The organism is Frondihabitans cladoniiphilus, assembly GCF_039544345.1.
Classification (GTDB): domain Bacteria; phylum Actinomycetota; class Actinomycetes; order Actinomycetales; family Microbacteriaceae; genus Frondihabitans; species Frondihabitans cladoniiphilus.
Genome location: NZ_BAABLM010000003.1, coordinates 453932 through 511138 on the forward strand (window position 1 = coordinate 453932; position 57207 = coordinate 511138).

Annotated in this window: 51 protein-coding genes, 3 tRNA genes and 1 pseudogene (2 of these 55 only partly in view); 25 read left to right on the plus strand and 30 right to left on the minus strand. The window is 67.5% G+C overall.

Going from position 1 to position 57207, the window contains the following annotated elements; translation table 11 throughout:
- From ABEA39_RS10305 to ABEA39_RS10330, 6 genes are all read right to left on the minus strand, one after another.
- Nucleotides 1-758, minus strand: the 5' portion of a protein-coding gene (locus ABEA39_RS10305) for an anti-sigma factor family protein (RefSeq protein ID WP_345375768.1). 43 nt of this gene lie to the left of the window's left edge; 758 of the gene's 801 nt are visible here — the first part of the coding sequence; its start codon is at nt 756-758; its stop codon lies off the left edge, out of view.
- Entirely contained in the window at nt 755-1285 is a 531-nt protein-coding gene (locus tag ABEA39_RS10310; protein WP_345375769.1) for a sigma-70 family RNA polymerase sigma factor, read from the minus strand. The genes ABEA39_RS10305 and ABEA39_RS10310 overlap by 4 nt, the downstream gene beginning before the upstream one ends.
- A 7-nt stretch (nt 1286-1292) precedes the next feature.
- Nucleotides 1293-2864, minus strand: coding sequence for a ferredoxin--NADP reductase (locus ABEA39_RS10315; RefSeq protein ID WP_345375770.1), 1572 nt, complete (start codon nt 2862-2864; stop codon nt 1293-1295).
- Nucleotides 2861-3787, minus strand: a complete 927-nt coding sequence (locus ABEA39_RS10320) for an FAD:protein FMN transferase (RefSeq protein ID WP_345375771.1) — start codon at nt 3785-3787, stop codon at nt 2861-2863. The genes ABEA39_RS10315 and ABEA39_RS10320 overlap by 4 nt, the downstream gene beginning before the upstream one ends.
- Nucleotides 3771-4328 carry a hypothetical protein gene (locus ABEA39_RS10325; protein ID WP_345375773.1) on the minus strand — a complete coding sequence of 186 codons (558 nt, stop codon included), beginning with the start codon at nt 4326-4328 and terminating at the stop codon, nt 3771-3773. Before ABEA39_RS10325 ends, ABEA39_RS10320 begins: the two co-directional genes overlap by 17 nt.
- A gap of 114 nt (nt 4329-4442) precedes the next feature.
- Nucleotides 4443-5507, minus strand: a complete 1065-nt coding sequence (locus tag ABEA39_RS10330; protein WP_345375774.1) for a sensor histidine kinase — start codon at nt 5505-5507, stop codon at nt 4443-4445.
- Between the two features lie 468 nt (nt 5508-5975).
- Here ABEA39_RS10330 and ABEA39_RS10335 point away from each other — a divergent pair, with 468 nt between their 5' ends.
- On the plus strand, nt 5976-7286 hold the full coding sequence (locus tag ABEA39_RS10335; protein WP_345375775.1) for a carbohydrate-binding protein: 1311 nt from the start codon (nt 5976-5978) through the stop codon (nt 7284-7286).
- Between the two features lie 87 nt (nt 7287-7373).
- Here the strand turns inward: ABEA39_RS10335 and ABEA39_RS10340 are convergent, their stop codons facing one another.
- Both ABEA39_RS10340 and ABEA39_RS10345 read right to left on the minus strand, forming a co-directional pair.
- The gene (locus ABEA39_RS10340; protein ID WP_345375777.1) at nt 7374-8006 is read right to left on the minus strand and encodes a ScbR family autoregulator-binding transcription factor; all 633 of its coding nucleotides are present in this window, start codon (nt 8004-8006) and stop codon (nt 7374-7376) included.
- A 170-nt stretch (nt 8007-8176) separates the two neighbouring features.
- Nucleotides 8177-8641 (minus strand): hypothetical protein, encoded by a 465-nt coding sequence (locus ABEA39_RS10345; RefSeq protein ID WP_345375778.1) that lies wholly within the window; start codon nt 8639-8641, stop codon nt 8177-8179.
- Nucleotides 8642-8994: 353 nt separating this feature from the next.
- Here ABEA39_RS10345 and ABEA39_RS10350 point away from each other — a divergent pair, with 353 nt between their 5' ends.
- On the plus strand, nt 8995-9612 hold the full coding sequence (locus tag ABEA39_RS10350) for a DUF2510 domain-containing protein (RefSeq protein WP_345375779.1): 618 nt from the start codon (nt 8995-8997) through the stop codon (nt 9610-9612).
- Nucleotides 9613-11530: 1918 nt separating this feature from the next.
- Here ABEA39_RS10350 and ABEA39_RS10355 read toward each other — a convergent pair.
- Nucleotides 11531-11617 (minus strand) — tRNA-Leu (locus ABEA39_RS10355).
- 85 nt (nt 11618-11702) lie between these two features.
- Here ABEA39_RS10355 and ABEA39_RS10360 point away from each other — a divergent pair.
- From ABEA39_RS10360 to pknB, 7 genes are all read left to right on the plus strand, one after another.
- A complete protein-coding gene (locus ABEA39_RS10360; protein ID WP_345375781.1) occupies nt 11703-12461 on the plus strand; it encodes a DUF3662 and FHA domain-containing protein in 759 nt (252 codons plus the stop codon).
- The gene (locus tag ABEA39_RS10365; RefSeq protein WP_345375782.1) at nt 12458-12991 is read left to right on the plus strand and encodes an FHA domain-containing protein FhaB/FipA; all 534 of its coding nucleotides are present in this window, start codon (nt 12458-12460) and stop codon (nt 12989-12991) included. Before ABEA39_RS10360 ends, ABEA39_RS10365 begins: the two co-directional genes overlap by 4 nt.
- Nucleotides 12992-12995: 4 nt before the next feature.
- Nucleotides 12996-14243 carry a PP2C family protein-serine/threonine phosphatase gene (locus ABEA39_RS10370; protein ID WP_345375783.1) on the plus strand — a complete coding sequence of 416 codons (1248 nt, stop codon included), beginning with the start codon at nt 12996-12998 and terminating at the stop codon, nt 14241-14243.
- Nucleotides 14227-15678, plus strand: coding sequence for an FtsW/RodA/SpoVE family cell cycle protein (locus ABEA39_RS10375; RefSeq protein WP_345375785.1), 1452 nt, complete (start codon nt 14227-14229; stop codon nt 15676-15678). Before ABEA39_RS10370 ends, ABEA39_RS10375 begins: the two co-directional genes overlap by 17 nt.
- Complete coding sequence (locus tag ABEA39_RS10380; protein ID WP_345375786.1) at nt 15678-17132, plus strand: peptidoglycan D,D-transpeptidase FtsI family protein; 1455 nt, start codon at nt 15678-15680, stop codon at nt 17130-17132. Before ABEA39_RS10375 ends, ABEA39_RS10380 begins: the two co-directional genes overlap by 1 nt.
- Nucleotides 17129-18898 (plus strand): serine/threonine protein kinase, encoded by a 1770-nt coding sequence (locus ABEA39_RS10385; protein WP_345375787.1) that lies wholly within the window; start codon nt 17129-17131, stop codon nt 18896-18898. Before ABEA39_RS10380 ends, ABEA39_RS10385 begins: the two co-directional genes overlap by 4 nt.
- 92 nt (nt 18899-18990) lie before the next feature.
- Complete coding sequence (pknB, locus tag ABEA39_RS10390; RefSeq protein WP_345375788.1) at nt 18991-20694, plus strand: Stk1 family PASTA domain-containing Ser/Thr kinase; 1704 nt, start codon at nt 18991-18993, stop codon at nt 20692-20694.
- A 476-nt stretch (nt 20695-21170) separates the two neighbouring features.
- Here pknB and ABEA39_RS10395 read toward each other — a convergent pair whose 3' ends face one another.
- From ABEA39_RS10395 to ABEA39_RS10405, 3 genes are read right to left on the minus strand one after another with little or no spacing between them, the layout of a single operon-like run.
- Nucleotides 21171-21809 carry an anthranilate synthase component II gene (locus ABEA39_RS10395; RefSeq protein ID WP_345375789.1) on the minus strand — a complete coding sequence of 213 codons (639 nt, stop codon included), beginning with the start codon at nt 21807-21809 and terminating at the stop codon, nt 21171-21173.
- The gene (locus ABEA39_RS10400) at nt 21806-21967 is read right to left on the minus strand and encodes a hypothetical protein (protein ID WP_345375790.1); all 162 of its coding nucleotides are present in this window, start codon (nt 21965-21967) and stop codon (nt 21806-21808) included. Before ABEA39_RS10400 ends, ABEA39_RS10395 begins: the two co-directional genes overlap by 4 nt.
- Nucleotides 21968-21971: 4 nt before the next feature.
- Entirely contained in the window at nt 21972-22745 is a 774-nt protein-coding gene (locus ABEA39_RS10405) for a class E sortase (RefSeq protein ID WP_345375791.1), read from the minus strand.
- Nucleotides 22746-22874: 129 nt separating this feature from the next.
- Here ABEA39_RS10405 and ABEA39_RS10410 point away from each other — a divergent pair, with 129 nt between their 5' ends.
- Nucleotides 22875-23129, plus strand: a complete 255-nt coding sequence (locus ABEA39_RS10410) for a cell division protein CrgA (RefSeq protein ID WP_345375792.1) — start codon at nt 22875-22877, stop codon at nt 23127-23129.
- 197 nt (nt 23130-23326) lie between these two features.
- Here the strand turns inward: ABEA39_RS10410 and ABEA39_RS10415 are convergent, their stop codons facing one another.
- On the minus strand, nt 23327-24175 hold the full coding sequence (locus ABEA39_RS10415; protein WP_345375793.1) for a rhomboid family intramembrane serine protease: 849 nt from the start codon (nt 24173-24175) through the stop codon (nt 23327-23329).
- A gap of 7 nt (nt 24176-24182) precedes the next feature.
- Nucleotides 24183-24725, minus strand: coding sequence for a peptidylprolyl isomerase (locus tag ABEA39_RS10420; RefSeq protein ID WP_345375794.1), 543 nt, complete (start codon nt 24723-24725; stop codon nt 24183-24185).
- Between the two features lie 118 nt (nt 24726-24843).
- Here ABEA39_RS10420 and ABEA39_RS10425 point away from each other — a divergent pair, with 118 nt between their 5' ends.
- Nucleotides 24844-25479: a hypothetical protein gene (locus ABEA39_RS10425; RefSeq protein WP_345375795.1), complete on the plus strand. Its 636-nt coding sequence runs from the start codon at nt 24844-24846 to the stop codon at nt 25477-25479.
- A gap of 376 nt (nt 25480-25855) precedes the next feature.
- On the opposite strand, the gene ABEA39_RS10430 is transcribed toward ABEA39_RS10425, so the two are convergent.
- From ABEA39_RS10430 to dnaA, 10 genes are all read right to left on the minus strand, one after another.
- A tRNA-Ala gene (locus tag ABEA39_RS10430) sits at nt 25856-25928 on the minus strand.
- Between the two features lie 86 nt (nt 25929-26014).
- Nucleotides 26015-26088 (minus strand) — tRNA-Ile (locus ABEA39_RS10435).
- An 85-nt stretch (nt 26089-26173) separates the two neighbouring features.
- The gene (locus tag ABEA39_RS10440; RefSeq protein ID WP_345375796.1) at nt 26174-26581 is read right to left on the minus strand and encodes a DUF3566 domain-containing protein; all 408 of its coding nucleotides are present in this window, start codon (nt 26579-26581) and stop codon (nt 26174-26176) included.
- Entirely contained in the window at nt 26578-29280 is a 2703-nt protein-coding gene (gyrA, locus tag ABEA39_RS10445) for a DNA gyrase subunit A (protein ID WP_345375797.1), read from the minus strand. The genes ABEA39_RS10440 and gyrA overlap by 4 nt, the downstream gene beginning before the upstream one ends.
- A 73-nt stretch (nt 29281-29353) precedes the next feature.
- Complete coding sequence (gene gyrB / locus ABEA39_RS10450; protein ID WP_345375798.1) at nt 29354-31324, minus strand: DNA topoisomerase (ATP-hydrolyzing) subunit B; 1971 nt, start codon at nt 31322-31324, stop codon at nt 29354-29356.
- Between the two features lie 180 nt (nt 31325-31504).
- The gene (locus ABEA39_RS10455; protein ID WP_345375799.1) at nt 31505-32008 is read right to left on the minus strand and encodes a DciA family protein; all 504 of its coding nucleotides are present in this window, start codon (nt 32006-32008) and stop codon (nt 31505-31507) included.
- Complete coding sequence (gene recF / locus ABEA39_RS10460) at nt 32005-33213, minus strand: DNA replication/repair protein RecF (RefSeq protein WP_345375800.1); 1209 nt, start codon at nt 33211-33213, stop codon at nt 32005-32007. The genes ABEA39_RS10455 and recF overlap by 4 nt, the downstream gene beginning before the upstream one ends.
- A gap of 17 nt (nt 33214-33230) precedes the next feature.
- Nucleotides 33231-34118 (minus strand): phosphogluconate dehydrogenase (NAD(+)-dependent, decarboxylating), encoded by an 888-nt coding sequence (gene gnd / locus ABEA39_RS10465; RefSeq protein ID WP_345375801.1) that lies wholly within the window; start codon nt 34116-34118, stop codon nt 33231-33233.
- A gap of 65 nt (nt 34119-34183) precedes the next feature.
- Nucleotides 34184-35332, minus strand: a complete 1149-nt coding sequence (gene dnaN, locus ABEA39_RS10470; RefSeq protein WP_345375802.1) for a DNA polymerase III subunit beta — start codon at nt 35330-35332, stop codon at nt 34184-34186.
- Nucleotides 35333-35857: 525 nt separating this feature from the next.
- A complete protein-coding gene (gene dnaA / locus ABEA39_RS10475) occupies nt 35858-37273 on the minus strand; it encodes a chromosomal replication initiator protein DnaA (RefSeq protein WP_345375803.1) in 1416 nt (471 codons plus the stop codon).
- A gap of 337 nt (nt 37274-37610) precedes the next feature.
- Here dnaA and rpmH point away from each other — a divergent pair, with 337 nt between their 5' ends.
- The 8 genes from rpmH (at nt 37611) to ABEA39_RS10515 (ending at nt 43065) form a co-directional block, all read left to right on the plus strand.
- Nucleotides 37611-37748, plus strand: a complete 138-nt coding sequence (gene rpmH / locus ABEA39_RS10480) for a 50S ribosomal protein L34 (RefSeq protein WP_003800212.1) — start codon at nt 37611-37613, stop codon at nt 37746-37748.
- Between the two features lie 27 nt (nt 37749-37775).
- Complete coding sequence (gene rnpA / locus ABEA39_RS10485; protein ID WP_345375804.1) at nt 37776-38153, plus strand: ribonuclease P protein component; 378 nt, start codon at nt 37776-37778, stop codon at nt 38151-38153.
- On the plus strand, nt 38150-38566 hold the full coding sequence (gene yidD, locus ABEA39_RS10490) for a membrane protein insertion efficiency factor YidD (protein WP_345375805.1): 417 nt from the start codon (nt 38150-38152) through the stop codon (nt 38564-38566). Before rnpA ends, yidD begins: the two co-directional genes overlap by 4 nt.
- Before the next feature lie 4 nt (nt 38567-38570).
- Nucleotides 38571-39569 (plus strand): membrane protein insertase YidC, encoded by a 999-nt coding sequence (yidC, locus tag ABEA39_RS10495; RefSeq protein ID WP_345375806.1) that lies wholly within the window; start codon nt 38571-38573, stop codon nt 39567-39569.
- Nucleotides 39566-40198 (plus strand): Jag family protein, encoded by a 633-nt coding sequence (locus ABEA39_RS10500; protein ID WP_345375807.1) that lies wholly within the window; start codon nt 39566-39568, stop codon nt 40196-40198. The genes yidC and ABEA39_RS10500 overlap by 4 nt, the downstream gene beginning before the upstream one ends.
- Nucleotides 40199-40416: 218 nt before the next feature.
- Complete coding sequence (gene rsmG / locus ABEA39_RS10505) at nt 40417-41058, plus strand: 16S rRNA (guanine(527)-N(7))-methyltransferase RsmG (protein WP_345375918.1); 642 nt, start codon at nt 40417-40419, stop codon at nt 41056-41058.
- Nucleotides 41059-41242: 184 nt separating this feature from the next.
- The gene (locus ABEA39_RS10510) at nt 41243-42109 is read left to right on the plus strand and encodes a ParA family protein (protein ID WP_345375919.1); all 867 of its coding nucleotides are present in this window, start codon (nt 41243-41245) and stop codon (nt 42107-42109) included.
- A complete protein-coding gene (locus ABEA39_RS10515) occupies nt 42109-43065 on the plus strand; it encodes a ParB/RepB/Spo0J family partition protein (protein ID WP_345375808.1) in 957 nt (318 codons plus the stop codon). Before ABEA39_RS10510 ends, ABEA39_RS10515 begins: the two co-directional genes overlap by 1 nt.
- Nucleotides 43066-43811: 746 nt before the next feature.
- Here ABEA39_RS10515 and ABEA39_RS10520 read toward each other — a convergent pair.
- From ABEA39_RS10520 to ABEA39_RS10545, 6 genes are all read right to left on the minus strand, one after another.
- Nucleotides 43812-44807 (minus strand): D-alanine--D-alanine ligase family protein, encoded by a 996-nt coding sequence (locus ABEA39_RS10520; RefSeq protein WP_345375809.1) that lies wholly within the window; start codon nt 44805-44807, stop codon nt 43812-43814.
- A 72-nt stretch (nt 44808-44879) separates the two neighbouring features.
- On the minus strand, nt 44880-46184 hold the full coding sequence (locus tag ABEA39_RS10525; RefSeq protein WP_345375810.1) for an aminotransferase-like domain-containing protein: 1305 nt from the start codon (nt 46182-46184) through the stop codon (nt 44880-44882).
- A gap of 149 nt (nt 46185-46333) precedes the next feature.
- On the minus strand, nt 46334-46660 hold the full coding sequence (gene trxA, locus ABEA39_RS10530) for a thioredoxin (protein ID WP_345375811.1): 327 nt from the start codon (nt 46658-46660) through the stop codon (nt 46334-46336).
- Nucleotides 46661-46713: 53 nt separating this feature from the next.
- Nucleotides 46714-47700, minus strand: a complete 987-nt coding sequence (gene trxB, locus ABEA39_RS10535; RefSeq protein WP_345375812.1) for a thioredoxin-disulfide reductase — start codon at nt 47698-47700, stop codon at nt 46714-46716.
- 118 nt (nt 47701-47818) lie between these two features.
- Nucleotides 47819-49525 carry a murein biosynthesis integral membrane protein MurJ gene (gene murJ, locus ABEA39_RS10540; RefSeq protein WP_345375813.1) on the minus strand — a complete coding sequence of 569 codons (1707 nt, stop codon included), beginning with the start codon at nt 49523-49525 and terminating at the stop codon, nt 47819-47821.
- Nucleotides 49522-51837, minus strand: coding sequence for a DUF6049 family protein (locus tag ABEA39_RS10545; RefSeq protein WP_345375814.1), 2316 nt, complete (start codon nt 51835-51837; stop codon nt 49522-49524). The genes murJ and ABEA39_RS10545 overlap by 4 nt, the downstream gene beginning before the upstream one ends.
- Nucleotides 51838-51988: 151 nt before the next feature.
- Here ABEA39_RS10545 and ABEA39_RS10550 point away from each other — a divergent pair, with 151 nt between their 5' ends.
- The 6 genes and pseudogenes from ABEA39_RS10550 to dnaB form a co-directional block, all read left to right on the plus strand.
- Nucleotides 51989-53458: a CCA tRNA nucleotidyltransferase gene (locus tag ABEA39_RS10550; RefSeq protein ID WP_345375920.1), complete on the plus strand. Its 1470-nt coding sequence runs from the start codon at nt 51989-51991 to the stop codon at nt 53456-53458.
- Nucleotides 53459-53568: 110 nt separating this feature from the next.
- A pseudogene (rpsF, locus tag ABEA39_RS10555) lies at nt 53569-53931 on the plus strand (30S ribosomal protein S6); the annotation flags it as partial.
- 138 nt (nt 53932-54069) lie between these two features.
- Nucleotides 54070-54639, plus strand: a complete 570-nt coding sequence (locus tag ABEA39_RS10560; RefSeq protein WP_345375815.1) for a single-stranded DNA-binding protein — start codon at nt 54070-54072, stop codon at nt 54637-54639.
- A gap of 40 nt (nt 54640-54679) precedes the next feature.
- Nucleotides 54680-54940, plus strand: a complete 261-nt coding sequence (rpsR, locus tag ABEA39_RS10565) for a 30S ribosomal protein S18 (protein ID WP_055964231.1) — start codon at nt 54680-54682, stop codon at nt 54938-54940.
- A 14-nt stretch (nt 54941-54954) separates the two neighbouring features.
- Entirely contained in the window at nt 54955-55407 is a 453-nt protein-coding gene (rplI, locus tag ABEA39_RS10570) for a 50S ribosomal protein L9 (protein ID WP_345375816.1), read from the plus strand.
- A 567-nt stretch (nt 55408-55974) separates the two neighbouring features.
- Nucleotides 55975-57207, plus strand: the 5' portion of a protein-coding gene (gene dnaB, locus ABEA39_RS10575) for a replicative DNA helicase (RefSeq protein ID WP_425556954.1). The gene runs 174 nt beyond the window's last position; 1233 of the gene's 1407 nt are visible here — the first part of the coding sequence; it begins with the start codon at nt 55975-55977; its stop codon lies off the right edge, out of view.

Sequence of the window (57207 nt, forward strand, 5' to 3'; positions counted from 1 at the left end):
GTGATCGACACCTCGCGGATCGACGAGGCCGGGATCGCCGTCGCCGCCGAGAGGTCGGTCGCCTTGCCGCCGATCGCCTCCCAGGTCGCCACGACCGTCTTCTCCCCCGTGTCACTCGTCACCACGAGGTCGTACGACCCGGACCCCTCCGTCCACGCTTCCTTGTACGAGCAGCGCCACTCCACCTTCGTGCCCCAGGCCTTCGACTCCAGTCCGACGTCGGCCGTGAGCGAACTCCCCGCCGTGGGGGTCATGGCCGCGAGCGCGATCCGGGAGTCGGACCCCGAGCCGGATCCCGCCACGAAGCCGCCCAGGCCGAACCCGCCGAGGATGAGGACGACAGCGGACGCGGCCGCGACCAGCACACCGCCGAGCCGCCGACGCCGTCGCCGGGCGTTCACCGCGGCGGCGAGCGACGCGACGTTCCCCCGAGACGCGGGTGCGGAAGACGACGAAGCAGCAGCCGACGCAGCCCCTGCCCCGAAGGCAGCAGCCCCAACACCAGCCCCAGACGCAGCCCCGACCCCACCCGCCGGCTCCGCCCCGTCCAGCAACTCCAGCGCCTCCTCCGTCGACAGCGTCCCGAGCAGCCCGGGCAGTCCCGACAGGTCCGCCACGTCGGCTCGTGCCGCCGGGTGCTCCTCGAGATACTCCTCGTAGCGCAGCCGCTCGGCCGGCGTGAGCGAGCCGAGCACGTAGGCGGCGTCCCAGAGCCGGAGGTCGTCCTCGGGAGACCCCGACTCGTGATCGTGCGTCATCGCGTGACTCCTCTTTCTTGCAGGGCGAGCCTCAGTGCCCGGAGGGCGTAGTGGAGGCGCGACTTGATCGTTCCCTCGGGCACACCCGCCTGCACCGCCAACTCGGAGACGGACAGACCCAGGTGGTAGGCGCCGACCACGACGGTGCGGTGCTCGACGGTCAACGAGTGCAGGGCATCCTGCAGCAGCCATTTGGACAGGGTCGCATCGGCCTCGTCGTCGCCCAGGCGTTCGGGAAGCAGGTCGGTGGAGAACTCGTGCCGGGCGTGAGCGCTCCGGGCGTCGTCGATCGCCAGATTGCGGGCGACGGTGAAGAGCCATCGGCGGGCGGCGAGGTCGTCCTCCTCGAGCAGCGTCGTGTTCTTCCACAGGCGCAGCAGCGACTCCTGCACGATGTCCTCGGCGAGCGCCGAGTCGCGCGTCAGCCGTGCCACGTAGCGCTGGAGGGCGGGAGCGTGCGTCTCCTGCACCGCCTGCAGGAGGGCGTCCCGGGCATTCCCCGTGCCTCGTCTCCGGTCTCGCGCCATGATCCCCTCAGTATCCGTTGAACGCGTCGGTCGTGACACGGCGGAGTCCGGCCGATCTCATCGCTCGACGGACGCCGGCGACGAAACCGGGCGATCCGGCGACGAACCCGCGACGTCGGGCGGCGTCGGGAACGGCCTCGCCGAGCATCGCAGCGGTCAGCGGCCCCGAGCCGAGGTACTCCCACCCGAGGGGCAGCAGGTCGGGCCGCGAGGGCGCGACGAGCAGCCCGCGACGCGAGCCCCTGGCTGAATCGGCACCGGCAGCACCGAGCGCCAGCTCCGGCAGGTACGACAGCTCGTCGAGCGACGACACCGCGTGCACGAGCACGAAATCGGGGGATGCCCCCGCCCCCGCCAGCGCTCGCACCTGACTCACGAACGGAGTGATCCCGATGCCGCCGGCCACCAGCAGCAGCGGCTGCCCGGCGTCCCGCGGCAGGACGAAGTCCCCCCCGATCGCCGTGCCCGTGACGACCTCGCCCGGGGTCAATTCGAGCAGCCGCGTCTTGAAGCTGCTCGACGGCTCGGCGACCTTCACGCCGATGCGGAGGGTCTCGTCGGACGGCGCCGACACGATGCTGAACACCCGCCGCTGTCCGCGGAGGTCGGCGTGGGCGTGCGGCAGTCCGAGCTCGAGGTACTGCCCGGCACGGAACCGCACCCGGCGCCGTGGCCGGAACAGGAGCTCCCAGCTGGTGCGGTCGAGCTGTCGCCGACCCACGAAGTCCAGGCGGACGCCCCGCCGCTGGCCGACGGCGAAAGCGAGCACGTTCCCGATCACGAGCGCCAGCTCGTAGGTGCCGAACACCGGCCCGACGTGGAACGGCACCGCGAACAGCACGCCGACGACGACGGCCAGCACGAGTTGCTGCCAGCGCCGCGGCGGCAGGGTCAACGGCTCGCTCAGCATGAAACCGGCGAAGAAGACGACCGGCGACGACAGGACGGCGGCCGAGAGGGCGACGGGGAGGGTGCTGCCGAACGAGAGCCCGGCCAGGGTCACGCCGACGGTCGCGACGACGGCGAACAGGGTCCCCATCAGCAGTTTCCGGGTGCGGCGGAGGATGACGAAGGACGCCACCAGCACGAACGGCAGCAGCACCGGCGCGCCGATCCACCAGCCCGGGAAGGCACTCGGGACGGCGATGCTCATCACGACGACGGCGATCGCGGCAGGATTCGCCACGTGCCTTCCGCGGATCGCGAGCAGGTACTTCGACGCCGACGCGATCACCCCCGCGAGCGCCACCGCCCCGACGCCCGACGCCGTCAGCGACGGCTGGAACAGGAAGAGCAGGATCAGGGCCGTGACGACGGCCGACTCCGAGTGCGGCGTGACGCGGAACGCCAGGGCGATCAGCCGGTTGCCGACGACGGTTGCGACGACCACGGCGGCTCCGTCGACGACGATCGCGAGCGGGTCATAGGCGATGGCGCCGAGTCCGGCCGCGACGACCGCCACGATCACGAGGGCCACCAGCGACACGAGGACCACGCGGTACATCGTGACCTTGCCGGTGAAAGCGTCGAACCACGAGGAGGCGCGGCTCGGGAGGGCGGGAAGGGCTGCGGTGGTCATCGGGCCGAGCTCCCGTCGAGGCTGCGGTCGCGAACGGCTGCGGTCGCGAAGAAGAGGGCGGGTTCGAAGAACGGGGTGGTCTCGACGGAGCCCGAGGCGAGCATCCTCACCGCTTCGAAGGGCGAAGCCGGCAGGGCGGAGACCAGCTCGTCCGGCCCGGCGAAGAACAGCGCGGTCGCGAGGCCGTCCGCCTCGAGGCCCGTCGGCGCGAGCGCCCAGGTGGCCGCGACCGTGCGGGTGGGCATCCCCGTCACCCCGTCGATCACGTGGTGCAGGCCGTCGCCCCAGACGCGACGGTTGGGGGCCGAGGCGGCGAGCGCCGCGTTCTCCAGTTCGATCACGCCGATGGCGAGAGACGGGTCCGTGGGATGCTCGAGCCCCACTCGCACGGGAGTGCCTCCCCGATGCCGCAGGTCCCCGCCGGCGTCCACCACGTACTCGTCGACGCCGAAGTCGTCGAGCACCCCGCAGACGAGGTCGACGAGGTAGCCCTTGCCCGCCGCGCCGACGTCGACGAGGACGGGTTCGGTGGTGGTGAGGGCGGTGCCGTCCCAGCGGGCGACGGCGTCCCAGGCCGGGACTCCGACCGGATCGGCGGAGGCGACGAGGGAGTACCCGGCGTCGTAGCCGAGGTTCTCGAGCCGGTGGCCGACGAGCGGGTTCACCCGGCCGTGGGTGGCGAGACCCAGGCGACGGTAGAGGTCGAAGAGCGGGCCGGCCTCGTCCGGGAAGGCGTGGCGCCCCGGCACTCGGGCGATCCGACTGACGAGCGAGTCGGGGCGGAAGCGGGACCAGACGGCGTCGAACGTCTCGATCCGTTCGGAGATCGCGTGCTGCGCATCCCCCGCCAGAGGCCGGTCGGTGGTGATGCTCCAGACCGTGCCGATCGCGCTGAAACGGAGGCGCTCAGTCGTCGGCGGCATCGGACTTGATCTTCGTGAGGGCGTCGTCGAAGCCCTGGCTGGTCAGCGACGAGCCGGCGACGTTCGTGACGTGGAGGTCGTCGATCTTCTTGCCGACGATCGCCGACGAGATGCCGCCGATGAACTTCGCCTCGTAGGAGGTCGCCGTCGGGTCCGCCTTGACCGTCTTGACGGTGACGGCCTGGACGGCGTCGTCGTGGATGGCGAGCTGAACGCTGATCAGCTCCTGGCCGCCGGGCGACGAGTAGGTGCCCTGCTCGGTGTAGGTGCCGTTCTTGTAGGTTCCGGAGCCACTGCCGGCGGCCGCGCTGCTGGAGGCGCCGTTGTCGTCGCTCGCGCTCGTGGCGCCGGACGAGGCGTCGCTCGTCGGGCTGCTGCTGGCCGAGCTGCTGCTCGCCCTGCTCGTCGAGCCGGAGTCGGACGACCCCTGCGCCGGCGTCGAGGCGGCCGTCGAGCATCCGCTGAGGACCCCGACGGCGGACAGGCCCGCGGCCGCGAGCAAGGTGGTACGGATGACGGTTCGGTTGCGGGTGATGGGCATCGCTGTCTCTTCTCGTCCGGTGGCCGGGCCATCGCGGCCCACCCTTACGACGAGGCGGATGCCCGATCGGTTCACCGCAGCTCGAAAGTCGCGGATCCGTCGAGAGGCGGCGGGTCAGCTGCGCGGCACCGTGAGCCCGACCGTCGTGCCCTGCCCGGGCGCGGCCGACAGGACGAACGCGCTGCCGATGCTGTCCGAGCGCTCCCGCATCACGGCGAGGCCGAGGGCTCCGACGCGGATGCGCGAGGGGTCGAAGCCGCTCCCGTCGTCGGTGACCTCGATCCGCACCGAGCGCTCGCCCCACACGAAGTCGATGCCGATCAGGGTGGCGTTCGCGGCGTGCCGTCGAGCGTTGTGCAGCGCCTCCTGGATCACGTACAGCGACTCCTCCTTCTGCACCGACGTCAGCGCGAATTCGCGACCGTTGGTCGTCAGCCGGACCGGGGGATGCCCGTCCCGACTCTCGTCCAGATACGCCCGCACGGCGTCGAAGAGGCTTCGCTCGCCGACCCTCGTCCGCAGATCGACGGCGATGTTCCGCACCTCGGTGAGCGCCGTGCGGAAGAACTCCGCGACCAGCGCGAGCTGCTCGGCCGTCGCCGTCTGCCCATCGGCAAGCACGTCGGCCCCGATCGACTCGAGCCGCTGCACCCCCGCCGCGATGCCGTGCGACGCCCGATCGTGCAGCACTCGCGACACCTGGAGGCGACTGTCGAGGTGCGCGGTCGAGAGCCGCTGCCGGAGTGCCTCGGTGTAGGCGATGGCACCCGGCGGGAACCGTCGCCAGATCGCGCGGTGCAGGCTCCGGACCACGTGCACGACCTCGTCGGCGTGGGATGCACCTGCCCACCCGATCACGAGCGGCAGCGCTTCGTCGAACAGCACCTCCGCCGCCATAAGCGCCTCGGCCGGGTGCTGGTTCTGCCGCGCCCGCAACTCTCCCTGGTTCGCCAGTTCGGCGGCGTCCCCGTACTCCACCGACACGGCCGACGAGGGCACCGAGCCCGAGCGGACGAGCTGCCGAGCCTCGGCCAGGATCGACCGCACCTGCAGCACGAACTCGCCCTCGAGGGCCTCGGCCGACGCGAACTCGCTCGACCGCTCGCGCAGACGCCGAGCCAGGCCCTCGAGGACCGCCCGGTCGAGGTCGGCGTCCCCCGCCGAGTCGATTTTGCGCATGATTCTGTACCCCCAGTGATCTCGAAAGATACAAGCACGATGTGGCATCCGACACAAACGGGCTGACCGGCTTGTTTCTGAGCAAGTCCTGATCTACTCTCGGATTCGCGCGTCGTCGCCCTAGGGGACGCCGCGCGAGAGAGGGCACGCACGAGGGGGCCGGATCAGGCTCGCGCCTCCGCCGGATCGGGGGATCCGCGGAGGCGCCGGGCCGGGCGGGCGCTCGTCGCCACCCCTCCGGCGCGCCCCTCTCGTGCACTCGTGCATCCCACACTCTCGGCTCCCCTACCCTGTCCAAGAGGGCTGCGCCTGGCCGATTTCCGCGTCTCGACGAAAACCCCTTTTGCCGCGCCCGATTTCTCAGTAGTCTCGGGTTATCAATTTGTTTGTTAACCACCCTTACAAATTACGTTGCAGGGGATCATCAGGCGGTACCGGGCCTCGGCTCGGCGAACGGGAGGATCACACGTGAACATCAGCAGGGGAATGAAGGGGCTCGGCTTCGCCGCCATCATCGGCGGGGTCGTGGCAGGCGGGCTCGTCGGGGCGGCGGGGGCCAGCGCGGCGACACCATCGTGTTCGACGGCGTGGAGTGCCGCGACGGCCTACTCGGGCGGCGCGTCGGTCAGCGAGAACGGCACGAACTACTCGGCCAACTGGTGGACCCAGGGCGACGATCCGGCGACCCACTCCGGCGCGACCGGCAGCGGCCAGCCGTGGACCTCGGCCGGGGCCTGCGCGGCGAGCACCGGTGGCGGCACAGGAACCGGCGGCGGCACCGGCACGGGTGGCGGCACCGGAACCGGCACGGGGACGGGCTCGGCGTCGAGCGTGTTCTTTAGCCCGTACAAAGACGTCACCGCGAACCTCAACTGGAACACCGACGTCATGCAGACCGCCGTCACCGGCACGGTCATCCCCGTCGTCGGCTCGAGCAACAGCCTCGTCTCGACGGCCGAGCCGAAGCTCGGCGGCATCTCGCTGGCGTTCGCGACCGGCACCTGCGGCTCCGAGAACTGGGGCGGCGTGGCCGGAGACGCATTCGCCAAGGCCAACGTCCCCGCGCTCGACGCCGCCGGCGTGAACTACATCGTCTCCACGGGTGGTGCGGCCGGGTCGTTCACCTGCGGTTCGGGGGCGGCACTCGACACCTTCATCGCCCGCTACGCGTCGCCGCACCTCGTCGGCATCGACTTCGACATCGAGACCGGCCAGACGGCCGCCGACATCTCCAGCCTTGTCAACGCCGCGGCTTCGGCCCAGACCCAGTACCCGAAGCTCCGCTTCTCGTTCACCCTCGCGACGCTCGCCGCGTCCGACGGCTCGTACGGCGGGGTCAACGGCACCGGCGACACGGTCGTGAAGGCGATCAAGGCGTCCAGCCTCACCAACTACTCGATCGACCTCATGACGATGGACTACGGCGCCGGCGCCGCCAACGTCTGCGTCGTGTCGGGCGGGGTCTGCGACATGGGCGCCTCGGCGGTCCAGGCGGCGAAGAACCTCAACCACACCTACGGCACGCCGCTCAGCAAGATCGAGCTCACCCCGATGATCGGCGTGAACGACTCGTCGAGCAACGTCGTCTCGCTGAACGACGTCGACACGATCAGCGCCTACGCCAAGGCCAACGCCCTGGCCGGTGTGCACTTCTGGTCGCTCGACCGCGACACCCCGTGCCCCAGTGCGCAGTCCACCGCCTCCGCGACCTGCAACTCGATCTCGGGCTCGACCGCGCTGCAGTACACGAACCGGTTCTTGACCGACCTCGGCAAGTAGACCGTCGCACCGACCGAGGGCCCGTCACGGAAAGGTGGCGGGCCCTCCGTGCATCCCCCGCTCTCGGTCGTCGGGGTGTCGGCGGGGTCAGGCGTGCACGAGCGCGAGCAGCTTCTCGTTCGCCGCCATGCGCTCGGGCACTATCAGTGCGGGCAGAAGCAGCACCCAGAGGTCGCGCACCCGATCGAAGAGGTCGGTGCGATCATGCAGCGAGTCCGAGACCAGCTGCAGACCGGTGTAGGCGGAGACCACGAACCGGGCGACCTGGTCCGCGTCGACGGTGGGCCGGACATCCCCCTGCTCGATGGCCTCGCCGAGCATCTGCCGGAACGCCTGCGTCCAGTCGACGTAGGGGTCGCGTGCCGAGAGTTCGCGCGCCGTGCCGTCGGTGGTGAGGCGGATGCCCGCGCTGACGATCACCTCGGTCGTGAGCTGCCGCGCCAGGCCCACGCTCATGCGCACGAGCCCTTCGAAGGCGGTCGAGGCGGCGGCGACGGCCTCTTCGCCGGCGACCCGGGCGATCCGGTGCTGTTCGGCGATCACGGCGTTGGCCAGGTCGGTCTTCGACTTGAAGTGGAAGTAGAGGGCGCCGCGCGTGACGCCCGCCTCGGCGGCGATGAGATCGAGGGATGCCCGGGCGTACCCCTTCTCGTCGAACACCGCCGCTGCGCCCTCGACGATCGAGGCGCGGGTGGCACGGGCTCGTTCCTGTGTCGGCACGCGACCACCCTAATGGTGTGCCTCTTTTTCGCCGGCGGTGACTGTCCCCGATCGGCTGATGCAAGCCGCGTCGCATCAGCCATTTCGGGACACTCACGGCCAGATCGCGACACCGGGCCCGATCACGACACCGGGAGAGCGTGGGATGCACGCCGCCGAGCCTGGCCCACCTACTCGGCCGCCCCGCCCCCGAGCCTGTTCCTCCGCCGCGCCCACAGCACAACGAGCAGCACCACGACCGCACTGACCAGGATCGCCGAGCCGGCGATCACCCCTTCGACGGCGGTCGGCACCCGCCCGTCGCCATCCGTGTTGATGTACGACACGAGCACGACGAGGGCGCCGCAGAAGAGGACGAGTGCCGCGGTCAGAGCGATCTCTGCGGCATTCGTCGAGGGGCGCCGCGCCGGTCGGGGATCCCCCTCGGCGATCCGCTTCCTCTCGAGCTTCTTCGACTCGACGAATCCCGCCGAGATGACCGATCCCCAGAGAACGAGGACGGCCCCGCCGTAGGTGCCGTAGTACGAAGCCACCACTCCGGTCAGGACGCCCGATACGACCAGGCCGGCGACGAAGACCCACGGCACGTGCCGCCAGAACCCCACCGGGACCTTGCCGGTCGCTTCGTCGCTCACTCCCGCACTGTATCCGTCACGGTCTCGACTGTCCCCGGGTGGCTGATGCAAGCCGTGTCGCATCAGCCATCTCGGGACGCTCACGCGCTTCGACCACGACCGCAAGTGGATACATCCGTCCTGTGACTTGTGCCTCCGGCGTACCGACCAGTACGTTCACCACAAATGACAATTCGCTCCTGGTCGGCTGGGGCTTCTTCCTCATCGTCGAGAAACCCGCGCAATGGGTGCGCCGGCGACTCACGCGTGAGACGCCTGCCCCGGCCCCGGAGACGATCAGCGCCGCCTGAACCGGGCCGCACCCAGCCCCGCCCCAGAACACTGGCTTCTCGAAATCGAAGGATGCGCATCCGGTGAGCAACTCGCCCCAGAACATCGGTCCGGGTTGGTTCCCCGACCCCTCCGGCACCCCGGGCCTGCGATGGTGGGACGGCACCACGTGGACGGGCCTCACCGCCCCACCCGGACCACCCCCCGGGGCGGTTCCGTACTCCGACCGGCCACCCCTAACCCCCGGCACGCCCGTCTACGGCCTCTTCATCTGGCTCATCACGCTGCTCCCCCTCCTCGCCCTCCCTTTGAGCCTGACCTACACCCCCACCATCAAGGTCGAGAGGCTCGGCCCCGGCACCGCGCCGACCCTCGATCCGATGTCGATCTACACCCCCCAGTACCTCGCCATCCTCGGAACCGGGTTCCTGCTGTACGGGATCACCGTCGTCCTCGCGTTCGCCGACCGACGACGCCTCACCCACGTCGGCGTCACCCGACCCTTCCACTGGGCCTGGGCGTTCCTCACCTACCCCGTCTACCTCATCGGCAGGTCCGTCATCGTCCACAAGGTGGCACGGCCACGCGGCCTCTGGCCGGTCTGGGTCTTCTTCGCCACCGAAGTCATCAGCATCGTCCTCGGCGGCATCCACGAGACCCAGATCCTCCAGCAGCTCACCACACAGCTCCAGGGCCACTGACCCCCGACACGAGGCGGGCACGACTGCACCAGCCCGACCGCCCCGGGCGCACGGACCGAGACCCTACGACGACTGGAGGAGACGACGATGCCGCCCCTGATGCCCGGCGATTCACCACCCGTTCGCAGTCGCCTCAGCCTGTGGGCGCATCCGTGGCTCCAACCAATCGGCCTCGCCGGCGTGCTCGTCGTGGCGTGGTTGGGCACCAACCGTGCCCTGTTTCCCCACCTGTCTTTCGCAGCCGTCGTCATCGGCGCAGCAGTCTCCGCGGCCCTCGGCGTGGCACTGATTCTGTGGACATGGCTCCGGGTCGGCGGCTACACGGCCTACCGGTCGCTCCAGCGCTGGGTCCGCGACGGCCCAGCGCCGGCAAGCGTGCCGCTCATGGCTCGCCGACGCTTTCTCTCACCCATGGCCGACTTCGGATCGGCGACCGGATGGGGATGGGTCGCGTTAGGGGCCCTGTGGACGCTCATAGGAGTCACGGACGCAATTCGATCCCGCCCAGCCGCTCTCGCGCCGTTCCTAGCCGCGGCCATCTGGGGCGGTCAGGGCCTGTACCGGGTCGCGTTCGCTCGCCGGTGGGGACGCCGCGTCACTGCGCTGTACAACGCGACCGTGTCCGAGATAGCCAGTGGAACACCGGAAGACTTGGACGACCCGGAGGATCGCCGGCAACGGACGTGAGCCTCGAAGGCGGCTCGCGCGGCGGCGCGGTTCGGAGAGCCTCGCAACTGGCAGCAAAACCATCAGCAGCCGCACCCGGGCGACTGCCCTCCGGCCGATAATCTCACTGTGGCAAAACAAGAAACGGTCGCCTGGGCTATTACGCAAGCGCGCAGCACAAACGACCCCGACGTTCTCAGTCGGCTGGCCACACACCGCTCCCCCAGGGTCCGTGACGCAGTGGCTGCGAACGTCGCCTCCACAGACGAACTCATCCTCGCCTTGTCGCGTGATCAGCACCCCATCGTTCTACTGACCGCGACACTGAACGCAGCCACCCGCCCGAACGTCGACCGTGAATTGGCACAGTCCGAAAACGGGAACATCCGCATGGTTCTAGCGAACAAGTACCGTTTCTCGCGCGATTCCCTGCCCTGGGATGTCCAATGGAAGTTGGCGCAGGACGAGAAACGTGTCGTGAGAGAGCGCACGGCAGAGTCTACGAACTTCGCCGATGTCTTCGAACACTGCATGTCGGATCCGGACGCGCTGGTCCGGGCGTCTTGTGCTCGTAACCCGCGGGCGGACTCGAACTACCTCGAACGGCTGCTGCGCGACACACGCGCCGAAGTGCGAGCCAGCGTGGCTGGAGGCTGGCACGGCCGCCTGGGTTCCGCTCCCACCCCCGACCAGCTGACACGGCTGGCGAAAGACAAATCAGCGCTCGTCCGGTACAACGTCGCCTGCCGCCATATGGCACCGCGCGCAGTCTGGGAAGAGCTCGCCAACGACTCCGATGAGATGATCCGGAACGAGGCGGACAGGAAGCTCCGCGGGGAGGGCCTGCCATCGGAGGCGGATGTGGCCTTACTCCAACCCATCAGTCCCCTTGGCTTCGACTCTCTCGGGCGAGATCTCGTCTTCCAGCTATTCGAAGGTGAACCGTTCGACGAGCCACCCGCCGGCTCAGCCAGTCTCATCTCCACCGTGGAGCCGCGTTCGCGATGGTGGTCACGCACGAGACTCCCGAATCTGCTGATCAGCCCCACCGAGCATCAGCAGATCGAGGACACTCATCCCCGCCCCTCCCCGCCTCTCCCGCGCGCGCGCCAAAGGCGGCTCGCGCAGCGAGCCCGCCGGCCGTCCGCAGGACCCCCGCGGAGCGACGCGGCCCGGAGGGCCGCAGACGACGCCCAGGAAAGGGAAGAGCCCCGCCTCCCGAAGGGAGACGGGGCACTGATTACCCATTTGCTGGTGCGCGAGGGGGGACTTGAACCCCCACGCCCTCACGAGCACACGGACCTGAACCGTGCGCGTCTGCCAATTCCGCCACTCGCGCCAACCAGGAAACGATAGCATGCAGCGGCTGCCTGATTTGCACGGGCTAGCATCGGGGGACCTCTGACCACTCGATCTGGAGATCCATGGGACTGCTCGACGACTTCGAACGACGCTTGGAGCGCACCGTCAACGGTGCTTTCTCCAAGACGTTCCGGGCGAAGCTGCAGCCTCTCGAGATCACGGCCGCTCTCCGCCACGAGCTCGACATCAAGGCGGCGGTCGTCTCCCGCGAGCGCATCCTGGTGCCGAACGAGCTCCAGGTGCGGCTCTCGCCGAACGACTACACGCGTCTCGCCACGATGGGGTCGTCGCTGCCGGCGGAACTGACCCAGCTCGTCAAGCAGCATGCGGCAGCGCAGAACTACGCGTTCTCGGGGCCGGTCGTCGTGCAGTTGAGTCAAGACGATTCGTTGAGCACGGGCATCCTGCGCGTCGACTCGTCCAATGTGCGGGAAGAAGAGGTGCAGTGGACCCCGATCGTGGAGGTCGAGGGCAAGCAGCACGTCTTGAAAAAGGGACGCACGGTGATCGGGCGCGGCAGCGACGCCGACATCACAATCACCGACACGGGCACCTCCCGAAGGCACGTCGAGATCCTCTGGGACGGCACCCGGGCGCAGGCCACCGACCTCGGCTCGACCAACGGCTCGAAGCTCGACGGAGTGCCGCTCACCAAGGCCGTGTTGCCGCCGGATTCGGTCGTCGACATCGGTAGAACACGTATTGTGTTCCGAGTGCTCCCTGTCACCGCGTCCCCGAATCCATTCGGCGACGCCTCTCACGGCGGCTCGAGCGGTCGACGCGACGCCTCCCCGCGAAGAGACGGAGGCTCGATCCGATGACCAGTGAACTCACGCTCCTCGTCCTCCGCCTCGCCTTCATCATCGTGCTGTGGCTCTTCGTCTTCTTCATCGTCTACGCCCTGCGCAGCGACCTCTTCGGTCAGCGGGCGAAGCGGCTTCCGGCCGACCAGCAGCAGTCCGCAGCCGCCCCACCGGCTCCCGCAGCCGCTCCGCCGGCCCCGCAGACGCCACGGGAGCAGACGCCGCGCACCCCCGTCCCCCCGTCGAACCCCGACGCCCCGGCCACCCGCCTCGTCATCACCAACGGAGCGAAGTCGGGCCTCGAGATGCCTCTGGGCGACGGCCCGCTGACCATCGGCCGGTCGAACGAGAGCAACCTGATCATCCGCGACGACTACACGTCGACGCACCACGCCCGTCTGATGCTCTGGAACGGCAAGTGGGTCGTCCAAGACCTCGACTCGACCAACGGCACCTTCGTCGACGGCAGCCGCGTGACGGTTCCCACGCCCGTCCCGGTCGGGACCACGGTCACGATCGGCACGACGAGCTTCGAACTCAAGCGGTAACCGGATGGCGTCGTCGATCAAGAGCGCTGCGCTTTCCAACGTCGGAAAGATCCGAGCGAACAACCAGGACAGCGGGTACGCGGGCAACAATCTGTTCGTCGTGGCCGACGGCATGGGTGGTCACGCGGGCGGCGACGTCGCCTCGGCGATCGCGATCCGGCGGATCCGAGAGACCGACAAGCCGTATTCGTCGCCGGGCGATGCCGAGTTCGCCTTGCAGTCGTCACTGATAGCGGCCAACCAGCTCCTGGCCGAGACCGTGTTCGAGCACCAGGAGCTCACCGGCATGGGCACCACCGTCAGCGCGATGATGCGCGTCGGCGACTCGATGGCCATCGCCCACATCGGCGACTCCCGCATCTACCTCTACCGGCACGGCGAGCTCAGCCAGATCACCGCCGACCACACGTTCGTGCAGCGTCTGGTCGATTCGGGCCGCATCACTCCCGAGGAGGCGGCCGTGCATCCCCGGCGCTCGGTCTTGATGCGGGTGCTGGGCGACGTCGACGCCGCCCCGGAGATCGACACGGCGATCCTCGGCACCCAACCGGGCGACCGCTGGCTGATCTGCTCGGACGGCCTCTCGAGCTACCTCGCCGAAGACCGGATCAAGAAGGCGCTCGCCTCCGGCCTCGACGCCGACGCGGTCAGCCACCGTCTGGTGAAGGAGACCCTCGACCACGGCGCGCCCGACAACGTGACCGTGGTGGTCGTCGACGTCGACGAGTCCGAGACGAGCGCGGCCGAGATCCCGACGACGGTCGGGTCCGCCTCCGCGCCCCTCACCTTCGAAGGCGAGACCGGACGCCGCCCGCTGCGCCTGCCGACGATCCTGCTGCACCCGCTCAAGGTGGCGACCACCCCCGAAGACAGCCACTTCGAGCCCGAATCGGACGAGTACCTCGCCGAGCTCATCGCCGAAGACCGCCGCCGAGCGATCCGGCGCCGTGCCACCTGGCTGATCGCCCTGGGCGTGGCCGTGGTGATCATCGTCGGCGGCCTGTTCCTCTCCTACCGATGGACCCAGACGCACTACTTCGTGGGCGACCGCAACGGCACCGTGACCATCTACAAGGGGGTCCAGCAGAGCCTCGGTCCGATCAGCCTGTCGAGCGTGTACGAGACGACGCCGATCAAGGTGTCGCAGCTCTCCTCTTATACGAAGCAGACCGTCGAAGACACGATCAGTGCGAACGACCTGGCCGCCGCGCGCGCCATCGTGGAGAGGCTCTCCGATGACGCCGCCCAGTAGCGCGCCCGGGGCCGTGCAGGGCGACGACGCCACGCAGGCCATCGGCAAGCCGACCAACGCCGCGTTCTCGGCGGGAAACCTCACGCAGACCATCTCGATCCGGCTGCGCCAGCCGGCCCGGCTCCGCAACATCGAGCTCGGACTCCTCCTGCTCGCGTGCGCTCTCTGCGCCGGGGCCGTCATCCTCGTGCAGCTCGGTGCGCTCGGGAAGATCGACCCGAGCGTCCTGTGGGCCGGGTCGAGCATCCTCGGCATCGCTCTGATCTTCCACGTCGTGCTCCGCGTGGTCGCCCGCGAAGCCGACCCGTTCATCCTGCCGATCTGCCTGACGTTGAACGGCATCGGCGTCGCGGAGATCTACCGCATCGACATCGGAATGGGCACGCCGGCCTTCTCGGGTGCCGGGGTCCGCCAGATCCTCTGGACCGTCGCCGCGATGGTCATCGCCCTCGTGGTGCTGATCGCGATCCGCAACTACCGGGTGTTCGCCCGCTACCGCTACATCGCGATGTTCGTCTCGATCGTGCTTCTGCTGCTGCCGCTCGTGCCGGGCCTGGGGCGCGAGGGCCTGAACGCCCGCGTCTGGGTCGACCTCGGCCCGCTGTCGTTCCAGCCCGGTGAGATCGCCAAGATCACGCTGGCGATCTTCTTCGCGGGCTACCTGGTGCAGGCGCGCGACAGCCTGTCGCTGATGGGGCCCAAAATTCTGGGGATGCGCTTCCCGCGCCCTCGCGACCTGGGGCCGATCCTCGTCATCTGGGCCGTGGCCATGCTCGTGCTCATCTTCGAGCGCGACCTCGGCACCTCGCTGCTCTACTTCGGCCTGTTCCTCGTGATGATCTACGTCGCCACGGGCAAGGCCGCCTGGGTCTTCATCGGCCTGGTGCTCTTCGTCGGGGGCGCCGCCGTCGCGGCCACCACGCTGTCGTACGTGCACGGACGCTTCGAGGCCTGGCTGCACCCGCTCAACCAGCAGGTCTACGACGCTGTAGGCGGTAGCTACCAGCTTGTAACCGGTCTATTCGGTTTCGCCAACGGCGGCCTGATCGGCACCGGACTCGGCCAGGGCCGACCGCAGACGACCCCGCTGGCGCAGAGCGACTACATCATCTCGTCGCTCGGCGAAGAGCTCGGGCTCGTCGGCCTGTTCGCGATCCTCGCGCTCTACCTGCTTCTCGTCGCCCGTGGTTTCCGCATCGGCTTCGTGGGTCAGGACGACTTCGGCAGGATGCTCGCCGTGGGTCTCGCGTTCGCCATCGCCCTTCAAGTCTTCGTGGTCATGGGCGGTGTGACGCGGGTCATTCCGCTGACCGGTCTCACCATGCCGTTCCTGGCCGCCGGAGGGTCGTCGCTGGTCTCGAACTGGATCATCGCCGCCCTCCTGCTCCGGATCTCGGACGCGACCCGCCACCAACCGAGGCTGGTGGTCGGCTGATGAACAAAGAGCTCAAGCGGATCACGATCGTCGTGCTCGCCATGTTCGTGGCGCTGTTCGTCTCCTCGACCTACATCACCGGCATCCAGGCCGACTCGCTCCGCAACGACCCGCGCAACACCCGGGCGATCCTGCAGAGCTACTCGGCCCAGCGCGGCGCGATCCTCGTCGACAACCAGGCCGTCGCCCAGTCGGTGGCCTCCAACGACCAGTACAAGTTCCTGCGCACCTACGCCAACGGGCCGCTGTACGCGCCCATCACGGGGTACTTCACGCTCGGCGAGGGCTCGACCGGGCTCGAGAGCGCCCTCAACAAGGAGCTCACGGGCAAGGCGAACAACCAGTTCCTCGACCAGTTGAACGACACGCTCACCGGCAAGGTGCCCGAAGGCGCCTCGGTGTCGACGACGATCGACGCCAAGGCCCAGCAGGTCGCCTACGACGCCCTCGGCAACAACACCGGAGCGGTCGTCGCGATCGAACCGTCGACGGGCAAGATCCTGGCGATGGTCTCGAAGGGGTCCTACGACCCGAACACGCTGGCCACGCACGACCGCGCCTCGGTGCTCAAGGCCTACGACGCCCTCATCGCCGACTCGACGCAGCCGCTGATCAACCGGACGATCCAGGGCAACCTGTACTTCCCCGGATCCACCTTCAAGCTTGTCGTCGCCGCCGCCGCGTTCGCCAGCGGCAAGTACACCAAGGACAGCCAGTTGCCGAACCCGGCCACGCTGACCCTGCCCCAGTCGTCGACGCAGATCAACAACGCCGAAGGCGGCTCGTGCGGAGGCGGCGACACCGTCACGATCGAGACCGCCCTCATCGACTCCTGCAACATCCCCTTCGCCGAACTCGGCCAGCAACTCGGCTACAAGGCGATCAACGACATGGCCAAGTCGTTCGGCTGGGAGTCGGCGCTGGCCATTCCCCAGACCGTGCAGAAGAGCGTCTTCCCCGCAGTCGACGGCGACGCCACGCTCATGCTGCAGTCCTTCGGCCAGGGCAGCGTCCGCGAGACGCCGCTGCAGATCGCCATGACGACGGCCGCCATCGCCAACGGAGGCAAAGAGATGACCCCGACGCTCGTGCAGAGCATCCTGAACCCCGACCTGTCGACCCTGCAGGCCTTCAAGGCCAAGACGCTCGGCACCCCGATCTCAAAGAGCGTCGCGTCGCAGCTGACCGCGCTCATGGTCGAGGTGGTGAACCAGGGCACCGGAACCAATGCGAGAATCAGTGGTGTCGACGTCGCCGGCAAGACGGGCACCGCCGAGAACGGCACGGGGCAGCCGTACACGCTCGTCTTCACGGGGTTCGCTCCGGCGAACGACCCGAAGGTGGCCGTGGCGGTCGTCGTCGGAAACGGCGCAGGTCAGGGGCAATCGGCTACCGGCAACAGCGCAGCAGCGCCGATAGCGAAGCAAGTAATGGAGGCGGTGCTCAACAAATGAGACCTTATAACGGGCTCACTTTCGGTGGACGATACGAACTCTCCACCCGGGTCGCCATCGGCGGCATGGGTGAGGTGTGGCAGGCCACCGACCTCGTCATCGGGCGCACCGTCGCCATCAAGATCCTGAAGGACGAGTACCTGGGCGACCCCGGGTTCCTCGAGCGCTTCCGCGCCGAGGCTCGTCACGCCGCTCTCGTCAACCACGAGGGCATCGCCAACGTCTTCGACTACGGCGAAGAGGAGGGCTCGGCCTACCTGGTCATGGAGCTCGTCCCCGGCGAAGCCCTGTCGACGATCCTCGAGCGCGACCGGGTGCTTCCGACCGACAAGGTGCTCGACATCGTCGCGCAGACGGCGTCCGCCCTCCAGGCCGCCCACGCCGCCGGACTCGTGCACCGCGACATCAAGCCGGGCAACCTGCTGATCACGCCCGACGGCCGCGTCAAGATCACCGACTTCGGCATTGCGCGCATCGCCGACCAGGTGCCGCTGACCGCGACGGGCCAGGTGATGGGCACGGTGCAGTACCTGTCGCCCGAGCAGGCGTCCGGGCATCCCGCGTCGCCGTCGACCGACATCTACTCGCTCGGCATCGTCGCCTACGAAGCCCTCGCCGGTCGCCGTCCGTTCACGGGCGAGTCGCAGGTCGCGATCGCCATGGCGCAGATCAACGAGACCCCGCCCGACCTCCCGGCCACCGTGCCCGAGGCCGTACGCAAGCTGGTCTACTCGTCCATCGCCAAGAAGCCGGCCGAGCGCCCCGCTTCCGCGGCCGCCCTGGCGCAGGCCGCTCGGGCTCTGCGTCGCGGCGACGTGGCCGCTGCCACCGCTGCCGTGCCCGCACTGGGTGTCGGGGGCAACGGCGACGCCGCAACTCAGGTCTTCGCCGCGCAGGACTCCACCACGCGACTCATGCCGGCGCCCGACCCGTTCCCGACCGCCATGACCTCGGCCGTCGGCGGTTCGGCCACCAGCCAACTGCCCACGACGCCGGGCGAGGACGAGCCGAAGAAGCGGAGCCCCTGGTTCTGGCCGCTCATCGTGCTCGGGGCGATCGTCGTGATCGCCATCATCGTCGCGATCGTGGCGTTCGCCGGCAACAGCAAGGGCTCCAACACCGGCTCCAGTTCGTCTCCCGCCAGCAGTTCGTCGACTCCCGCCACCTCGTCGTCGCCACCGCCGACCTCGGCCGCGCCGACCCAGAACGTGATCAACTCCAGCGACTACGTTGGCAAGACCGAGGCGCAGGCCCGTTCGATCCTCGAGAGCCTCGGCTACGTCGTCAACGACGCGCAGAACCCGAAGACGTCGCAGAACGCGAACCAGGTCCCCGGCACCGTCTACATGGTCGACCCCACCGGTCCGACCGACAGCGGTTCGACGGTGACCCTCTACGTGTACGCGAACGCCCCGACGCCGTCGGCCCCGAGCTCGGCTTCCAGCAGCGACACCTCGATCACCGGCGACGGAACCGACACGGCGACGCTCACCATCCCGGCGTACACGAGCTGCCCGGTCGGCTACACGCTGAGCGGCATCAACTACACGATCACGGGCGGCACCGACTCGAGCGGGCAGACGTCCGCCTCCGTCGGGGCGAACGTGACGAGCATCCCCGTCAAGTCGACGACGCCCGGCACGTTGACCTTCGGCTACACGGTCTCGTGCGGGTCGCTGACCTCGGCCGCCTCGCCGAAGTACTCGATCACGGTCACCCCGGCGGCCACGTCCACCTCGACGCCGTCCCCGACCACGACCCCCTGAGTCACAGGGGGTTCTCGGCACGAGTGCCGAGGCCCCCGACTCGGGGTCCCGGTACACTGTCGCAAGGACAGCAACAATCTGGGAGAACATTCGTGGCCGAAGGCGTGACCGAGGGGATCAGCCTCCTCGCCAACCGATACCAGATCGGCCCCCTCATCGGCCGCGGCGGTATGGCGAACGTCTACTCGGGCACCGACAGCCGGCTCGGTCGCAAGATCGCCATCAAGCTGATGAAGTCGCAGCTCGCGTCCGATCCCGCCTTCCGCACCCGCTTCCGTCAAGAGGCGCAGGCCGCCGCGCGCATGGCGCACCCGACCATCGTCCGCGTGTTCGACGCCGGCGAAGAGACGGTCCGCGACGCCATGGGCAACACCGTGCTGGTGCCCTACATCGTCATGGAGCACGTCGAGGGGCGCCTCCTCAAAGACATCGTCGCCGAGGGGCCGGTCGAGCCGCGCGAGGCCGTCCGCATCGTCGAGGGCATCCTCACGGCGCTCGAATACAGCCACCGCGCCGGGGTCGTCCACCGCGACATCAAGCCCGGCAACGTCATGCTCACGCACACCGGCCAGGTCAAGGTGATGGACTTCGGCATCGCCCGCGCCATCTCCGACTCCGCCGCGACCGTCGCGCAGACCACGGCGATCCTCGGCACCGCCCAATACTTCAGCCCCGAACAGGCGAGGGGCGAGACGGTGGATGCCCGGTCCGACCTCTACTCGACCGGCGTCCTGCTCTTCGAGCTCCTCACCGGCCGGCCGCCCTTCCGCGGCGACTCCCCCGTGGCGGTGGCCTACCAGCACGTGAGCGAGCCGCCCGTGCCGCCGAGCATCCTCAACCCCCGCATCTCGCCCGCGCTCGACGCGGTGACGCTGCACGCGCTGGCGAAGAACCGCCTCGACCGCTTCCAGAGCGCCGCCGAGTTCCGCTCCGACGTCGTCGACGCCGGTGCGGGTCATCTGCCGGCCCGTCGTCAGGTCGTGCCCGAGTCGGCGACGACCACCATGTTCGACGTCGACCCCCGCTCTCCAATCGGTCCGACGGCGGCCCTGAAAGAGCTCGACAGCACCGACACCAACCGGCCCGCGCGCACCCAGACCCGGCCACCCGTCGCCTGGATCTGGGTCGGCATCGTCTTCATCGCCATCATCATCGGCGCCGTCGTCTTCTGGGTCGGGCACCTCAACCCGCTCGTGCTGCCCTCGACGTCGATCACCGTGCCCACGCTCACCAGCCAGACCTACGACGCCGGTGCCGCGAAGCTGAAGAAGGAGAAGCTCGTCCCCGAGCGCTTCGACACCACAGATTCCACGGTGCCCTCCGGGCAGATCATCCGCACCAACCCGGCCGCCGGCACCTCGGTAGCGGCGCAGCAGACGATCAGCGTCTACGTCTCCACCGGGCCGGCCACGGTGCTCATGCCCGACGTCACCGGCAAGACCACCGCGGAGGCCTGGTCGACGCTGGAGGGGCTCGGGCTGACCCAGGGCTCGACGAGCCAGCAAGACAGCGCCACGGTGCCCTCCGGCCAGATCATCTCGTCCAATCCGTCCACGGGCGACTCGGTGGCGCCGGGCACCAACGTCGACGTCGTGGTGTCGAACGGCATGGTGCTCGTACCCGACGTCACGGGCCAGACGGCGACGGCGGCGACCCAGACCCTGAGCAACTTGAGCCTCGAGGTCAACCCGACCTACGACGCCACCTGCGCCGGCGGCCTCGTCGAGTTCCAGAACGTCCCGCCGGGCGAGGCGGCCCAGAACACGCCCATCACCATCACCATCTGCTCGGGCTGAGTTCTGCGCGGTTGGTGCTCGCGCTCGGGCACACCCGCCCGGCGCGAGCACACGTCCTAGGCGGCATGTTCCTGCCGGTGCGGTGTGCTCTTCGCCCGCTTGCCTGCCTGCCTGCCTCGTCGCCGCGCACCGGGCCCCGTCGTTTCGGCGCGATCCCCCCGTTTCGGCCCGTCCCCACCCCGTCGGCGCGCCCCCTTCATTTCGGCAGCACCCCGCACGATCGGCGGCATTGCCCCTTCGTTTCGGCGGACACCCTGCGCCGCGCAGGCGGGCCTGCGCCGATTCGAAGGGGGCTCAGCCGCCGGCGCGACGCCCGGTCGGCGCCCTCGCGAGCGTCAGTGCAGGGAGGGGCGGAAGCGGGACCGCCAGCAGGAGCAGGAGCCGGAGCACCGGCACCACAATGCCCTCAGCACCAGCACCAGCAAAGGCCTCAGCACCAGCAGAGACGCCAGCACCAACGCCAACGCGTGGGATGCTCAGCCCAGGTTGACCAGAGGGCTCAGCCCCTTCGCCGCCTCCGCCGCGCTCGGCAGCCCTGCCACCGCGAGCCAGTTGCCCACCATCCGGTACCCGCCCTCGGTCAGCACCGACTCGGGATGGAACTGCACCCCGTACAGCGGTGCCGACCGGTGCTTGAGGCCCATGATGACGCCGCCCGTGGTTCGCGACGTGACTTCGAGGTCGGCGGGAACGGTGTCGTTCACGACGGCCAGGGAGTGGTACCGCGTGGCCACGAAGGGCTGCGGCACTCCGTCGTAGAAAGAGGAGTCGTCGTGCTCCACCTTCGACGTCTTGCCGTGCATGAGCTCTTCGGCGTGCGTGACCGTGGCACCCAGGGCCTCGGCGATCGCCTGGTGCCCGAGGCACACTCCGAACAGCGGCTTGTCGACCGCGAGGGCCGCGTGCACGACGTCGATCGAGACGCCGGCCGCCGCCGGAGTGCCGGGGCCGGGCGAGAGCAGGACTCCGTCGTACTCGTCGATCCTTTTGGCTGCCGCGGCACCGGAGAAGGAGTCGTTGCGGACGACCTCGGTCTCGGCGCCGAGCTGCTGGAGGTAGCCGTTCAGCGTGTAGACGAAGCTGTCGTAGTTGTCGATGACCAGAATGCGAGTCAATGGGAACCTACCGTGACGTTGGGGGGCTGGATGAAGGAGTCGACGAGGGGGAAGACCCAGGTGACCAGGCAGAACAGCACCGCTGCCGCAAGGACCAGGAGGATCACGACGCGGAGCCACCACGGGCCGGGCAGGACGTGCCAGAGGGCGGAATACATGGGATCAGCCCGCCTTCACGGTCGCGGCGATCTCGGTGGGCACCTGCGAGACCGGTTGCCAGGAGTCGAAGACGCCGAACGCGATGATGCGCTCGGCCGCACTGTACTTCGGGTTGCAGCTCGTCATCGTGATGAGACGGTCGGTGCTCGAAGCGGCGACGTCGGGGGCGTCCGGCACCTGCTGGAGCACCTGGACCTGCGTGGGCTTGACGTATTCGAGGTTGCGGAACGTATAGGTGTACCAGCCCTGGGCGGTCTGCACGTAGATGTGGTCGCCGACGTGGAGCTGCGCGATGTTCGCGAACGGGGCGCCGTGCGTCGTGCGATGCCCGGCCACCGCGAAGTTGCCGAGGGCGCCCGGCATCTGCGTCGAGTCGTAGTGCCCGACCTCGCCTTTGTTGAGGGTGCCGACTGTGTCGGTGCCGCCCGCGAGCGGCACCTTGTAGTCGGCGCCGAAACGGGGGATGTAGAGGACGCCGAACTGCTGCGTGTCGGCGGCTGCCGGCGTGACGACCGGCTGACCCGCAGGGGCGGGAGCCTTCGCGGGTGTCTTGGCGAACTGCTGACTGAGCTTGGTCGCGTCGTCGCGGGTTCCGCTCTGGACCTGCAGGTCGTTGAACCACTGCTGCCAGGCGATGAAGAGGAGCACCAGCACCCCTGCGGTGATCAGAACCTCGCCGAGGACGCCGAACACCGACGTACGACGTCGGGGACGCTTGGGAGACCCGGCCCGGCGACGCGCGCGGTCACGCCGCAGCGGCAGCGCCTGATCGGTCATGGATCGATTGTACGGGGAGGGTCGGAAGGCCGGGCCGTGCATCCCCCGGTCCGAAGGGCCTCGAATCCCGGGCCGAACGGTCAGAACCCTCAGGGCACGGGTGATGTGACACCCGCTACACTTCTGCGCATGGCCAAAGAGAAGAAGACCACAGCGAGGGCGTCCGACATCACCTCGGTGGATCGCGCCTCTTCCGAGAACCAGGCGAATCCCGTCTGGTTCAAGCCCGTCATGTTCGGCTTCATGCTGCTCGGGCTCGCCTGGATCATCGTCTTCTACGTGAGCCAGAGCGTCTACCCGGTTCCGTCCCTCGGTTCGTGGAACATCCTGGTCGGATTCGGCATCATGTTCATCGGGTTCCTGATGACCACACGGTGGCGCTGACCTGGCCTTCCGATGAACATAACGGGGCGACTTACACGCGTGTAACTATCCCCAGTGTGGACAGGCCTGTGGATAACTCGGTCTCGCATGCAGCCTCCGATCAGGGAGGCGGGCACGAGAGCCCCCTGTGAACGGTGAAACGACGAAACCCCCCGAGAGTCTCGGGGGGTTTCGTCGTCGTGGGGGCCGCGAGAGCCTCAGCCGACGACGCTGCCGAAGGTCGCTGCCCGGACGAGCGTGATCAGTACCAACACGACCGCCAGCGCGATCAGGTAGATGCGCTGCCGGGATTGGGAGCGGATGTCTCTCGTCTGCATCATGATCGAGGCCGTCGCCGCCCCGATGACGATGCCGCCGAGGTACGCCTGCCACGCGCCACCGAGCACGAGCGCGATGACGATGTTCAGCCCTAGGATCACCAGGAGCTGCACGGCCTGGTTGCCGAGGTGCCGCTGAATGACGAAGAACGCCGCGAAGATGCCGAAGATGGCCGGGTTGCTGCCTGCGTAGCCGGTCAGCGGCGCGAACAACGACAGCGCGACCTCGCCGCCCAGCCCGCTGAGCAGGAACAGCGCGGCGAAGCGGGCCCAGCCGAGTTGCGCCTCGAGCATGCGCCCGAAGATGAAGATCGAGAACATGTTGAAGGCGACCTGCAGCAGGTTCGCGTGCAAGAAGATGCCCGTCACCAGACGCCACGGCTCGTGGAGCGTGTAGACGCCGGCGTACAGGCCGCCGCTCGTGACGGCGGGGATGAAGTGCAGCAGGTAGCCGAGCAGCGACAGACCCATCAGCGTGTAGGTCGCGATCGGACCGCCGGACGCGACCAGTGACTGGACGCGCCCGACGGACCTGGTGACCGAGACCGGCTTCACGCGGGGCATGTTGCCCTGCGCTTCACGCACGCATTCGGGGCAGTGCACCCCGACGGCCGCCTGGGTCTGGCACTGGGCGCAGATCGTCCGGCCGCAGCGCTGGCACAGCACGAAGCTCTGCCGGTCGGGATGCCGGTAGCAGTAGTTGTCGGGGTTGTGGCCGAGGTTGGTCACGAGAGGGTCAGGCGACCTCGTCGATGGCGACACTCTCGATGACGACGTCGTCGAGGGGCTTGTCGCGGCCGTCGGTGGGGACGGCCTGGATCGCGTCGACGACCTTCTTCGACTCGGGGTCGCTGACGACGCCGAAGATGGTGTGCTTGCCCTGCAGCCACGGGGTCGGAACCGTCGTGATGAAGAACTGCGAACCGTTCGTGCCCTTGCCGCCGCGGGTGCCCGCGTTGGCCATGGCCAGGATGTAGGGCTCCTGGAAGGTGAGCTCGGGCGAGATCTCGTCGTCGAAGTTGTAGCCGGGGCCGCCGGTGCCCTGACCGAGCGGGTCGCCGCCCTGGATCATGAAGTCGGGGATGATGCGGTGGAAGACGACACCGTCGTACAGGTTGTCTTTGGAGACCTTGCCGGTGGCCGGGTGGGTCCACTCGATGGTGCCGGTCGCGAGACCGGTGAAGTTGGCGACGGTCTTGGGGGCGTGGTTGCCGTAGAGGTCGACCTTGATCGGGCCCAGGTTCGTGGTGATCGTGGCGACAGCAGTGTGCTTTGACATGGTCTCGATTGTTTCACAGTGCGTCGTCTCTCCAGGCATCCCCCAGGCATCATGCTGTGACCTGCCAGGGGGCACCGTGCCAGGATGGGTCGAACGCGTCAGAATCTAAGGAGACCACATGGCTACCTCACGCAAGCGCACTGCAGAGTTCGAGAAGCTGAAGAAGGACGCCGCCGAGGTCTGGGGCGAGCAGCGCGAGGCCCTCGTCCACGCCAGCAAGTTCTGGCAGGAGGCCGGCACCGAGGCTGCTGCCGTCGCCGTGAACGACGTCGCCCCCCGCGTGAAGGCCGCGTTCGAGCACCAGGTCAAGCCGGCCCTCGCCACCGGCGTCGCGAACGCGTCCATCGCCGCGACCCACGGCAAGGAGACCCTCGTCAAAGACGTTCTCCCCGCCGCGAAGGCCGCGTTCGAGTCCAGCTCGCTGAGCGACCTGGCCGACGATCCCCGCGTGAAGGACCTCGTCAAGAGCGGCAAGAAGCTGAGCAAGAAGGCGACGCGCAACCTCGCCAAGAAGGCGGCCAAGCAGGCCGCGAAGCACCCCGGCAAGACCGCGAAGCTCGCGAAGAACGTCGCCAAGGCGTCCAAGACCGTGAAGAAGGCCAAGAAGGCGCACGACAAGTCCGGCATCGGCGGTGGCGGGGTCTTCCTCATCATCCTCGGTGTGATCGGCCTGGGCGCCCTCGCCTACGCCGCGTTCCAGACGCTCCGCGCCGACGACGAGCTCTGGGTGGCCGACGACGCCGACAAGGCCTGATCGCCGCTGCTCTCCTGCGAGGCCCGTACCCCCCCCCGGGGTGCGGGCCTTCGTCGTCCCCGGTCGGTTTCCGGTGCCTGCCCCAGGCGAGGAAATCCTGATCTAAGTCGAGGAGATCTGCCCTCAGGCCGCACCTCGGAGAGGAGATCGGCTCGTGGAGTGCCTGTACTTGAGGAATTCCTTCGCCAGGTTCCTCCATCGCCGACGCACCGGCGATCCCGAACGAGTCGGAGAGCGTGGGATGCACGTGCCGACCCCTCGGCGGGATGATCGTCGCGGGCGCCCGCGCCCGTCGACACGCGACCGGAGGGAGCCCCAACAAGCACAGAAGCCGGCGGGAAGATGGCGGCTCCGCCGCCATCGAACACAGCTGATGTGGAGACGAGGGGAATCGAACCCCTAACCCCCGCCTTGCAAAGGCGGTGCTCTGCCAATTGAGCTACGTCCCCGTGCGACCGTCAGTGGGCGGTGGCGAGGCGCTCTCTCTGGGACGAGAGAAGCGGTGAAGAAAGAAGCGATGAAGCGGCGGTCTGAGTGGGGCTAACGGGATTTGAACCTGTGACCTCTTCGTTATCAGCGAAGCGCTCTAACCAACTGAGCTATAGCCCCCGGACCGAATAAGACAGTACCGTATTCGGCGCGATCTACCCAATCGAGCGACCCCGGTCCGAAGACCGGAGCCGCATGGGTCGATCTAGTTGTTCGTGAACCCGACGAGCAGGCCGCCGGTGATCTTCGTACTGAGGTTGTACAGCACTGCCGCGATGGCGCCCAGGACGGTGCCGACGACCACGTTGAGGATCGCCACGACGATCGCGAACAGCATGACCTGCCCGATGGACAGCGTGTTCTGGAGCGTGAACTTCGCGTCGCCGAGGATCTCTTGAAGGAGTTTGTCGACGGTCGTGAAGATGCCGAGGCGGGTGAGGATCACGTAGACGAAGAAGGTGGCGACGACCGTAATGATCCCGATGGCGACGGAGATGAGGAACGACAGCTTGACCACCGACCAGAAGTCGACGTAGACGAGCTTCAGCCGCACCTGTTTGGTGCCGACGGGCCGTTTGGCCTTGCTCTGGAGTTTCTCGGCGACGCTAGTCATGCTTCGGTCGTGTCCTCTCCCGCGGAGTCGTCCGTCGGGTCGTCGGTCGTCGTGTTCTCGACGACGATACCGGCCTCGTCTTCGGACGCGCCTCCGTCGGAAGACCCATCTTCGACCGAATCGATCCCGACGTCCACCGCGGCGCCCTCGACGGTGGCGTCTTCGACGGCCTCGTCCAGGTTGCGCTCGGTGTTGCGGGCGACCGCGATGATCTTGTCGTCGGCGGCGAATCGGGCGAAGACGACGCCCATCGTGTCGCGACCCTTGGCCGGGACCTCGGACACCGCCGATCGGACGACCTTGCCACCGGAGAGGACGACGAGGACCTCGTCGTCTTCCGTGACGATGAGGGCGCCGGCCAGGTCGCCCCGTGCCTCCGCCAGCTTGGCGACCTTGATGCCCAGACCGCCGCGGTTCTGCACGCGGTACTGGTCGGCCGCGGTGCGCTTGGCGTAGCCGCCCTCGGTCACGACGAAGACGTAGCCCTCTTCGCCCACCACGGAGGCGGACAGGAGGGTGTCGTCGTCACGGAAGTTCATGCCCTTCACGCCCGAGGTGGAGCGGCCCATGGGGCGCAAGGAGTCGTTGCCCGCCGTGAAGCGGAGCGACATGCCGTGGCGCGAGACGAGGAGCAGGTCGTCGTCCTCGTTCACGAGGAGGGCCGAGACGAGTTCGTCGCCCTCGCGGAGGTTGATGGCGATGATCCCGCCGGTCCGGTTCGTGTCGTACTCGGTGAGGGCCGTCTTCTTGATCAGGCCGTCGCGAGTCGCGAGCACGAGGTACTGCGCGACCTCGTAGTCGCGGATGTCGAGCACCTGCGAGATCTCCTCGTCGGGCTGCATGGCGAGCAGGTTGGCCACGTGCTGGCCCTTGGCGTCGCGCCCGGCCTCCTGCAGCTCGTACGCCTTGGCCCGGTAGACCCGGCCCTTGTCGGTGAGGAAGAGGAGCCAGTGGTGCGTCGTCGTGACGAAGAAGTGCTCGACGACGTCGTCCGCCCGGAGCTGGGCGCCCTTGACGCCCTTGCCGCCCCGGTGCTGCGACCGGTAGTTGTCGCTGCGCGTGCGCTTGATGTAGCCGCCGCGCGTGAGGGTGACGACCATCTCCTCTTCGGGGATGAGGTCTTCGACGCTCATGTCGCCGTCGAAACCGAACATGATCTCGGTACGCCGATCGTCGCCGAACTTGTCGGTGATCTCCTGGAGCTCTTCGCCGATGATGGTGCGCTGACGACCCGGCTTGGCGAGGATGTCCTGGAAGTCGAGGATCCTGCGCTCGAGCTCGTCGTGGTCGTCCTGGATCTTCTGGCGCTCGAGGGCGGCCAGACGACGGAGCTGCATGGCGAGGACGGCGTTGGCCTGGAGCTCGTCGATGTCGAGCAGCTCGATCAGGCCGGTACGCGCCTCGTCGACGGTGGGCGACCGGCGGATGAGCGCGATGACCTCGTCGAGCGCGTCGAGGGCCTTGATGTAGCCGCGCAGGATGTGCGCGTCGGCCTCGGCCTTGCGCAGACGGAACTGGGTGCGCCGGACGATGACCTCGACCTGATGGTCGACCCAGGCGGAGATGAAGCCGTCGAGCGGCAGGGTGCGGGGCACGCCGTCGACGATGGCGAGCATGTTCGCGCCGAAGTTCTCTTGAAGCGAGGTGTGCTTGTAGAGGTTGTTCAGCACGACCTTCGCGACGGCGTCGCGCTTCAACACGATGACGAGGCGCTGACCGGTGCGGCCGGAGGTCTCGTCGCGGATGTCGGCGATGCCGGCGACGCGCCCCTCCTTGACCAGGTCGGCGATCTTGATCGCGAGGTTGTCGGGGTTGACCTGGTACGGCAGCTCGGTGACGACGAGGCAGGTGCGGCCCTGGATCTCTTCGACGTTGACGACGGCGCGCATCGTGATGGAGCCGCGCCCGGTGCGATAGGCGTCGTGGATGCCGCGCACGCCGAGGATCTGGGCGCCGGTCGGGAAGTCCGGGCCCTTGATGCGCTGGATCAGGGCTTCGAGCAGCTCTTCGCGCGTCGCGTCGGGGTGCTCGAGGTACCACTGGGCGCCCGAGGCCACCTCGCGCAGGTTGTGCGGGGGGATGTTCGTGGCCATTCCGACCGCGATGCCCACCGACCCGTTGACGAGGAGGTTGGGGAACCGCGCGGGCAGGATCGCCGGCTCTTGGGTGCGGCCGTCGTAGTTGGGGATGAAGTCGACGGTGTCTTCGTCGATGTCGCGGACCATCTCGAGCGCCAGCGGCGCCATACGGGTCTCGGTGTAGCGGGGGGCGGCCGCACCGTCGTTGCCGGGCGAACCGAAGTTGCCCTGGCCGTGGGCGAGCGGGTAGCGGAGACTCCACGGCTGGACGAGACGCACGAGCGCGTCGTAGATAGCCGAGTCGCCGTGCGGGTGGAAGTTGCCCATCACGTCGCCGACGACACGGGCGCACTTCGAGAAGGCGCGGTCGGGCCGGTAGCCGCCGTCGAACATCGCGTAGATCACGCGACGGTGCACCGGCTTGAGGCCGTCACGGACCTCCGGCAGGGCACGGCCCACGATGACGCTCATCGCGTAGTCGAGGTAAGAGCGCTGCATCTCGAGCTGGAGGTCGACCGGCTCGATGCTGTCGCGCTTGACCGCGGCGGCGAACGCCTGGGGAACCTCGGGCTCCACGCCCTCGTCGTCGGGACCGGCGGTGCCGTCTGTCACGTCTGCCATCGTTTTTCGTCTTTCGGTTGCCGGCCCCGCGCATCCCGCGCTCGGCCATCACCCTGCTGCAGCAGGGCAGGGATCAGATGTCGAGGAAGCGAACGTCTTTGGCGTTCTGCTGGATGAAGTTGCGGCGCAGTTCGACGTCTTCGCCCATGAGGGTGTTGAAGATCGCGTCGGCCGCCACCGCGTCGTCGAGGGTGACCTGTCGGAGCGTGCGGGTGTCGGGGTCCATCGTGGTCTCCCACAGCTCTTTGTAGTCCATCTCGCCGAGGCCCTTGTAGCGCTGGATGCCGTTCTCTTTCGGGATGCGCTTTCCGGCCGCCTTGCCGGCGACGAGGAGCGCGTCGCGCTCGATGTCGCTGTAGACGTACTCGTGAGGGGCGTTGGTCCACTTGATCTTGAACAGCGGCGGCATCGAGAGGTAGACGTAGCCGAGGTCGATGAGCGGACGCATGTAGCGGAACAGCAGGGTCAGCAGCAGCGTGGTGATGTGCTGGCCGTCGACGTCGGCATCGGCCATGAGCACGATCTTGTGATAGCGCGCCTTGTCGGGGTCGAAGTCGTCGCCGATGTCGGCACCGAACGCCTTGATCATGGCCTGGACCTCGTTGTTGCCGAGGGCACGGTCGAGACGGGCCTTCTCGACGTTGAGGATTTTGCCCCGCAGCGGGAGGATGGCCTGGGTCTCGGGGTTGCGACCCTGCACGGCTGAACCGCCGGCCGAGTCGCCCTCGACCAGGAAGATCTCGCTCAGCGCGGGGTCTTTGCTCTGGCAGTCTTTCAACTTGCCGGGCATGCCGTTCGACTCGAGCACGCCCTTGCGGCGGGTCTGGTCGCGGGCCTTGCGGGCGGCGAGGCGAGCGGCCTGCGCCGACAGCCCCTTCTTGATGACGGCCTGGGCCTGCTTCGGGTTGCGGTCGAACCAGTCGTTGAGCTGGTCGAAGGCGATCTTCTGCGTGAACGACTTGGCGTCGGTGTTGCCGAGCTTGGTCTTGGTCTGGCCCTCGAACTGCGGCTCGCCGAGCTTGATCGAGATGACAGCGGTGAGGCCCTCGCGGACGTCTTCGCCCGACAGGTTGTCGTCTTTCTCCTTGATGAGCGCCTTGTCGCGGCCGTACTTGTTGACGACCGTGGTCAGAGCGGCGCGGAAGCCCTCTTCGTGCGTGCCGCCCTCGTGGGTGTTGATCGTGTTCGCGTAGGTGTGGACGCTCTCGCTGTACGAGGTGTTCCACTGCATCGCGACCTCGAGGGCCATGCGGCGCTCGGTGTCTTCGGCCTCGAAGCTGATGATGTCTTCGTGGACGACTTCGACCTTCTTGGTCTTGTTGAGGTACTCGACGTAGTCTTCGAGGCCCTTCTCGTAGAGGAAGTCGTCGGCCTGAGCCGTGACGCCCTCTTCTTGGACCCGCTCGTCGGTCAGCGTGATGCGCAGGCCCTTGTTAAGGAAGGCCATCTGCTGGAAGCGGGCGCGGAGGGTCTCGTAGTCGAAGTCGACGGTCTCGAAGATCTCGGCGTTGGGCCAGAAGGTGATCGTGGTGCCGGTGTCGTCGGCGTCTTCGCCCTGGGCGAGCGGCGCGACGGGCACGCCGTCGGTGAAGCTCTGACGCCAGACAGAGCCCTGACGGCGGACCTCGACGTCGAGCTCGGTCGACAGCGCGTTCACGACGGACGAGCCGACGCCGTGCAGACCGCCGGACACCGCGTAGCCGCCGCCGCCGAATTTGCCGCCGGCGTGCAGCACGGTCAGCACGACCTCGACGGTCGACTTCTTCTCGATGGGGTGGATGTCGACCGGGATACCGCGGCCGTTGTCGACGACGCGGATGCCGCCGTCTTCGCGCATGGTGACGAGGATGGTGTCGCAGTAGCCGGCGAGAGCCTCGTCGACGGCGTTGTCGACGATCTCGTAGACCAGGTGGTGCAGCCCGCGGGGGCCGGTGGAGCCGATGTACATGCCGGGTCGCTTGCGGACCGCTTCGAGCCCCTCGAGGACCTGGATGTCGCTTGCTTCGTAGGAGTGGTCGGTACCGTCTGGCGAATTCGGTGACATCTGTGTGGGGGCTCCTGCCGGTTTGACTTTCTTGCGTGGTCTCTTGCCTCGCGCGGCACGGTGTGAACCGGTTCGCGCGGGCGCTGGACGACCTTGCAAGTCTACCGCAGGACCCCCTGAGTAGGGACGAAATACGCCCTCAGAGGCATTTTTATCTGCCGGGTGACCGATTCACCCTCGTCAACCGTAAGTATCGCGAGGGCCACGCCCTGGAACCGATCTGGGACCCCGTTTCCAGGTCGGGGCGTTGGGGGCCAGAAAACGCATCGACTGGATGCCCGCGTCCGGGTAGGTCGTGAGGATGGCGGTGGTGACCTGCGCGCGCATCAGACGGAGCTGCGTCGCCCACGCGGTCGAGTCGCACTGGACGGTCAGCGTGCCGTCGTCGATCCCGACCGGAACGGAGTGCTCGGCGAGCTCGGAGCCCACCATCTCCGGCCAGGCGTTCATGAGGTCCGACTGCGCGAGGGTGCTGTTCCAGCCGAGCTCCGTCGTCACACCGAGGATCACGTCGGCGATGCCCTTGGGGTCGCGGCCAGAGCCGAACGGTTGGCTCGGCGCACCCGCCCGGGCCACGCGTCGCTTGCCGTCACGGGAGCGCTGGGTCGGGTCGCCGAACACCTTGCGGAATCGCAGGTAGACGCGCTGCGCCTCGTTGTCGTCCTCTTTCGGCTTGGGCTTCATGCCGGCTCCTCGCCGTCGGCCACGCGTGCCGGCTCCTCGTCCGTCACGATCGTGCCCTTCGAGATCCGCACCGTGTGAGCAGCCAGCCTCTCGGGCACGTCCTCCTCCACCGCTGCGGTGATGAGCACCTGCTCGTAGTCGGCCACCGCATCGGCCAGACGTTCGCGGCGCGACCGGTCGAGTTCCGCGAAGACGTCGTCGAGCACGATCACGGGGTCGCCGGTCACCGAGTCCGTCCGGAGTACCGCCGCGCTGGCGAGTTTCAGCGCGAGGGCGAACGACCACGACTCGCCGTGGCTGGCGTAGCCGCGCGCGGGAAGACCGTTGAGTGACAGGAAGAGATCGTCGCGATGAGGCCCGACGAGGGTGACCCCGCGGTCGAGCTCCGACGGCCGCACGCGCCGCAGGGCATCCCGGAACAGCGGTTCGATCTGCAGGGCGGTGAGCCGCTCGGGGTCGGCCCCCGACGACGTCGCCACCGGGGCGCCGTCGTCGTCGACCGGGGTGTCGCGGACACTGGTCACGAGGGCGAGTGCGGCGGCGTGGTCGTCACCGGCGACCGACGAGTACGACGCGGCGACTCGCGGGCGGAGAAGGGTGACGAGCTCGTCGCGCCCGGCGATGATCTCGGTTCCGAGCGAGACGAGCCGGTCGTCCCAGATGTCGAGCGTGGAGAGCTTGTCAGCAGGAACGCGGGATGCCCGGGCCGACTTCAGAAGCGTGTTGCGTTGGCGGAGCACCCGCTCGTAGTCGGACAGCACTCCGGTGAAGCGCGGCGACCTCGCCACCAGCAGCTCGTCGAGGAACCGACGCCGGCCGCTGGGCTCGCCCCGCACCAGGGCGAGATCTTCGGGGGCGAACAGGATGCTCGAGAAATACCTCGGGAGTTCGCGAGGCTTGATCGCACCCCGGTTGATCTGCGCGCGATTGGGCGAGGACCGGTTGATCTGCACCTCGGCGAGGAGTTCGCGGTCGGCGCTCTCGAGGCGGGCCCGGACGATCGCGGCGTCTCGGCCCTGACGGATCAGGGCCGAGTCGCTGGAGACCCGGTGGGACGACAGCGTGGCGAGGTAGCCGAGCGACTCGACGAGGTTCGTCTTGCCCTGACCGTTGCGGCCCACGAAGAGGTTGGGCCCGCGTGCGAAGGAGACTTCGGCCGACTCGTAGTTGCGGAAGTCGGTGAGACTCAGATGGAGTACTCGCACGCGGGCCCCGGGGGGAACTACGCCTTCTTGACGGCGTGGCCACCGAACTGGTTGCGCAGAGCGGCGACGGCCTTCATCGTCGGCGACTCCTCACCCTGACGGGAGACGAAGCGGGCGAAGATGGAAGCGCTGAGAGCCGGCATCGGAACGCCGTACTCGATGGCCTCTTCGAGGGTCCAACGACCCTCGCCGGAGTCGTTCACGTAGCCCGAGATGTCCTTCAGCTCGGGGTCGGCCTCGAGGGCGAGGACCATGAGCTCGAGGAGCCAGGAGCGGATGACGGTGCCGCGCTGCCAGGCCTTGAACGACCCGGGGACGTCCTTCACCAGCTCGCTCTTGGCCTCGAGGAGCTCGAAGCCCTCACCGTAGGCCTGCATGATGGCGTACTCGATGCCGTTGTGGACCATCTTGACGTAGTGGCCGGCGCCGACCTCGCCCGCGTGGACGAAGCCCTCTTCGCGGGGGCCCTCGGGGCGCAGCGCGTCGAAGATCGGCATCGCGAGGGCGACGTTCTCTTCCGAACCGCCGACCATGAGGCCGTAGCCGTTCTTGAGGCCCCAGACGCCACCGGAGACACCGGCGTCGACGTACTTGATGCCCTTGCCGTTGAGGAGCGTGGCGTTCTCGAAGTCGCTGGTCCACTTGGAGTTGCCGCCGTCGATGACGAGGTCGCCGGCTTCGAGCTCGTTCGAGAGCTCCTTCACGACACCGGCGGTGATCTCACCGGCCGGAACCATGACCCACACGACGCGGGGAGCCGGCAGCGCCTTCACGAGGTCGGCGAGGGTCGCGACGTCGGAGACGGCGGGGTTGTTGTCGTACCCGGTCACCTCGATGTCGTGCTCACGGAGACGCGAACGCATGTTGTTGCCCATTTTGCCGAGACCGACGAGGCCGATGTGCATGAGATTCCTTTGTTCTTTTGAACGCGCGTCGTCTGATTCAGGCGCCCGCTCGGCGATGTGCGCGATCAGCGCAGGAGGAGATTGGGCTGGAGGAGGTACTTGTAGCTGTCCGCACCGGGCTGATCTTTCGAGGATTGGCTCGTGATCAGCACGGGACCCGGCTTGTTGGGGTTCTCGGTCTTGGTGAACGAGATGCGGACGAACTCCGAGTGCACGGCTCCCAGTCCGTCCAGGAGGAACTGCGGCTTCAACGAAACCACGGTGTCTTCTCCGGTCAGGAGCGCGTCGATCGACTCTGACGCCTGCGCTTGTTCGCTTCCGATGGCCTCGAGGGTGAGGCCGTCGATCGTGAACGTAAATCTCAATGCCGCTTCTCGTTCGAGGACGAGCGACACCCGTCGGGTGGCCTCGACGAGATCGGCGGTGTTCATCACAGCGTAGTTCTCCACCGTTTCGGGGAACAACCGCTTGACGGGAGGGAAATTGCCCTTGATGAGCAACGAGGTGACGATCTTGTTGTCCGCCTGGAACGCGATGAGCTCGCGATCTTCGGAACCGGTGATCGCCACGCTGAGGGTGGTCGCGCTGCCGAAGGTCTTGCCGACCTCCTGCAGGGTGCGGGCCGGGACGAGTGCCGTGAGCGTCTCGGTCGACGCGGCCGTGCCCGGATCCCACTCGATGCCGCGGACGGCGACGCGATAGCGGTCGGTCGCGACGAGCGAGAGGGCGTTCTCGGTCACTTCGAGCTGGACGCCCGTGATGACAGGGGTGACGTCGTCGCGCGAGGCGGCGACGGCGACCTGCGAGACGGCCAGCGAGAAGGCGTCGCCGGGGACGACGCCCGACTGCTCGCCGACGGTGGGCAGGGTCGGGTACTCCTCAACGGGCATGCTCAGCAGGGAGAAGTTCGCCGAACCGCAGGTGACGCTGATGCGGGTGTCTTCGGTCGTGAACGTGACCGGAGCGTTCGGCAGACGGTTGGCGATGTCGGCCAGGAGCCGGCCGGAGACGAGCACGGTGCCGGCTTCGTCGACGTCGGCCGCGATGCTCGTCTGGGAGGAGACCTCGTAGTCGAACGACGACAGCGTCAGTCCGCCTTCGTGAGCCTCGATGAGCACACCGCTCAGGATCGGAAGGGTGGTCCGTTGCGGCAGGAGCTTGACAGCGAAAGAGACGGCATCGCTGAAGACGTCGCGGTTGACCTGGAACTTCACGCTGTGACCCCTATCGGAATGCTCGGGTGCGCAGCCGGGATGCGGCTGGCCGGTCAATTCTGGCACAGCCGTTCTCCAGGTGGTTCCGGGGGTCCTCCCCAGGCTCCGCCGTCCACAAGGTTGTCTCACCCCCAATCAATTTCTAAGAAGGAGTAACAGTCTTAACCGTTGTGCACAGTGTGGATAACTTGTTAATAACCGCCCAGGCAGTGGGAACTACACGCGTGTGAGTTGTTGAGAGTCTGTGGACGCGATCGGGTCGACCTGTGGGTTCGACCCCCCTCGGAATTCTTGTCATTCACAGGGGTGCTCCGAGAGTGAACAATCCATCCCCCGGTTATCCACCACTTTCCACAAGTTATCCACACTGTGGGATCTGGGCGCGGCGGAAGGGCGGCGCAGCGTCGCGAGGATGCACGGAGAGCCGACAGGGGAGGGTGCGGCACACACGGGGTCGCACCCTCGACCGGAGGCGGGAGAGGGCATCCTGCGCTCTCGACTCTGCTCTTCGGCGGGGCGCAGCGGCTACTTGTAGCGGTGGTCTTGCTTGATGCGGCTGGTGAGTTCGGTGACCTGGTTGTAGATCGAGCGCCGCTCTTTCATGAGCTCGGAGATCTTCTTGTTCGCGTACATGACCGTGGTGTGGTCGCGATTGCCGAAGAGCTGGCCGATCTTGGGGAGGGAGAGGTTCGTCAGCTCACGGCAGAGGTACATCGCGATCTGCCGAGCGGTGGCTATCGCCTGCGAACGCGACGAGCCGTAGAGGTCGTCGACGGTCAGCTTGAAGTAGTCCGCGGTGTGATTGATGATGTCGACCGGCGCGATCACGTTGTCCTCGTCGAGCGTGATCAGGTCTTTGAGGACGGTCTGCACGAGGGCCATGTCGACGGCCGTGCGGTTCAGGCTGGCGAAAGCGGTGACGCGGATGAGCGTGCCCTCGAGTTCGCGGATGTTGCTCGACACCTTCGTCGCCATGTACTCGAGGATCTCGTCGCGCACGAGCAGCTTCTCGCTCTGCGCCTTCTTGCGGAGGATCGCGATGCGCGTCTCGAGGTCGGGGGCCTGGACGTCGGTGATCAGGCCCCACTCGAAGCGCGAGCGCATGCGGTCCTCGAAGCCGGTGAGGTGCTTCGGCGGCAGGTCGCTGGTGATCACCAGCTGCTTGTCGTGGTCGTGCAGCGTGTTGAAGGTGTGGAAGAAGGCCTCCTGAGTGGAGTCCTTGCCCTGCAGGAACTGGATGTCGTCGATCAGGAGGATGTCGATCTCGCGATACCGCTGCTGGAACTGGCTCGATCGGTTGTTGGCGATCGAGTTGATGAAGTCGTTCGTGAACTCCTCGCTGGAGACGTACCGGACACGGATGCCCGGGTACATGCTCTCGGCGTAGTGGCCGATCGCGTGCAGGAGGTGGGTCTTGCCGAGGCCGGACTCGCCGTAGATGAACAGCGGGTTGTACGCCTTGGCCGGCGCTTCGGAGACGGCGACCGCTGCCGCGTGGGCGAAACGGTTGGATGCGCCGATCACGAAATTGTCGAAGCTGTACTTCGGGTTCAGGCGGGAGTCGTTCCGCCTGCCGCCCTGGGTGATCTCGATCGGAGCGGGGACGAAGGGCGCCTCGACGTACTGGTTCGTCTCGGCCGGCTCCTGTGGCTGGCTCAGGGTGTCGGGGATGATGTCGGGGTTCACCGTGATGGCGAAATTCGTGACCGTCGTGTCGCCGAGGGAGGAGATCGCCTCGAGAAGGGGCTCGCGGATGCGCTGCTCGAGCATCCCGCGGGTCAGCTCGTTCGGGACCTCGAGGTACAGCGTGCCTCCGAGGATGCCCTTCGGCTCGACCAGGCTGACGAAGCCGTGGAGCTGGGGAGTGATGCGGTCGTCGGTGGTGAGGCCGGCGAGGACGGATCGCCAGAGGCCCTGGACCGGGTCGATGGTGCTCGTCACGTGTGTCTCACTTCTTCGCCTCGAGGCGGGGATGGTTATGAACAGGGTTTTCCACATGGTTGTCCACCGATGGGAGGCCTGCGGAGGGGAGCCGGATTCGGAGCCGTTCCCTTTTGCCCACTGGGTGATCGTGCCCGGGACTCCCCCACCTTAGTTCGACACGGGCATGGGTCTGCAACCGAAGTTTTCCCCACTGTGGATAATGGTGGTTTTGCACACCGTTTGACCCCAGGGCTCCGCTCGCGTAGTTTTAACCAGTTGATTTCAGTCGATACGGCTGACCTGACTTTTCGGACTGCGGCATTTGGCTCGGTCCTTTCCCTATGGAGAAGAAACCATGAGCAAGCGCACCTTCCAGCCGAACAACCGTCGTCGTGCCAAGAAGCACGGCTTCCGTCTCCGCATGCGCACCCGTGCCGGCCGCGCCATCCTCGCCGCCCGTCGCGGCAAGGGCCGCACCGAGCTCTCGGCGTAAACCCTCTTCGACATCGGAGGGAGCCTCGTGCTCGCTCGAGCCAATCGGATCGTTCGCGCTGACGACTACCGAAACACGGTGCGCCGTGGCCGCAAGACGGCCACGGCGCATTGCGTCGTTTACGTGCGGAGTGCAGCGCCGGCGGCTTCGTCGAAGCCCGAGTCCGTGCATCCCGCGCGTTTCGGGTTCATCGTGTCGAAGGCCGTCGGCAACGCGGTCACCCGCAACACGGTTCGGCGTCGGCTGAAGGCGATCGCGCACACGTCGCTCGTCTCGGGGGGAGCATCCACCTTCCCCTCGGGGACGGACGTGGTGATCCGCGCTCTGCCAGGCGCCCTCGATGTTCCGTGGCCTATCCTGCTCGAAGAGATCTCGAAGGTCATGGACAAGGGTGTGAAAGCGTGAGGCATTCAGTGCTGTTCCTGCTTCTTCTGCCGCGCAATGTCTGCGTGGCGATCCTGCGTGCCTACCGGGCGACCATCTCCCCCCTCTACGGCGACGTCTGCCGGTACTACCCCTCCTGCTCGCGCTACACCCTCGAGGCGATCCAGCTCCACGGCGTCGTGCGCGGGGTCTGGCTCGGGGCCCGACGCATCCTCCGGTGCAACCCCTGGGCGGCGGGCGGCATCGACGACGTCCCCGACTCGCACCATCACAGGTACGTCGTCACGCCCTTCGGATTCGTGACACCCCGCCCGGCTCACGAGTCGACCGCAACGGCCCGGCCGCTGCTCTCCCCCACGCTTCACTCCCACGCAGGAATCGCCGACACGGTCGGCGCTCACACACTGCGAGCTCACGTTCACGGAAAGGGCTGACGACATGCCCCCCTTCATCATCACGCTCCTCTGGCCCATCCGTTGGGTCGTGGAAGCGATCCTGGTGGGCTGGCACACGGTCCTCACCAGCATCGGTTTCTCGAGCGGTTCGGGTCTGACCTGGGTCTTGTCGATCGTGCTGCTGACGATCATCGTCCGCATCTGCCTCATCCCGATCTTCGTCCGTCAGATCAAGAACCAGCGCCGGATGATGGAAGTCGCCCCGCAGCTCAAGAAGATCCAGGACAAGTACAAGGGCAAGAAGGACCAGTTCTCGCGCGAGGCCATGTCCCGCGAGACGATGGCGCTCTACAAGGAGACCGGTACCAACCCGCTGTCCTCCTGCCTGCCGTTGCTCATCCAGATGCCGGTGTTCTTCAGCCTCTACACCGTTCTCCACAATGCTCAGACCGGCAAGATCGGCATCGGCCTGCTGAACAAGCAGCTCTCCGACCAGTTCGCCGGGGCAAGCCTGTTCGGTGCTCCGCTGCACGAGACCTTCACCTCGTCGACCGCCTTCCAGGTCAAGATCATCGCCGGCTTCATGATCATCATCATGACCGCGTCGCAGTTCTACACCCAGCTGCAGCTCACCTCGAAGAACATGTCGCCCGAGACCAAGGCGAGCCCGATGTACAAGCAGCAGAAGATGCTCCTGTACGTGCTCCCCCTCGTCTTCCTGTTCTCCGGTCTGTCGTTCCCCCTCGGCGTCATGTTCTACTGGCTCACCTCGAACATCTGGACCATGGGTCAGCAGTACGTGGTCATCCGCAACTCGCCCACGCCCGGCAGCGATGCCGCGTTGGCTCGAGAAGCCCGCCTGGCCAAGAAGCAGCAGGAGAAGGAGGCACGTGGCAAGGGAGTCGGCGGCCTCAAGTCTCTGACCGAGATCACCGTGACAGAGATCGATGCCGCTCCGGCCCCGAAGCCCCGCGTCACCACGCAGCGCAGTCAGCCGGTCGGAAAGAACCGCTCGAAGAAGCAGAACGGACAGGCTCGATGAGTTCGGCAGAAACCCCCTCGTCGTCTCCTGTGGACGACGTCGCGACTGACTCCGTGGTGTCGGAGGACGACTTCGTGGAGTCGGCCGTGGGTGTGGGTTCGTCTTCGGCGGCGGGCTCGTCGGCGGACGCCGCAGCCGCGGGTGAAGATCTCGACGACGAGGAGGCCCTCGAGGGCGACTCTCTCGACGAGGGTGACATCGCTGCTGACTACATCGAAGAGCTGCTGGACATCCTCGACCTCGACGGCGATATCGACATCGAGACGCGGGGCGGTCGGTCGTACATCTCCGTCGATTCGGCCGGCGAAGGCGATCTGCGAATTCTTTCGAAGCCTGACACGGTGAACGCGCTGCAAGAGTTGACGCGGATCGCCGTACAAACCAAGACGGGCGAATTCTCTCGGCTCATCCTCGACGTGGGAGGCTCGCGCCAGACCCGCGAGCAGGAGCTCACGACGCTTGTCGACCGTGCCGTCGAGAAGCTCGAAGAAGGGGCGACGGCAGCGTCGCTTCCTCCCATGTCGTCCTACGAGCGGAAGCTCGTCCACGACATCGTTGCGGAGCGTGGCTACGTCTCGGAGTCCGAGGGCGAAGGTCGCGACCGCCACACGGTCGTCTCGCGGGCGTGACCGATTCGACGGCCTCGGCCGGCGACCGCAGTGTTTCACGTGAAACAGTGGCTGGAGACCCAGGTGTGTCTGGAGTCGCGGCTGTTGCTGACGCCCTTGCGGTTGCTGATGCCCTTGCAGTTGCGGAGGCAGGAGCCGCTGGGGCTGACGTTGCTGCTGTGGCCGTCACTGGCGTCGGCTCGCCCGGTGGCTCCTCGGACGCCGCTGCGGCCACGGTTGTGGCCGATGCTCTAGGAGGGTCACTCGAGCCAGAACCCGCAGCTGCGCAGACGCTCTTTGGGGAGCAGATCGAGGTCGTGCGCCAATACACGCGTGATCTCGCCCAATACGGTGAACAACTCGGACTGATCGGTCCTCTGGAACTCCCCCGGCTGTGGTCGCGTCACGTCATCAACTCCGGTCTTCTCGCTCCGCTCTTGAAGCCAGGCCGTGTGGGTGACATCGGTTCCGGAGCAGGGCTCCCCGGTCTTGTCCTGGCTGCCGCCCGTCCGGATGTCACGATGATCTTGATCGAGCCCATGGAGCGACGAACCGACTGGCTTCGCGCCGAAGCGGATCGCCTGGGTCTCACCAACGTCGAAGTGGTTCGCGCCCGCGCCGAGGAGGCTGACATCTCCCCCTGGCTCGATCAGGTCACGGCCCGAGCTGTCAGCGCCCTGTCCAAATTGATTCCACTGACCGTGCCCCTTGTTCGGACGGGCGGCGAAGTCCTGTTTCTCAAGGGCGCCAAGGTCCAGGACGAGATGGCGGCGGCACGCAAGGTCATCGCAAAGCACCACATCATCGACGTCGAGATACTGGAGCTCGGGATCGGGCTCGTCGACGAGACCACTCGGGTGTTCCGGGCTACAGTTGATTGACTCTCGGCGAGCAGCCGAGGGCGCTTCCTGCGAGTAGTCCGCCCCTCCACCTGCTCGACCGTTTCACGTGAAACATTGCGATTCGGAGAATCACCCGGTGAGTACGGCCCCCAATCCCGCTGACAAGAACGCCGTTCCCGAGGCCTCGTCTTCGGCAGCCCCGTCCTACGACGCCACCACTCCCCTGGCTCGCGAACTGTCGGACCTCACGCGGCGGCGCGAAGCTCTTCGTGTCGACAGCCTTCCTCGGCCCGAGAAGACACGAGTCATCACCGTGTCGAACCAGAAGGGCGGGGTGGGGAAGACCACCAGTACCGTCAATCTCGCGGCAGGGCTGGCGCGCAACGGAGCGCGCGTCGTCGTCATCGACCTCGACCCGCAGGGCAATGCATCCACCGCGTTGGGGGTGGAGCACCGCGCGGAGACGGCGAGCGTCTACGACGTCGTCGTGGGCGAGTCGTTGATAGCGGATGTCATTCAGAAAAGCCCGGAGTTCGACCATCTCTATTGCGTTCCCTCCACGATTCACCTCGCCGGCGCGGAGATCGAACTCGTTTCGCTCGTGGCGCGTGAGCAGCGACTCCGCACGGCGCTTGAGACGTTCCTGCGTGACTCGGAGGAGGCAGGGAACCGGTTCGACTACGTCTTCATCGACTGCCCGCCTTCGCTCGGGCTCTTGACCATCAATGCGTTCGTCGCGGCTCAAGAGGTGTTGATCCCCATCCAGTGCGAGTACTACGCGCTCGAGGGTCTGAGCCAGCTGTTGCGGAACATCCAGCTGATAGAGAAGCACCTGAATCCGGTGTTGACCGTGTCGAGCATCCTTCTGACCATGTACGACGGGCGCACGAATCTGTCGCAGCAGGTGGCGGCGGACGTTCGGGAACACTTCCCCCACGAGGTCCTCGACACGATGATCCCGCGCTCGGTCCGCATCAGCGAGGCGCCCGGATACGGGCAGACCGTGATCAGTTACGACACCAACTCCCCCGGCTCGATCTCGTATCTCGAGGCGGCCGCCGAGATCGCACACCGAGGAGCACCCCGCTGATGGCAACGAAGAGAACCGGACTCGGACGCGGCATCGGGGCGCTCATTCCCGTGCAGGACGAGACTCAGGGGCGCCCAGTGGACGTCTTCTTCCCAACGAAGCAGCAGACGGCAGAGGAGCTCGTGGCCGTGCCGGGTGCCCGCCTGGCCAACCTCAATCCTCTGGACATCGTCCCCAACGCCCAGCAGCCGCGTCTCGAGTTCCGCGAGGAGGAGCTGCAGGAGTTGGTGGCCTCGATCCGCGAGGTGGGCCTCCTGCAGCCGATCGTGGTGCGTCCGCTGGCCTCGGCGGCGCCGGGTGGGCCGCAGTACGAGCTCGTCATGGGCGAGCGGCGCCTCCGGGCCACGAAAGAGCTCGGTCTCGCGACGATTCCCGCGCTGGTCAGAGACACTGCTGACGACGCGATGCTCCGGGACGCCCTCCTCGAGAACCTGCACCGTGCTCAGCTGAACCCGTTGGAAGAAGCGTCCGCGTACCAGCAGCTCCTTGCAGACTTCGGCATCACCCAGGAGGAGCTCGCGAGCCGGATCGGCCGGAGTCGACCGCAGGTGACGAACACCATCCGGCTCCTCAGGCTCCCCTCCCCCGTGCAGCGACGCGTCGCCTCCGGCGTGCTCTCTGCAGGTCACGCGCGGGCCATCCTGTCCGTCGGTGACGCCGCGGGCATGGAGCGTCTTGCCGACAAGATCGTCAACGAGGACCTGTCGGTGCGCGCCGCAGAGGCGGCAGCGCTCGGTGTGACCGTCAAGCCGAAGCGTCCGCGGAGCACTTCGGTCGCTACTCAGGGACATCTCGACGAGGTCGCCGAACGTCTGGGCGACCGTCTAGACACCCGCGTGAAAGTCACTCTCGGCGCCAGGAAGGGCTCGATCACGATCGACTTCGCGTCGGTCGGCGACCTGAACCGGATCCTGGGCGAGATCGGCCAGGACCCGTTCGGCGTCGCGGGCGAGTGACTACCCGGGTGTCGCCTGGAGTTCGTGCGCTGAGGTGACCCGTGTGGTGGAGCATGTGTCGAAGCTTCCGTCCGCGTCCGCGCGCTTTCCGTGCCTGAGCCTGAGCCTGTGCCTGTCGTCGCTCGCGTGGCCGCCAATTCAGGACACTTGGCCCGCTTGACCTGAGATTCACACACGTACAACTCGATGTCCTGAGATGAACTCGTGGCTCGTCGGGCACTCCTGCGGAGTCGGGGCTCGGCGCAGAGGGATCCTGAACTGCGGCCGCGTCGCCGCGGCGCGAGCTCGTGCCGGCGTGACATGCGGGGTGACGGGAGGTGCGGGCGGAGCCGCGGGACCGGCGGTCACATCGACGTGACGGGGGATGCGCTGTGCCGTCGTTGTCGCAACTCGGGAGCTCGAGCGGCACCGACCTGAATCACGACGGCTCCTGGGCGATACTCCTGAGCTACGCGTGTGGGGAGACCGATCTCCTGACTAATGCTGCAGGCGTCGCGGGTGGCTCCTGAGTTGCGACAGTGCCACGCGAGCCTCTCATGGGCTCGAGCGGACGGAAAACGCGAGGTTTGCGGATTCTGGGGCTGCACCGATGACGGGGGCCCGGGCATCCCCCGTTTCGACCCTCTCTGAGTCAAAATCCGCCACTGCGAATGCACCTTGACCAGGGTATTTCGTGAGTCCGTGGCTGTACGCCGATCTCAGGCGCTCCCCGACTCTCCGGAAAGCCAGTCGACCGGGCCGACGGCTCAGTTTCGGTGGTCGGCGATGGCCTTCGCGGCCAATTCGGCGTAGACCCAGCCGAGATCGAAGCCGGCAGCCTCGAGGGCGAGCGGGACGAGCGACGTCTCGGTCAGGCCGGGGAGAACGTTGACCTCGAGGAACCACGCGGTGCCCGCAGCGTCGACGATGATGTCGACGCGAGAGAGGTGGCGGAGGCCGAGCGCCTCGTGGGCAGCCACGGCGGCCGCGGCGGCGGACTGCGCTACCGCTTCGTCGAGTCGGGCGGGGGTGAAGAAGCGGGTCTCGCCCGCGTTGTAGCGAGCCTCGAATCCGTAGAAACCGGAGCTCGGGACGATCTCGACGGCGGGCAGCGCAGTGGGGCCGTCGCCGGTGTCGATGACGCCGACGGCGATCTCGGTGCCGACGATCTTCTGCTCGACGATCACGTCGTCGCAGTACGTGTAGGCGTCGACCATGGCCCGGGGCAGGGACGCGACCTCGTCGACGACGGTGACGCCCTGAGCGGATCCGCCGCGGGCGGGCTTCACGACGAGGGGCACGGGATGCTCGTCGGTGATCGCGTCGAGGACGGCCGCGGCCCCGAGCTCGCGGAACGCATCGTGCGACAGGGTGATGCTGCGGGGGGTGTGGACGCCGGCGCGCGCGACCAGGGCCTTGGCGGTCGGCTTGTCCCACGCGAGACGGGCGGCCGTGGCCCGCGAGCCGACGAAGGGGATATCGAGGGCCTCGAGGATTCCGCGCAAGGCACCGTCTTCGCCGCTGGCGCCGTGAAGGGCGGGCCAGACGACGTCGGGCCGCGTCTCGCGGAGGTGCCCGAGAAGGGAGGCGTCGGGGTCGCGGAGCTCGACCGTCAACCCGTGCGAGAGGAGGCTGTCGGCGACCCGGCGACCCGATCGCAAGGAGACGTCACGCTCGTGACTGATGCCGCCCGCCAGCACGGTCACCGTCTGCAGACCGCGGGACTGGAAGGAGGGGGACGGCGTGCTGGCGGCGGAGGACATGCGAAGCGGAGCTTTCTCTCGAGGGTCGTGCATCGTGTTCACTCGAACCGGTGAACGACGGATAAAGCCTGATCAGAGGATGTTCGGCGGCGGAGTCGTGACGTGCGGCCTCGTCGGGATCGGCGCCGTCAGCCCCGCACCGGCGAAGGTGCGGAGCAGATCGAGCTCGCCATTGATGACCGTGGCGAGGCGGGCGACACCGGTGCGGATGAACTCCGGAGTCGGGTAGCAGAACGACAGGCGCATGTTCTGCCTGCCCTGCCCGTCGGAGTAGAAGGCGGTGCCGGGTGTGTAGGCCACGAGCTCTTTGACCGCGCGCGGAAGCATCGCCTTGGAATCGAGTTCGTCGGGCAGGGTGACCCACACGAAGAAGCCGCCGTCGGGCTTGGTCCACGACAGCTTGGGCAGGTACTCGCCGAGGGCGGACAGCATCGCATCGCGCCGCTCGGCGTACAGGTGGCGGAAGGTGTCGATCTGACCGCGCCAGTCGGTCTGGTCGAGGTACTCGGTGATGACGAACTGACCGAAGGAGTTGGGCGACAGCGTGGCCGACTCGTTGGCGAGGATGAGCTTCTCGCGAATGGCGTGCGGAGCGAGAGCCCAACCGACCCGGAAGCCGGGCGCGAGGGTCTTGGAGAAGGACCCCAGGTAGATGACGCCCTCGTCGTCGACCGATCGCATGGCCTGGGGTGCGGGCTTGTCGAAGTAGAGCAGGCCGTAGGGGTTGTCTTCGAGCACGAGGATGCCGTGGGAACGGCAGATGTCGAGGACTTCGAGGCGACGGGCCCACGACAGCGTCACGCCGGCGGGGTTGTGGAAGTTGGGGATCGTGTACAGGAACTTGATCGGACGACCGGCGGCCTCGAGCGCCGCGATCGTCTCGCGGAGGGATTCGGGGATCAGCCCCTCGTCGTCCATCGCCACATGGACGACGTCGGCTTGGTAGGCGCGGAAGACGCCGAGAGCCCCGACGTAGCTGGGCGATTCGGCGAGGACGACATCGCCGGGATTGACGAAAAGCCTGGTCACGAGGTCGAGCGCCTGCTGGGAGCCGGTCGTGACGACGACATTGTCAGCGCTGCCGCGGATGCCCTCGAGAGCCATGATCTGCATGATGTGCTCACGGATCGCCGGCGTGCCCTGACCGGATCCGTACTGCAGCGCCATGGGCCCGTTGTCGCGCAGGACCTTCTCGATGGAGCCGAGCACCCGCTCTTGGGGAAGCGCGGAGACGAAGGGCATGCCGCCGGCCAGGGAGACGACCTCAGGACGCGAGGCGACGGCGAACAGGGCTCGCACTTCGGAGGCGCTGAGGCCTGCCGTGCGGTCTGCGTAGCTGTCGTACCACGGATCGAGATTGGTGCCCTGGTTGGTCATGGTGATGCCCTGTCTGTGAGGGGTGTTTCGGTCAAGGATAGAGGGCTGCCCTCGGGGGCGGGCGCCGATCGCCCGATCTGGGGACAACTCGTATTAACAGAGAAAGCCCGCCCAGCGTGGTTGCTGGGCGGGCTTTCCGGTCGCTGCTGTTACGCCAGGAAGTCCGCCAGGTCGGCCTCGAGGGCCGGCTTGGGCTTGGCGCCGATGATGGTCTTCGCGACCTCGCCGCCCTTGAAGACCTTCATCGCGGGGATGGAGGTGATCTGGTACTTCATGGCCATCTGGGGGTTGTCGTCGACGTTGAGCTTGACGATCTTGATCTTGCCGGTGTTCTCGGCAGCGATCTGGTCGAGGATCGGCGAGACGGCGCGGCACGGGCCACACCACTCGGCCCAGAAGTCGACCAGGATCGTCTCGTCGGAGTTGAGGACGTCGGCCTCGAAGCTGGCGTCGGTGACTGCGGTTGCGTTGCTCATGATGTGACCTTTCGTGGAGTGTCGAAGTGTGTGAAGCGTGGGGGATGCGAGGCCTAGCGGGCCGAGGCGGTGACCGGCTCGGCGGGCTCGGCGCCCAGTGCCTGGTCGAGTAATTCTTTGTCGAGACCGGCGAGGTAGTGCTCGGCGTCGAGGGCGGCCACAGTGCCTGATCCGGCAGCCGTGATGGCCTGGCGGTAGGTCACGTCGATGACGTCGCCCGCGGCGAAGACACCGGGGAGGTTCGTCTTGGAGGAGCGCCCCTCGACCGCGACCGTGCCGTCGGTGGTCAGGTCGAGCTGCCCGTGGACGAGGTGGACACGAGGGTCGTTGCCGATCGCGATGAACAGGCCCTCGAGGTCGAGGTGCGACTCGGTGCCGTCGACGGTGTCGGTCAGCGTGACGCCGGCCGCCTTCTCGTCGCCGGTGATCGCGGTTACCGTCTTGTTCCAGAGGAACTCGATCTTCTCGTTAGCGAACGCGCGGTCCTGCATGATCTTCGAGGCACGGAGGCTGTCGCCGCGGTGGATGACGTAGACCTTGGTGGCGAAGCGGGTGAGGAACGTCGCCTCCTCCATAGCGGAGTCGCCGCCCCCGACGACCGCGATCTCCTTCTGCTTGAAGAAGAAGCCGTCGCAGGTCGCGCACCACGAGACGCCGCGGCCCGAGAGGCGCTCCTCGTCGTCGAGACCGAGCTTGCGGTAAGCGGAGCCCGTCGCGTAGATGACCGTGAGAGCCTCTTCGACGGCACCGGAGCCGAGGGTGACCTTCTTCACGTCGCCGTGGAGGTCGACGGAGACGACGTCGTCGAGAAGAACCTCGGCACCGAACTTCTCGGCCTGTTCCTGCATCTTGAACATGAGCTCGGGGCCCTGGAGACCCTCGGGGAAACCGGGGAAGTTCTCGATCTCGGTCGTCTTCATGAGCTCACCGCCCGCTTCGACGGAACTCGCGACGACGAGGGGCTTGAGACCCGCACGACCGGCGTAGATCGCAGCGGTGTAACCGGCAGGGCCGGAACCGATGATGATGACCTGGCGCATGTGGCACCTTTCTCGAGACGAGGCCCGGAACCGTGCGGTTCGAGACCCTGGTGACTGGGAGGTTGTCTCACTCACCAGCCGATTCAACACATCCTAACCGCGGGGTATTCCACGGGGTTCAGCGCCTGCGCAGGCGGCGGAAGACAGGTCGCGTGATGGCCGACAACTCGGGGATGCGCGCCGCGGTCAAGAGGAGGAAGTACACGCCGGCCATCACGATTCCGGCGACGAGCATCGTGACCAGTGCTCGGAAAGCCGACGATTGCCCGAAACCACCGGAGTGATAACCACCCAGTCCGGTTACGACGAAAACACCGATGACACCCGCCACGACGGAGAACACCAGGTACTGCACGTGCCGGCGCAGCACCCACCGCCCGTCCATCCCCCCGAGGCGTCGGCTGACCATTCTCAAGGCCACGACGGTCTGCGCGCTGCCGGCCACCGACGTTGACACCGCCACGCCCACGGCGATGTGCTCGGGAGAGAGGAACAGCGAGCACAGGAGCACGGCGACCACGAAGATCACCGACTGGATCAGTTGGAGGAAGAAGACGGTCCGCTGCTCGTGGAAGGCGAAGAACACCCGCTGCAGGAGGAACAGCATGCTGAAGAGGATCAGCCCCGGCATGTACGCGAGGATCACCGCAGCCATCGCCGACACGTCGCGGAAGGTGACCTCGTAGAAACGCGCGAACGGATAGGCGAGCACCGAGATGGCGACCGCGGCGAAGACGATGAACATGCCGATCGAACGGATCGACTCGGAGAGGTTGTCACGCACCGCGCGGAGATCGCCCCGCTCGGCGTGCCCGGTCATGCTGGTGAAGTAGGCCGTCGCGATCGACACCGTCACGATGCCGTGCGGCAGGAAGAAGATCAGCCAGGCAGCGCCGAGGGTGGCGTTCGAGGCACCTACGTCGGTGCCGATGGAGGCGACACGGCTCTGCACGATACCGGCGAGCTGGGTGACGAGGATGAGGCCGAACATCCACGCGGCCGCTCGCCCCGTCGCGCCGAGACCGACACCGCGCCACCGGAAGTCGGGCTTGAAGGTGAGGCCGGCGCGCTTCCAGAAGAAGAGGAGGAACACGGCCTGCGCGGCGACTCCGAGCGTCGCGGTACCCGCGAGGACGAGCGTGCGCCCGGGGGTCCAGTCGTCGACGAGCGTGTTGCGCGAGCCGAACACCACGATGAACACCACGAGGCCGAGGATGCTCACCACGTTGTTGAGCACGGGGGCCCACGTGAACGGACCGAACACCTGCCTGGCGTTCAGCACTTCGCTGAGCAGCGAGTACACCGCGTAGAAGAAGATCTGAGGGAGGCACCAGTAGGCGAAGGCCGTGGCCAGGGCGATGGCCCGAGGCGAGAATCCGGCGCCGCCGTGACTCGACGACGAGGCGTAGACGTTCACCAGGATCGGAGCGGCGAGAGTGCCGATCAGCGTCACGATCGCGAAGACCGCCAACCCCAGGGTGACGATCTTGTTGATGTATCTCTGCCCGCCGTCGGGGCCTCGCCCGGCGCGGACGATCTGGGGCACCAGCACGGCGCTGAGCAGACCGCCGGCGACTAGCGCGTAGATATTGTTCGGCAGCTGGTTCGAGAGCGCGAAGGCGTCGGCCACACCGCTGGCCGTCTGGCCGATGGCGTAGGCGAGGACGGCGGTCTTGGCGAAGCCGAGCACGCGGGAGACGACGGTGCCGAAGGCGAGCAGAGCACTGGCTCGGCCCAGGCCGCGCGCGCCGGCTGCGGCCGGGGCGGAGGCCTCGGCGGCTGCGGGGTCCTCGCCGGGCAACGACCCCTCGGCCGCCGTGGTCACGGGGAGTCCTCGGTGCTGGCGCCCGACGTGCTCGAGCCCGACGCCGTGCCGGCAGCCGCCTCGGCGCGTGCCCGCCGACGCTTGCGCAAGCTGCGGTAGATGCCGCCACCGAACAGCAGGACGACAGCGGCGGCGAAGAGCGCCGTGATGAGCGTCTCCCAGCCGGCCTGGACGTTGATGGCCACGATCGACGGGGCCGAGATCGGGACCCCGGTGCCGCTGGTGAGCGAGAAAGTCAGATCGACCTTGCCGTTGGCCACGGACTGCACCGGCACGGTGACGCGCTGCTGCGAGTTGGGCTGCAGAGTGACCGTGAGGTTGTTCTTCTCGACGCTCAAGTAGTAGTTCGACGGGACGACGCGGAGCACGACGACCGCGGTGGACGCGGTGTCGTTCGCGACCTGAACCGGCAGCGACGAGCGATCGCCCAGGATGTTGATCGACGAGCCCTCGATGATGCGGACCTGCTGCGTCGTCTTGGTGACGGAGCCGCCCAGTTTGGCGACCTCGGCCCGGAGCGCGGTCACGTCGTTCTGCCACGAGGTCGAGGCGAGGGCGAGCATCCTCACCCTCTCGGTCGCGGTGACCAGCTCGGGCTGCTTCAGCGCCGAAGAGAATTGCAGCAGGGCGGCGTCGGAGGCGACCAGCGGTTGCAGGGCGGCGATGCGCGTCGACGAGGCCTTCTTGGCGACGAGGGTGCCGGCCGTCGGAGTCGCGGCGAGCGTGTCGCCCAGGCGCGACGGAGTCGACCACGAGAGGGCGTCGAGGGCGGTGAGGGTCTCTTCGAGACGTGACCCGTCGGTGGCCCAGCCCCGACCGATCGTCGCCAGCAGAGTGCGCGCGTCGCTCGGCCGCTCGTGCGTCAGCGTCGCCATCTCGGCGGAGAGGGTGGCCATGTCGGACTGCCATTGGGCGTCCGTGCCGGCGGCGATCGTGGTGCGGAGGAGGGAGGAGATCTCGTCGTCGGTCACGAGTGCGTCGTGGCCCGCGACGGTCGCATGGGCGTTCTCGGTCGTGCTGCCGGTCGAGACGTTGTCGCTCGAGAGGATGGTCGTGCTGAAGCCGCTCGTGGTGAAGGTGTCGAGGTCGTCGGCCGCGACGGTCGATTCGAGCGGCCAGGCGATGCCGCGAGCGGTGTACGGGAACGCAAGGAGCGACTCGGTCGTCGGCACGCTGCTGGTCGGCGGGATCGCGGGATCCGTCGCGGTCGGTTCGGTGGCGGGCTCGGTGTGCTCGGGGTCGGCCGTGGTGGTCGGGGTGGCCTGCGCCGTCGCACCCGGCATGACGTACGAGTCGGGGAAGGCCTTGGCCTGGGCGGCGATCTGCGCGGTGAAGTCGATGGGCGCGGGGATGCTCGCGGCCCCGGCCTGGCGCAGGGCCGAGAGGTCGGCATCGCCGTACGCCAACGGGAACGACTCGTTCGGCGCGGTGACCAGGCTGTTCAGCCAGACGATCGCGGTCGGGGGTGCCGCGTTGCCGAGGAGTCGGATGGACGCAAGGATCATCGGATCGATGCCGATGGCCACCGGCTTGCCGCGGACCGCCTTCAGCTCTTGCGTGAGGACTCCGGTGGCCGACGTGTAGGCGGCGAGGGCGTCGCTCGAGATGACACCGCTCGTCGACGACGGGACGGTCAGGGGGACGGCCACGGTGAGCTTCGTCGCCTCGAAGCTGTCAGACGGGTTGTAGACGATGCTCGAGTGCTCTTCGGCGACGGCGGCCTTGCCGCTGCTGTAGCGGACGCCGAATGCCTTGGCGCCCCAGTCCTGGCCGGACAGGCCGAGCGTGGCCCACGGCACCGTCACGGTGACCTGCGCCGAGCTCGTGCCCGCCGGGATCGCATCGATCGAGGCGCTGGTCAGGAATCCGCCGAGAGTGTCAGTGGTCGTCGAGTCGGACCGGCCGCGCCAGGAGTCGAGCTGCGAGCGACTGGAGAAGGTGGTGCGATCGAGGTAGAGGCGGAGCGTGCCGGCGTCGAGGGCGTCGTCGGTGCCGTTGTGGACCGTGACGACGACGGTGAGGTCGCTCGAGGCGGCGACCACTCCGTCGTTCTGCGGGGACACCTGCACGGTGACGGCGTCGGCCGCGGGTGTGGACGAGGGAGTCGCCGTCGTGACGGCCACGGGCTCGGCGGTCGCGGACGTCGCGCCCGCTGCGGACGTCGCACCCGTCGCACCCGCCACGACAGCGGCCGAAGAGGCAGCAGCCGAAGAGACCGCAGCCGGAGCAGCCGTCGCCGAAGCACCCGGCAGGCCCACGGCGAGAGCCACGGCGGCCAGGACGGCGGCGGCGAAGACGGAAGGAGTTCTCATGAGTCGGTGCACCCGGGGTCGTCGGACGGCCCGGAGCATTGCGAGTCTAGGGAATGCCGCCAGGGAACCCTGAGCGCAAACGCCCTTCCCCGGTATCTGTGGACGACATCGTGACCTGTGGAGAAGAGCCGGTGTGGCAGTCTTGTCCGTCATGGACACCGCAGCCGCAGCCGTCGAGCGGCTCGACCGACTGGCCGCCACCCCCCGCGTCGCGAAGCTCGCCCTCGCCTTCCAGAAGGCCGGGCACGAGCTCGCGCTGGTCGGCGGCCCGGTGCGCGACGCTTTCCTCGGTCGACCGGTGAACGACCTCGATTTCACGACCAGCGCATCCCCCGATCAGATCCTCGAGATCGTCGTGCCGATCGCCGAGGCGCACTGGGAGGTCGGTCGGGCCTTCGGCACCATCGCCGCTCGGGTGGACGGCGAGACGGTCGAGATCACCACCTACCGCAGCGACGTCTACGACGGCGAGACCCGCAAGCCCGAGGTCGAGTTCGGGGACACCCTCGAGGGCGACCTGATCCGGCGCGATTTCACCGTCAACTCGATGGCGCTGAGGCTTCCCGAGAAGGTGCTGGTCGACCCGTCGGGCGGGGTGGAAGACCTGCTGGCGGGCATCCTCGCGACCCCCGGCTCGGCCGAGGACTCGTTCCGCGACGATCCGTTGCGGATGATGCGAGCCGCCCGGTTCACGTCGCAGCTCGGGTTCCAGGTCTCGGCAGACGTGCAGACGGCGATGACCGAGAGGGCCTCGACGCTCGAGATCGTGAGCGTCGAGCGCGTGACCGACGAGTTGTCGAAGCTGCTGAAGACGGACGACCCCGTTCCGGGCATCCGCCTGCTCGTGGCGACCGGCATCGCCGAGCTGGTGCTGCCCGAGCTGCCGGCGATGATCCTCGAGGCCGACGAGCACCACCACCACAAAGACGTCTACGAGCACAGCCTCACGGTGCTGACGCAGGCGATCGGCTATGAGAAGGAGCGTCACCCCGGCACTCCCCCCGACCTGACTCTGCGCATCGCGTCGCTGCTGCACGACATCGGCAAGCCGACGACTCGTCGCTTGGAACCGGGTGGGGTGGTTACCTTCCATCACCACGACCTGGTCGGCGCGAAGATGGCGAAGCGCCGGCTGAAAGAGCTGCGCTTCGACAACGACACGATCGCGGCGGTGTACCGGCTGATCGAGCTGCACCTCCGCTTCTTCGGCTACACGGAGGGCGGCTGGACCGACTCGGCAGTGCGCCGCTACGTCCGCGACGCCGGCGACCAGCTCGAGCGGCTGCACATGCTGACCCGCGCCGACGTCACGACCCGCAACCGCCGCAAGGCCGACCACCTCGCCTTCGCGTACGACGACCTCGAAGACCGCATCGCCGTTCTGCGCGAGCAGGAGGAGCTGGACTCGCTGCGGCCCGACCTCGACGGCGACGCGATCCAGCGCATCCTCGGCATCAAGCCCTCTCGCGAGGTCGGAGAGGCGTACCGCTATCTGCTCGAGCTGCGCACGGAGGAGGGCCCGCTCGGTGAAGACGAGGCGACCAACCGCCTGAAAGCCTGGTGGGATGCACGGCACCAGCAACCCGGCGCTGGTGGCGAGCCCGCCGACCCTGTAGCCTAGGAAGGTTGCTCGGCGTCTGCCACGATTCCTCGTGTCTGCCGGCAACGATGCCACTACCCTCCTGTCGCAGAAATACTGCGACCGTTAAGTCCGAAGGAGGTGGGTTAGACATGCATCAGTACGAATTGATGGTGATCCTTGACCCCGAGATCGACGAGCGCACTGTCGCTCCGAGCTTGGACAAGTTCCTCAACGTCATCCGCAACGACGGTGGATCGATCGACAACGTCGACATCTGGGGCCGTCGTCGCCTCGCCTACGAGATCAACAAGAAGAGCGAAGGCATCTACGCCGTCGTGAACCTGACCGCGAACTCGTCGGCCACCGACGAGCTCGACCGTCAGCTCGGTCTCTCCGAAGCCGTTCTCCGCACCAAGGTGCTGCGCGCCGAAGAGGGCATCGAGATGGTCGCCAAGGCCAAGAAGCTCGCCGACGAGAAGGCCGCCCGCAAGGCTGCCGCTCCGGCCAAGGCTCCTGCCGCCGGCACCTCGCCCGCTGCTCCGGCTGCTGCCGTCGCCGCTGCTTCGGCTCCGGCCGCTGCCGCTCCGGCTGCCCCCGCCGCGCCTGCTGCCAAGGCTCCCGCCGCTCCCTCCAAGAGCGCCGAGTAGCTCATGGCCGGCGAAACCGTCATCACCGTCGTGGGCAACCTGACCAGCGACCCCGAGCTGCGCTACACGCAGAACGGGCTCGCGGTCGCGAACTTCACGATCGCGTCGACCCCCCGCACGTTCGACCGCGCGTCGAACGAGTGGAAGGACGGCGAGGCGCTCTTCCTGCGTGCCAGTGTGTGGCGCGAGTTCGCCGAGCACGTCGCCGCCTCGCTGACGAAGGGCTCCCGCGTCATGGCGCAGGGTCGCCTGAAGCAGCGCTCGTACGAGACCAAAGAGGGCGAGAAGCGCACCTCGATGGAGCTCGAGATCGACGAGATCGGCCCTTCGCTCCGTTACGCCACTGCTCAGGTGACCCGCGCATCCTCGTCTCGCGACGGCGGAGCCGCTGGGTCGTTCGGCGGCGGTGCGCCCAGTCGTCCGCCTGTCGGCGGCGGCAATGGGGGCAACGGCGGCGGACAACCGGCCGAAGAGCCCTGGGGTCAGCCCGCCACGACCGGTGGAAACACCTCGTCGGGCGACGTCTGGAACACCCCCGGCGGCGGCACCTACAACGACGAAACCCCCTTCTGAGTTTCGCTTCACTCTTCTTAATTACTGAAAGCAGAAAACAATGGCTGGAAAGAGCAGCGGCGACCGCCGCAAGCCCCTCCGCGGAAAGGGCGGCAAGAACGCCGCTCCCGCGAAGGCGATCCGCGTCGGCGTCATCGACTACAAAGACGTCGCGACCCTTCGCAAGTTCATCTCCGAGCGTGGAAAGATCCGTGCTCGTCGCATCACCGGCGTCTCCGTCCAGGAGCAGCGCCTCATCGCCCGTGCCGTGAAGAACGCCCGTGAAATGGCGCTCCTCCCCTACGCCGGCTCCGGCCGCTGATCGGGAGTAGCAAAATGTCCAAGGTAATCCTCATCCACGAGGTCTCCGGCCTCGGTTCCGCCGGCGACGTCATCGACGTCAAGAACGGCTACGCCCGCAACTACCTCATCCCCCAGGGATTCGGCGTCGCCTGGACCCGCGGTGGCGAGAAGCAGGTCGAGCAGATCCGTGCGGCTCGTGCCACCCGCGAGCTCAAGACGATCGAAGAGGCGCGCGACATGAAGGCCCGCCTCGAGGCCGTCAAGATCACGCTGCCCGTCAAGACCGGTACGGGCGGGCGCCTCTTCGGCTCCGTCAAGCCGGCCGACGTGGCCGCTGCCGTCACCGCACAGGGCGTCGGCACGATCGACAAGCGCAAGGTCGAGATCCCGACCGCGATCAAGCTGACGGGCGAGCACGAGGCGACCGTTCGCCTTCGTGAAGACGTCATCGCGACGATCACGCTCTCGGTGGTCGCTGCCAAGTAGCACCCCCTCCAGTAGCGGCAGGCCTTCGGGTCTGCCGCTACTCGTGTTTAAGGTGTCCGCATGTCGAATTGCGAGCGTGGGATGCACGCCCCCGGGCTTCGGGCCGGGCGCGTCCCCCGGGGTCCAGCCGTGTCCCCCTCGGTGCTGGAACTACCGCCATGGGGGACACGATGTCAAGTCCACTGTGCACAGGGTGTCGCTGGCACACTCAACCTTCAACCCTCGATTTAGACAACTTTCCCCACAGAGGGTGTGGAAACGAAAAAGCCTGGTCACAAGCACCTAGACGGCCGAAAATACTTTCTTGTCCACAGGGTTGTCCACAGTCATCCCCAGTTTTCCCCGGCGTTTCTCCCAAGTTCTCCACACCTCCGTCCACAGGCCCGTTTGGTCGCATGGGGGTCAAGTCCCTAGGGTGTGACAGCGCGCTTCAGGGAGCGCGAAACGGCCCTTTTCGAGGGCGGCGTCGACGATCGGTCGGCGTGATCTGCTGTGTCCTTCGACAGGGGTGTCGGAGGGTGGCGGTAGAACGTTCTCATCACTCGAATGCTCATCCCGGAGGCCCCCTTGTCGATTGCCCATCTCGGTCTCGCGACCACCGACGGTTCGGGTGCCAAGGGCACGTACGACGGCGGGCAGGGCTACGACAACTCCGGCTACGACCGCCGCACTCCCCCGCACGACCTGCTGGCCGAGCAGAGCGCGATCGGCGGCATGCTGCTGAGCAAAGACGCCACGGCCGACGTGCTCGAGACGGTGCGTCCCACCGACTTCTACCTGCCGAAGCACGAGGTCATCTTCAACGCGATCCTCGGCCTGTACTCGCACGGCGAGCCGACCGACGTCATCGCGGTCACCGACGAGCTGACCAAGGCGGGCGAGCTCACCCGCGCCGGCGGCGCCGAGTACCTGCACACGCTGACCGGTCTCGTGCCGACCGCGGCCAACGCCGGCTACTACGCGTCCATCGTCGCCGAGAAGGCCGTCCTGCGCCGCCTCGTGGAGGCCGGCACGCGCATCGTGCAGATGGGCTACGCCAGCGAGGGCGAGGTCATTGACCTCGTCAACAACGCGCAGGCCGAGGTCTACAACGTCGCCGGCGGCGTCCAGACCGAGGACTACGTGCCGCTCACCGACGCGGTCACGGTCGCCATCGACGAGATCGAGGCCGCCAAGGGTCGCGACGGGCAGATGACGGGTGTGCCGACCGGCTTCGCCCAGCTTGACGCCCTCACCAACGGTCTCCACCCCGGTCAGCTCATCATCGTCGCGGCTCGCCCCGCGCTCGGTAAGTCGACGCTGGCCCTCGACCTGTGCCGCGCCGCCTCGATCAAGTACAACCAGCCCTCCGTCTTCTTCTCGCTCGAGATGGGCCGCTCCGAGATCGCGATGCGCCTGCTCTCGGCCGAGTCGAGCGTGCCGCTGCAGAACATGCGCAAGGGCACCGTCGACGCCCGCGACTGGACCACCATCGCGCAGACCCGTGGCCGCATCAATGACGCCCCGTTCTACATCGACGACTCCCCCAACATGACCCTGGTCGAGATCCGCGCCAAGTGCCGCCGGCTCAAGCAGCAGGTCGGCCTCAAGCTCGTCGTCATCGACTACCTGCAGCTGATGACCTCGGGCAAGAAGGTCGAGAGCCGCCAGCAGGAGGTCTCCGAGTTCTCGCGTGCCCTCAAGCTCATGGCCAAAGAGCTTCAGGTGCCGGTCATCGCCCTCTCGCAGCTCAACCGTGGCCCCGAGCAGCGCGCCGACAAGAAGCCCGCCATCTCCGACCTCCGCGAGTCCGGCTCCCTC

Bases quoted from the DNA above. Each gene is read 5' to 3' on its own strand.
- ABEA39_RS10315 (WP_345375770.1), bottom strand. From the start codon at position 2,864: ATGACCACCGCAGCCCTTCCCGCCCTCCCGAGCCGCGCCTCCTCGTGG.
- ABEA39_RS10310 (WP_345375769.1), bottom strand. From the start codon at position 1,285: ATGGCGCGAGACCGGAGACGAGGCACGGGGAATGCCCGGGACGCCCTC.
- ABEA39_RS10320 (WP_345375771.1), bottom strand. From the start codon at position 3,787: ATGCCGCCGACGACTGAGCGCCTCCGTTTCAGCGCGATCGGCACGGTC.
- ABEA39_RS10375 (WP_345375785.1), top strand. From the start codon at position 14,227: ATGACGCCGCCCAGTAGCGCGCCCGGGGCCGTGCAGGGCGACGACGCC.
- yidC (WP_345375806.1), top strand. From the start codon at position 38,571: ATGCCCCCCTTCATCATCACGCTCCTCTGGCCCATCCGTTGGGTCGTG.
- ABEA39_RS10455 (WP_345375799.1), bottom strand. From the start codon at position 32,008: ATGAAGCCCAAGCCGAAAGAGGACGACAACGAGGCGCAGCGCGTCTAC.
- ABEA39_RS10380 (WP_345375786.1), top strand. From the start codon at position 15,678: ATGAACAAAGAGCTCAAGCGGATCACGATCGTCGTGCTCGCCATGTTC.
- trxB (WP_345375812.1), bottom strand. From the start codon at position 47,700: ATGCGCCAGGTCATCATCATCGGTTCCGGCCCTGCCGGTTACACCGCT.
- rplI (WP_345375816.1), top strand. From the start codon at position 54,955: ATGTCCAAGGTAATCCTCATCCACGAGGTCTCCGGCCTCGGTTCCGCC.
- ABEA39_RS10410 (WP_345375792.1), top strand. From the start codon at position 22,875: ATGGCCAAAGAGAAGAAGACCACAGCGAGGGCGTCCGACATCACCTCG.
- ABEA39_RS10560 (WP_345375815.1), top strand. From the start codon at position 54,070: ATGGCCGGCGAAACCGTCATCACCGTCGTGGGCAACCTGACCAGCGAC.
- ABEA39_RS10405 (WP_345375791.1), bottom strand. From the start codon at position 22,745: ATGACCGATCAGGCGCTGCCGCTGCGGCGTGACCGCGCGCGTCGCCGG.
- ABEA39_RS10425 (WP_345375795.1), top strand. From the start codon at position 24,844: ATGGCTACCTCACGCAAGCGCACTGCAGAGTTCGAGAAGCTGAAGAAG.
- rpsR (WP_055964231.1), top strand. From the start codon at position 54,680: ATGGCTGGAAAGAGCAGCGGCGACCGCCGCAAGCCCCTCCGCGGAAAG.
- ABEA39_RS10520 (WP_345375809.1), bottom strand. From the start codon at position 44,807: ATGTCCTCCGCCGCCAGCACGCCGTCCCCCTCCTTCCAGTCCCGCGGT.
- ABEA39_RS10365 (WP_345375782.1), top strand. From the start codon at position 12,458: ATGACCAGTGAACTCACGCTCCTCGTCCTCCGCCTCGCCTTCATCATC.
- ABEA39_RS10420 (WP_345375794.1), bottom strand. From the start codon at position 24,725: ATGTCAAAGCACACTGCTGTCGCCACGATCACCACGAACCTGGGCCCG.
- gyrB (WP_345375798.1), bottom strand. From the start codon at position 31,324: ATGTCACCGAATTCGCCAGACGGTACCGACCACTCCTACGAAGCAAGC.
- trxA (WP_345375811.1), bottom strand. From the start codon at position 46,660: ATGAGCAACGCAACCGCAGTCACCGACGCCAGCTTCGAGGCCGACGTC.
- ABEA39_RS10385 (WP_345375787.1), top strand. From the start codon at position 17,129: ATGAGACCTTATAACGGGCTCACTTTCGGTGGACGATACGAACTCTCC.
- gyrA (WP_345375797.1), bottom strand. From the start codon at position 29,280: ATGGCAGACGTGACAGACGGCACCGCCGGTCCCGACGACGAGGGCGTG.
- ABEA39_RS10400 (WP_345375790.1), bottom strand. From the start codon at position 21,967: ATGTATTCCGCCCTCTGGCACGTCCTGCCCGGCCCGTGGTGGCTCCGC.
- ABEA39_RS10550 (WP_345375920.1), top strand. From the start codon at position 51,989: ATGGACACCGCAGCCGCAGCCGTCGAGCGGCTCGACCGACTGGCCGCC.
- ABEA39_RS10360 (WP_345375781.1), top strand. From the start codon at position 11,703: ATGGGACTGCTCGACGACTTCGAACGACGCTTGGAGCGCACCGTCAAC.
- rpmH (WP_003800212.1), top strand. From the start codon at position 37,611: ATGAGCAAGCGCACCTTCCAGCCGAACAACCGTCGTCGTGCCAAGAAG.
- ABEA39_RS10330 (WP_345375774.1), bottom strand. From the start codon at position 5,507: ATGCGCAAAATCGACTCGGCGGGGGACGCCGACCTCGACCGGGCGGTC.
- gnd (WP_345375801.1), bottom strand. From the start codon at position 34,118: ATGCACATCGGCCTCGTCGGTCTCGGCAAAATGGGCAACAACATGCGT.
- ABEA39_RS10370 (WP_345375783.1), top strand. From the start codon at position 12,996: ATGGCGTCGTCGATCAAGAGCGCTGCGCTTTCCAACGTCGGAAAGATC.
- ABEA39_RS10500 (WP_345375807.1), top strand. From the start codon at position 39,566: ATGAGTTCGGCAGAAACCCCCTCGTCGTCTCCTGTGGACGACGTCGCG.
- ABEA39_RS10440 (WP_345375796.1), bottom strand. From the start codon at position 26,581: ATGACTAGCGTCGCCGAGAAACTCCAGAGCAAGGCCAAACGGCCCGTC.
- ABEA39_RS10545 (WP_345375814.1), bottom strand. From the start codon at position 51,837: ATGAGAACTCCTTCCGTCTTCGCCGCCGCCGTCCTGGCCGCCGTGGCT.
- ABEA39_RS10325 (WP_345375773.1), bottom strand. From the start codon at position 4,328: ATGCCCATCACCCGCAACCGAACCGTCATCCGTACCACCTTGCTCGCG.
- ABEA39_RS10525 (WP_345375810.1), bottom strand. From the start codon at position 46,184: ATGACCAACCAGGGCACCAATCTCGATCCGTGGTACGACAGCTACGCA.
- ABEA39_RS10515 (WP_345375808.1), top strand. From the start codon at position 42,109: ATGGCAACGAAGAGAACCGGACTCGGACGCGGCATCGGGGCGCTCATT.